The sequence below is a fragment of the Paraburkholderia humisilvae genome (genome assembly GCF_902859855.1).
Classification (GTDB): domain Bacteria; phylum Pseudomonadota; class Gammaproteobacteria; order Burkholderiales; family Burkholderiaceae; genus Paraburkholderia; species Paraburkholderia humisilvae.
Genome location: NZ_CADIKH010000001.1, coordinates 1 through 57,671, shown reverse-complemented (window position 1 = coordinate 57,671; position 57,671 = coordinate 1). Strand labels below are relative to the sequence as shown.

Here is a 57,671-nt window from a genome sequence, read left to right as displayed (position 1 = left end):
CGGGCCCATCAGCCTGCAACTCGCGGTGGGCTTCGACCATAACTCCCTGTTAGTCGAATCCAGCCGCGACGGCATGACCCAACTTTCACGCACCACGCAAGAAAGCGTTGGCCTGGTCGTCGCAGTCAACGATCAGGTGATTTGCCTCGAAATGGTCGAAAGCACGCACTCATTGCGCTGCTCGTTTGAAAAAGGCCGCGCAGTCCCGCTAAAAGCCGGCGCCTCGGCGAAGTCCTTACTCGCCTTCATGCCCGAAAAAACGCGTAGCGAAACACTCGACCGTCAATTCACCGACGACCCAACAGCCCGCATCGCCCTCGAAGCCGAGCTCGATCGCATCCGCAGCCGCGGCTACGCGATCAGCGATAGCGAAGTCGACCCAGGCGTCTGGGGCGTAAGCGTTCCCGTTTTCGGTCGCGCCGCACGCGGTGCAAACGCAAACCCAAACCGAAACTCAAACGCCAATGCGTCGATCACCTTAATGGCCCCGTCCTCCCGCGCCGCAGGCCGCGAACGGCAACTGACCGACAGGACCGTGCGCACCGCGCAAGCCATTTCCGCCCGGCTGCAAGCCGAATCATTCCAACGTAACGCCTGAGCGCAACCACTCGGGGAAGAGGAACCACCCATGATGAAACTGCAAAGACTTCTTTCAGCCGCATGCCTCACTATCGCGATGGCTTATGCCGTAGCGCCGGGCACGGCCGCCGCGCAGGACGCGCAAGTGCTGAAAGTGGCGACCGACGCGACATTCCCGCCGATGGAGTTCACCGACAAGGGCCAGCGCACCGGCTTCGACATCGACCTGATGAATGCGCTCGCCAAAGCGATGGGCAAACAGGTGGAATGGACCGACATCGATTTCAAAGGCCTGATTCCCGGTCTGATCGCGCATCGCTTCGATGCGGCGATCTCAGGCATCTACATCACGCCGGAGCGCAGCCAGGTCGTCGATTTCACGCAGCCGTATTTCGCAGGCGGCCTCTCGGTGCTCGTGAAAGCCGATTCCCCGATCAAGACGCCCGCCGACCTGAACGGCAAAAAGGTCACGGTGCAGGTCGGCACGAAGTCGGTGAACTTCCTGCGCGACAACTATCCACAAGTGCAGCGCGTCGAAGTCGAAAAAAATCAGGAGATGTTCGACCTTGTCGGCATCGGCCGCGCCGACGCCGCGGTAACCGGTAAGCCGGCCGCGTTCCAGTTCGCACGGACACGGCCGGGTTTTCGCGTGCTCGACAAGGAATTGACGAAGGAAGAGTACGGCATCGCGGTTCGCAAGGACGAGCCGCAATTGCGCGATCAACTGAACGCGGCGCTCGCGAAGATCAAGGCGGACGGCACCTACGAGGCGATCGTGAAGAAGTGGTTCAGCACGGCCGCCAACTGACACCGCGGACATAAGCCATGCAACTCGACTTCACGCCGGCTCTCGCCGGCTGGGCCGACATCGCGCACGGCGCGCTGGTCACGGTCGAAGTGACCGCCGCCGCACTGCTGCTGAGCTGTATGCTGGGCCTGCTGATCGGCATCGGCCGGCTCACGCCGCAGCGTCGTTTGATCTACGGTTTCTGCACCGCGTACCTCGTATTTTTTCGCGGCACGCCGCTGCTTGTGCAATTGTTCCTGCTGTTCTTCGGATTACCGCAGTTCAATATCCTGCTGCCGGCCTTCGTATGCGGCATGTTGGGGCTCGGACTGTATTCGGCAGCCTACGTGTCCGAGATCGTGCGTGGCGCGATCCAGTCGGTCGATCGTGGCCAAATGGAAGCGGCGCGTTCGATCGGCATGTCGTCCGGGCAGGCGATGCGCGCGATTATCCTGCCGCAAGCCGTCGTGCGCATGATTCCGCCGCTCGGCAACGAGTTTATCGCGCTGATCAAGAACTCCGCGCTGGTGTCGTTGTTGACCATCGACGATCTGATGCACGAAGGCCAGAAAATTATCAGCGTGTCGTATCGGTCGCTGGAGGTGTATCTGGTGATCGCTCTGGTTTATCTCGTGCTCACGCAAACGACCAATTACCTGCTTCATCGCGCCGAGCGCCGTTTGCGCGCAGGAGGGATGGTCCAATGAACGACGCGCTCGAACCCATTGTCCGCATTCGCGGACTCACCAAGTCATTCGGTACTCACCGTGTGCTGAACGGCATCGACTTCGATATCCAGCCGCAGCAAGTGGTCGTGGTCATCGGCCCGAGCGGCTCAGGCAAAAGCACCTTCCTGCGCTGCTGCAACGGGCTCGAGCAGGCCGAAAGCGGCACCGTCGATATCTGCGGACAGCGTCTCGTCGACCACGGCACGATGCTCAAGGACCGCGCGCTGAACGCATTGCGCACCGAAGTCGGGATGGTGTTTCAATCGTTCAATCTGTTCCCGCATTTGTCGGTGCTGCACAACATCACGGTCGGTCCGCGTATGTTGCGCGGCGCGTCGACAGCAGACGCGGATGCGGCCGCGCTTGCGCTGCTTAAAAAGGTCGGTCTCGAACACAAGGCGCACGCGATGCCCGCGAGCCTGTCAGGCGGCCAGAAGCAGCGCGTCGCGATCGCGCGCGCACTCGCGATGCAGCCGCGCGTGATGCTCTTCGACGAGCCGACGTCCGCGCTCGATCCGGAACTCGTCGGCGAAGTGCTGCAGGTAATGAAGCTGCTTGCGTCGGAAGGGATGACGATGCTGGTCGTCACCCACGAAATGGGCTTTGCGAGAGAAGTGGCGGACGTGGTCGTGGTGATGGATGGCGGCGAGATCGTCGAGGCCGGTCCGCCTTCGGAGATCTTCTCGACGCCGTCGCAACCGCGCACACGGACGTTCCTGCAAGCTGTGCTGTCGCGCGCGTAATACGTTCATTCGATGTTCGATTGCGTGACGCGCGTGCATCGCCTTTGGAGTACGACTTTATGAATCAATCGACACGCGCGGTATTTGCCGCGCACGCATGGTTGCCCGACGGATGGCGCCGCAACGTGCTGCTCGAATGGAGCGATGCAGGTGCGCTGCTTAACGTCACGCCGGATTTGCACGATGCTCCCGCTGGGGTTGCACGGGCCGCGGGACCGATCGTGCCGGGCATGCCCAATCTCCATTCGCACGCGTTTCAGCGTGCAATGGCTGGGCTAACCGAATACCGCGCGAACCCCACCGACAGTTTCTGGAGCTGGCGCGACCTGATGTACCGTTTCGCCGCACGCATCACTCCTGAGACGCTCGGCGCGATCGCGCGCTGGCTCTATGTCGAGATGCTCAAGGCGGGTTATACGTCCGTGTGCGAGTTCCACTACGTGCATCATGCGGCAACCGGCCAGCACTATGCGAATTCGGCGGAATTGGCGCAGCGCGTTGTCGATGCAGCAGGTGAGACCGGCATCGGCATGACGATGCTGCCTGTTTTGTACCAGTTCAGCGGTTTCGGCGCGCAGCCGCCGCGTGACGATCAGCGGCGCTTCATCAACACGCCGGAGCAATTGCTAGCACTGCTCGAAACGTTGCGGCAAGCACGGCCTGAGCATGGTGCGTTGCGCTATGGGGTGGCGCCGCATTCGTTACGCGCGGTGTCGGAAGCGTCATTGCGCGTGCTGATTGAAGGGCTCGATGCGGTTTCGCCCACTGCACCCGTGCATATTCACGTCGCGGAGCAGACCGCGGAAGTCGACGCGTGCGTCGCCGTCGAGGGGGCGCGGCCTGTCCAGTGGCTGCTTGACCGCTTCAATGTCGATGCGCGTTGGTGTCTCGTGCATGCGACGCATATCGACGAGGATGAGACCGCCGCGCTTGCAGCATGCGGTGCGGTGGCGGGCTTGTGCCTGACAACCGAGGCGAATCTCGGCGATGGCTTCTTTCCGGCGCATGACTATCTGGAAGCGAGCGGTGTATTCGGCGTCGGCTCGGACAGTCATATCAGCGTCGACTGGCGCGCTGAATTGCGATTGCTTGAATACGGGCAGCGGCTCGTCAAGCGCCAACGCAACGTACTGGCGTCGCAGCAAACGGCGCGCGTTGCCGACCGGCTGTTCGACGGCGCGCTCGCGGGCGGCGCGCGGGCGACCGGCCGCCCGGTTGGTACACTCGTGCGTGGCGCGCGCGCCGACTGGATCGTGCTGGACCCGCAGCACCCGAACCTCGCGGAACAGACGCCCGACACCTGGCTTGCGTCGCTCGTATTCAGCGAGCACGGTGAAACACCGGTTCTCGACGTTTACGTGGGCGGCGAGCACGTGGTTCATCAGCGCCGCCATCGCGATGAAGCGCGACTGTTTGCGGACTATCGCAAGGCGTTGGTTCATCTTCTTGGCAACGCGTGAAAATGCGCACTTAGTGGGACGTGAATTTCATGACCGATCTATTTTCTCTTGAGCGCGGCACGGCGCCGCTGCTTATTTCGATTCCGCATCTCGGCACGCAAATTCCCGATGCAATGCGTGATCAGTACACGGATATCGCACGCACCGTGGTGGATACCGACTGGCATCTCGATCGGCTTTACGCATTTGGGAAAGCGCTTGGCGCAACGATGCTGGGTGCGCGTGTGTCGCGCTACGTAATCGATCTGAACCGACCGTCAAACGATGAAAGCCTGTACCCCGGGCAGACGACCACATCGCTATGCCCAACTGAAACGTTTCGTGGTGAACCGCTCTATCGCGAAGGATGCGTCCCTGATGCAGCCGAACGCGAGAAACGCGTCGCGACGTATTGGCAGCCGTATCACGACGCCTTGCGAGCGGAACTGCTGCGCTTGCGAACGCAGCATGCGAACGTGCTGCTGTGGGAAGCGCACTCGATCGCGAGCGTGCTGCCGCGCCTCTTTGACGGCAAGTTGCCTGATCTGAACATCGGCACGCAGGATGGTCGGACGGCCGCCGCGCCGGTGCTCGACGCGGTGAAGCGTGCGGCGGGCGGCAGTCCGTTCACGTGGGTGGCGAACGGGCGGTTCAAAGGCGGCTTTATCACGCGCCACTTTGGCGCGCCACAAGACGGTGTGCACGCGGTGCAACTGGAGATGTGTCAATCCACCTATATGAGCGAAGACGCACCGTTCGACTATTTGCCGGAACAGGCGCAGAAAGTTGAGCCGGTGGTACGTGAGATGGTGACGGGCGCGCTCGGCGTGGTGCTTGAAATGAACGCGGTAGGTCGCTGACCGATGTGAGGATAAACGGTCCGCTGGAGTTCGGCCGATTAGAAATCGTGCCGGAAAGAAACGGTTGCCCCTATTTCATGCGAGTGCGTGGCGTTAACGAGTGGGCTCGCCTTGAAGCTCCAATTGTCGTCCGGCACCGTGGTACCGCCTTGCGAAGCGGGCGTTGCAGGCGCTGCTTTGTGGGTCGGATCTTGCGCCAGCGCAGGGCCTTCCGCTGCTTGGCCCAGATAACGTGGCACGCCGACGTCAGGCAGCAGTGAGGCGGGAAGACCGGGGTTGGCATAGCCAGATTGATACTGTCCCGAGGCGGCGCCGTCAGGCTGCCCTGGCTGCGTGCTCGATGGCTTTGCCGAAACCAGGTGTTTCGTTGGGGCGCGATGCGGATGTTGCTGCGGCCGATCAGTCGAACGATTGACGTCGCGGTGCGCAGAAGCGGCCTGCTGGACGACGGGTTCTGCAGGCGGTATTCCAGCACTCCCGGCGACGGCGGCGCTGGTGAGACCCCAAAAAATCGCAGCGGCGATCCAATATCCTGAACGACGGTAATTCATGAAATACGCCCCGCTAAACGACTGCGACATCACAATGCAAAAACTTCAGTGCCCTTGAAAATAGGCAGCGTAATCATAGGACACGTTTATCGGACTAACAGTCCGAGATTTCCCTTGTGTTGCTATCGTTCCACGCTAAAAACAGCAGGGTTTTCACCCATATGACGTCAGGTCTGCCAAAGAATCGCGTTGCTGACTCCGCTATTCAGTTTGCGGGCCCCGACGCATGACACCCGATGCCGCCGGACGCATGGTTGGCGCCGGTATTCCTGAATGACAGCATGAGTCGGCTTCCCTTGGTCGCCGTGATGATCTGGCCGTAACTGACAGTCGGAATAAATTGAATATCCGGAGCAACGGCTACTGGCGGGTTCTTCGTGCCGTCCACAGTCAGGTCAAGTTCCACGGTAATGGAGTCAATTGCGACACCAAGATCCTTCTGCCGCGCCGCCAGATTTTTCTGGGCATCGCACAGGCCGTCCAGAACGTGCTCGAGGGCGGTGGAGATATCGACTGGCTTGCCTGGTGGAATCGGCGGCGTGTTACAGCCGGCAACCAGAAACGGCAGCACGATCAGGGGAAGCGACAGGTACGCGCGCATCAGGATTCCCGGCTGGGCCTTGGACCTTAGCCACTATTCGCCTGTCTTATCGCCCGTTCCGTGCGCTAGCGAACACACGCCGCAGGGGCGATGCACCTTCGCGAAAGGCACGCGCAAAGAAAAACAGCGCGACTGCATATCATTCCACGGGCGGCACGGTCCCTTCGGAAAGCGTCTTCAGCAACCGCGCGCGACGCCGTTCAAGCTCGGCAATCTCGCGTTCGATGGCGTCCAGACGTTTGCGTTGAACGTCGCTGATCTGGTCGCAGGAACGGGCCCCCTCGATCAGCAGCATGCAGTCCGGAAACGAGCGGATATCGTCGATCGTGAAACCCGTTGCGATCATGCGTTGAATCTGCCGGACCTGAGCGATCGCCTTGTCGGCAAACATGCGATATCCATTGCTTGCGCGCACCGAAGCGAGCAGACCATGCGCGTCGTAGTGCCGGATCGACCGCACGCTTGCGCCCGTGAGCTTCGAAAGGGCTCCGATGGTCAGTAACCGATGCGATGGCAATGAGTTCATTCAGCAAGCTTAGCATTTTCCGCTTGACCCTTACACTGATGTGAGGGTTCACAGTGAGCATTCGTTCATTTTCGGTTTAACCCTATGCTCACCCGATTTTTCAATCTTGTACTGCGTGCCGTCGCCCTGGCCGGCATCCTCTTCGGTTCAGCACCCAACGCCATCGCCAACCCGCAAAGTTATACGGTGACTTCGTCGGATGGTGTGAGACTGGCGGTGCAGGAAAGCGGCAATCCGGACGGCCCGGCGGTGATCTTCATCCATGGATTGCTCGGCAGTCGCCTGAACTGGGACGCGCAGGTACAAAGCGCGCGGCTGCAACGGTATCGCATCATCACGTACGATCTCCGCGGCCACGGCCTGTCCGACAAGCCATTGGGGCGGCAATCGTATCAGGATGGTCGCCGCTGGGCCGACGATCTCGCGGCGGTCATTCGCGGCGCTCATGCGAAAAAGCCGGTACTGGTCGGCTGGTCGCTTGGTGGCGTTGTCATGTCGAACTATCTCGCCGCATATGGCGACCACGAAATCGCGGGCGCCGTCTATGTGGATGGTGTCATCGAACTCGCGGCCGGCCAGATCGTTGCGCATCCAGACGTGTATCGCGACATGACTTCTTCGAATCTCCGAACGCACCTGGACGGTGAGCGGACGTTCCTGAGCCTGTGTTTTAACCACCCGCCCGACGCCGACACATTCGATCGGCTTCTCGCGAACGCCGCGATGGCCTCGTGGGACATGCAAAGCGCAGTGCCATCGATGTCGGTCTTCGCCGTTGACGGCCTCGGCAACGCGCGCGTGCCGCTAATGCTGATATACGGCCAGCGCGATTCGCTGGTCGACACACCGCTCACCGTCGCCCGTGCGATCCGGTTGAATCCGCGCTTCACGACCAAGGTGTACGCGGACTCCGGTCATGCACCCTTCATGGAAGAACCTGAACGCTTCAATCGTGACCTCGACGATTTCATCGCGTCGACAACCGGGCACGGGCCGCGCTGAGCACATGCACTGATTGAATGCCCAGTCCGAGCAGGCCGCCACCTTTGCGTGTTGCGCCATTTGAATATCCGTTCGCGTGCCTTATAGTGACCGGACTTTAAAAACTCAAAACGACGCAATGAAGATTTCCGTGACACGCCGAAACCTTGTGATCGGGCTTCCTCTGCTGCTCGGCATCGGCGGTGTGAGCCCCTCGCTGTTCGCCGCCGAATCTCCATTTGGCGATATCGAACGACGTTACGGTGGCCGGCTTGGCCTATACGCAATCGATACCGGCTCGGGGCAAACGCTGGCGTATCGTGCCGATGAACGCTTTCTCATGTGCAGCACGTTCAAAGGGCTACTGGTTGCGCTGGTGCTCTCTCGTGTCGATCGCGGCGAGGAAAAGCTCGAGCGACTCGTGCGGTACACCGATAAGGATCTCATCTTCACATCGCCCGTGACCAAAGCCCATGTTGCTCGAGGCGCGATGACGGTCGGTGCGCTGTGTCAGGCTGCCGTTGAGGTGAGCGACAACACGGCGGCGATTTTGCTCATGAGAAGCGTCGGTGGCCCGGCCGCGTTGACCCGGTTTATGCGGAGTCTCGGCGACACGCAGACTCGTTCGGACCGCTACGAACCTGAGTCGAACCAATATAGCGGTCTGCGCGACACCACAACGCCGCGAGCCATCGCTACATCAGCGCGAACCATCCTTTTAGGCGACATCCTTCGCCCTCAAACGCGTCAACAACTGGAAGACTGGATGATTGCTTGCAAGCCCGGGCTCAACCGGCTTCGGGCGGCTTTGCCCGCGAATTGGCTCGCGGGCGACCGACCCGGCACAAGCGTCGAGGAAGAAACCAACGACTATGCGATCGTACGCCCGCCTGGCCGCGCGCCGCTGCTCGTGGCGGCCTATTACGATGCGCCGGCGCTCGACATCGGTCATCGCGAGACCGTCCTGCGTGAAGCGGGACACGTATTCGTGCAATGGGCTGGGGCGACTGCCTGAGAGTCGGTAACCGGAAAATGCGATTTTCGACTGCGCGGTAAGCCGAATACAAACGATCAGAAAAAAAGCCCGGCAGACATGCCGGGCCAAGCGAGGTGCTACCCGCACCACCGGAAATGGGGGAGGCGATTGCGTGCCGGACATGAAGATACAGGAGGCGCGACAGGGAGGGAAGCGATCCTGACAGGTATCGCCGATTTTCCTGGCCGGCTAAAACTACCGTTCAAAGGTTTCACCGATTTCGTGCTTGCCGTGCGTGAATCGATGGGAATTCACGTCAAGCCAGCGCGTCGACCACTACCATTCCGTGATCGAACGATCAAAACCACGTTAACACTTTCCATATCACCGCGACATACAGCGCAAAATAAAGCGCCTGTTGCGACTCGCTCCACGTTTGTGTAACGGGCATCAGCAACGAGAGTCCGAAACCCACTACGACGCAGAGAAGTGCAAATGCGATGACAGGTGCCGCCTTACCCAATCCCACGACTAGCGACGATTGCCACTTTGCAAGGTTGCGAGGAGCGGGCGCCTCACCGTCCAGCGTGAAACGCGCAATGACACGCCAGTACTCTTCCCGCAGCGCGGCGCCGTGCCCGCCCTTCACAAAGTACGCCTGAGTCAGTTTCGCATCGTCCTGCGCCTGCAAAAAACCGTCGTGTCCGGCGCTCCCCAGGTCTTGCCATTTCAGCATCTGGAAGGTGCGCGGGAAGATCGCCACCACCCAGTCCGCGCTGGCAACGAAGTTGAGGACACGCTGGACCCGGCCGGCCCGCACGAGCGCGGACCAGTCGAAGCTGGTGCGAACGACACTCCCCGCGAATGCAACATGCTTGAAGCGGATGCACGGGTAACACTCCAGCGCGCGCGCAAGCATATACGTTCCGTGGCTGTGGCCCACATAGGAGAAGTCGGCGTTCGGATACATCGCCCTGTTCTCGACGTAACGGTCCATCAACCACTCGACACGCTTTCGGCGCACGTTGGGTAACAGAAACGGAAGCATTGCAAAGTATCCGTAGCTGGACGTCTCCGTCTTCACGAACCGGCGCGCGCGCACCTGCGCTGCATCGCCTGGCGGTCGCGCGGCGGTACGCTTGTCCAGCGTGCGGTTGCGCTCGCGTGCAAGTGCGACGACGCGCCGCGCGATCTTTTGCGTCCAGTACCCTTCATCGCGGATGCCGTGAATGACGAATATGACATCGGTGACCGTTTCATCGATCACGTGCAGCTCATGATCGCTTGGCAGGATCGAAATGCGCTCCAGCTGCCTGGGGGTTGCGATCAGCGCGCGAGCCAGGATGCGCCGGCGTCGCGACCCGGCAGGGCTGCGGTCAGCCTGAATCACGTTCTCATGCCCGGACTTCGGCACATCGATGTAGTAAAAATCGTGGCCTGCTACAAGGTCGATATTGTCTTCGGGCGACACAATGTCGTCGATCGTGCCCAACAGCTGTATCACGATTGCAGAACCCGCCGCCCTTGCGCCGGCACGTCTGCGCATCGCCATCCACTGAAGGCGCAACAGGGTAAGAAACGGCGCGCCGCGGTGCACGCGAAATATCAACGGAGTCTTGCGGCCCAATGTGACGGCCATCACCGCATTTCCCAGCATGATGCCGATGCCCCACTGGACGATCTTCAGAATCGATACATGGGCCGAGATATGCCAACCCCGGTTCATGCCGGCAAGAAGTACGATACGTTCCACCTTTTTTGCCCACTCTCGCGGCTGCAGGTTTCGTCCTTGCGGTTCGAACTCCGTATCAGCGCACTCGCCGCACGCGTAGACGTATGCCTTGCGCGCAATGAGTGAACCGAAGCTATAGCCGACCAGTATGATCTTGTCGATATCGTGGCACTGTCCATAGACCGTATCGATTTGCCTGAGGAGCCTCAGCACGATTTCGCAGGGCTCGTCGAACGAGGTCATCGAATACCCCATTGCGGGGCAGTAAACGATGGGCTCGGGCTTTTCGTGCTTCTTCCAGGTCTCACGCACAACATCGACGACGTGCTGCATCTTTTGGGGCGTGCCGCCCATCCCGTGAATGACCACAACCAGGTCCCGCTTGCCGACGTCTTGAGCCATTGCATGGTCCATGATGAACGCCCCCCGAAGCGTGCAGCACGCAATCTGTTGAATCGACCACCGCACACCGCTACTGGCATCCTCACGCAAACGTGATCTGCTTCTCCAGCGCGATGCCAAGCTTTGCGTAACCTTGCGGCGACGGATGAATTTCATTTTCCCAATCGCCGACCGGGCCGGTTGAATCGACCGGCGCCGGATTTAACGTGCCGATCAGATTGACGGGCCGGATATTCGGGTTCGCGATTCCGCGTGCGACGAGCGCCGCATTGATACCGCCAAGAAATTGAGCCCATTGCTGGATGATGTACGTCGTCAGCGGCAACCAGTCGCCCTCGGGAATCTGATAACTGGTATACGCCCTCGATAGCCACGGCCCCACACCTGGGCCCGCCTGCGCTTGGCGAGGTTGAGGGCAATCATACGTATGCACAAAGATCGGAATGCCAGGCGATCGGCTGCCGGTGCCGTCCCGCTTGAGCACCAAAGTCGTGAAATAGCCCTCTATCGCAGCGAAGAACGCTTGCCACCCTGCGGGCCGCAGATAGCGGGAAACGGAAGTCCCGACCGGGACGAGTCCAGGATCCTGCAAAAGTCTCAACGCAGCCTTTGCTGGATCGGCGACGTTTGGCATCGTCAATATGGCGTCGAACAGGTCGTTACCTCCGGCCGATAACAGGATCGCATCCCACTGATACGCGAGATTACCTCCCGCGAGATACGTAGCGAATTTGACCTCCCACTCCCAGTCGATCATCTGCGCGAAGGTCTTGCCTGGCGAGGCAAGGCTCACCGCAGCCGCGCTATCCGGCAGGCGAATGTTGTAAAGGATGTTCGAGGTGGCCCACGGCGGTAGCTGACCAATGGAAAACCACGAATCGCCTTGCGCGAGAAATCGCCATGTGGAACTGTTTAATAGATCGCCGCGATCGCGATTGAGATCGCCGGGCTGCAATACAGCAAGAGGATGCTCGAAAGCCATGAGTCGTCTCCACTATCGCAGGTCATTAGAGTGCAGGATCGAGCGGGGTGATCCGCGCAAGCATGACGGTGAATTCCTCCGCCGCTATCTGTCGGAACTTCATTTTGGTGACGGGAATGCGCTGGCTGTCGTCATCGTTCGGAAAGAGCCGCGTCGCCGCGTTTTTGATCACGTTGTCCTTGTCGTCCACGACTGGCAGGCTTTGTAACGTGATTCCGTCCATCGCCTTGACCAGCAGGTAAACCGGCACGACGTCGGCGAGTCCGATCGGGATCAGCTTCGCGGCGTCTTCGCCGAAGTGGCGCCGCACAATGGCTTGTGAGCACAAGCGCAACGTATAGCGAAACGGAAAGCCCGTGCGGATCGACAGCAGCACCGGGTCCGCGGCGGCAACCTGCTCGACGGAATTGACGCCTTCCGCTTCGAAAACCGAAACGATCGGCAGCGTCACGCCATTCAGGGAAAGGAGTTTGTCGGGGCTGTTCTCGTCTTTTTCAAATTGCGTCAACTGCGGGAAACCGAACCTTCGAATGATTTTCATCAGCGCATCGACAGGGAACGTTCCAAGTGCGAACGCGATGGCTGTATGGGAACCATCGGTGCCACCGACGACCAGCGCAAGAGGAACCGCCAGCATGATGCGCAGCGCATACCAATAGACATCGGAAACATTCAGCGCTTTGCGCCTGATACTGAGCACAGCGTCACTGACGACAAACATCAGCGCGCCACCGAACGATCCGAGCAAGACTTCCTGGCTTATCCCATACACGCACGTCGACGCGGTAGCGACTTCACAAGCACTGGGCGTGTAGTTGCAGGCGATCACGCTCGCCGCCGCATACGCGATGCAAAGAAGAATCAGGAACGGAGGAACGAACGGAGTCAGGCCATATTGTTCGTGATAGATGCTCGCGAAGAGCCGGTCGCACAGGTCCGGCATCTTGTCCGCCAGATCACGCCAGCTATCGTTATCGGGCGGTGTATCGAGCACCCCTTTGTCGATCAATGCGTCAATGAGGCGTTTGGACCAGTATCGCTGCAGATAGGCGGACAGCGCTGAGCCCTTGAGACTGTTCTCGAATTCGCGGTATCGCGTATACCATCCGAGGCACAGAAAAGCGATCAATGGAGCGCCGATCAATACAGTCACAAAGGCGCCAAGAATCACCGCGTAGTCGCGTTGCGCCGCCGCGCATCCCACTACCTTCCAGATAAAAACCCCACCTGCAATATTGATCACGCATAGGTACAGGATCAACAGAACGGCTCGCCAAAACGGTGTGTAATGCGTCGGCGCTAATGGCCGCTTCGGCCGACCTGATGTCGTTTTGTCGTCCGCGCTCATTTTGGACCCCGTTTCTGAGGTTTCGACCTGAACAAACCGCTTGAAGACCCGCAGACCGCGTCATCCGGTTGGTGTTATTCAATCCATATCTGACGAGCGAAGATGATTCGGATTGCAAAACGCATCAGATAAAGAAGGTGAATGATGGGGGTATTGCGCGGTAATGGTTTTCGATGAATGGTCATCGAAAACCATCTTAGGATAAGTTTTGGACGCAAAACGCGACGTCGCTAATCAATAGTGCGCAAGCGCACATAAGCGGCGGAAAAAGGATGCGTTAAGGGATTACCGAATTCGAGCGACGGAAGACGCGGTCGCGAGGCCGGGACGCTTACGGTTTCTCGACAATGACCTGCATCAATGCCGCGCGGCCCTCGCGCAAGTTACGCGCGAGATTCTTCGTCATCCCGGCAAAGCCCGGCCCCATCACGACATGAAGGCCAAGCGCAGGGTTTGCCTGCTGGCTTGCCCTGGCTTTCTCCCGTTCCGCGAACCAGCGAATACCCGCCTCGGTGCAATCCTTCCAGGCGGTCACGCGGAACGTCTGATCGAGCAAACGGCTGCGCATCTGGTCCGCCGTGACCAGGAAACTCGTCTCTGGACTTGCTGCCCATGGAACGGGATAGTGCAACGGCTCGTCCGAGGTAGCTACGACGTCGTAAATCGCGAAGCGTCCACCGGGACGCAACACGCGAAATGCTTCGCTATACAAAGTAGCGCGATCTGCAACGTTCATGGCGACGTGCTGTGTCCACGCGATGTCGAAGATGCCTGACTCGAAAGGCAGGGACAGCGCGCTCGCACAGGAATAGCTTACGCGATCCGAAAGTCCGGTTCTGTCCGCGAGAAACTTTGCCGCGTCGACGTACGACGGGTTGAGGTCGATGCCGGACACCGTGCATCCATACGTTGCCGCCAGATAGCGAGAGGGTCCTCCCAAACCTGACCCAATATCGAGTACGCGCGTTTGACTGCCCATTTGGAGTGCTCGCGCGAGCTCGATCGTCGCTTCGAGCCCGCGAGAGTGAAATTGATCCAGTGACGCAAGGTCTTCTGGCCGAATTGCGTTGCCGTCAAGCCCGTCCGCCTTCAGAGCCGACTGCAGGCGCTCGATCAAACTCGCCTGCCCATAATGCTGTTCAATCTTCGTCGTATCGATCATGCGTATGCTCCTGTTTGCGTTCGAACCTCATCAGGAAGATTACGCCTGGCGCCTCCTGACGATACCGGCACTACTCGACTATTGCCTTCGAGCGACGGCCTCAACAAAGGCATAACCTCCCGCCATTATGCATAGCGTTCAGAAAAACTGGACGCTGCGTTCCGTCTCGCGGTATCGGCAATAAGCCAACCGCTCGGCATAATCGGTTCTGCATAGACCTTGCGTCGCTGACCGTCGTATCGAATCGCCGGCGTGTCTGCATACCGAGACGATCGTCATAACCAGCGAATTCCCCCGCAATCATCGTCACCTCGCGGTGCCGTCCTTAGCCGCACCACGACATCAGAAATGAAATTCCCGTGCAAGTTGTTGCTCGCCGTAGCGTGTGCGTGCGCGTTACCTGCATCGTCCTTCGCGCAATCCGTCAGCCTGTATGGCATATTCGACACGGGTGTCGAATATCTGAACCATGTTGGCTCAGCCGGTGACTCGGTCGTCAAAATGCCGAACTTCAGCGGGACCGTGCCATCGCGTTGGGGTTTGCGTGGCACGGAAGATCTGGGCGGCGGCGCGAAAGCGAATTTCACGCTTGAATCGGGCTTCGCGCCCGACTCAGGCGTATCGAACCAGGGCGGCAGGCTCTTTGGCCGCCAGGCCTGGGTAGGCTTGAGCAACGCCTGGGGGCAGCTCAGTTTCGGCCGTCAGTACACGATGTTTTATTGGGCTACGCTCGATTCCGATATCCTCGGGCCCAACGCATACGGATCGAGTTCAGTCGACACCTACTTTCCCAATGCGCGCACGGATAACGCGATCGCGTACCTCGGCAAATTTGGAGGCTTGACGATCGGCGCAACCTATAGCTTTGGCCGCGACGCTGCCAATGCGGGCCCGAGTCCGCAGGGCACGAACTGTCCGGGAGAAAACCCAGCCGATAGTCGCGAGTGCCGGGAATGGTCGGCCATGGTGCAGTACGGCACCCACTGGTGGACGGTTTCCGCTGCCTACGATTCGCTGCGTGGCGGTCCCGGTGCATTCGGTGGGCTGACGTCGAGTTCGCTGAAGGATGACCGTTTGGCGATCAACGCCTACTTCGTATTCAGCGCTGCCAAAATTGGCGTCGGCTGGGTCGGACGCCGTAATGAAGGATCGACGACGCCGCGCAGCAACCTTTATTACGGAGGCGTGGCCTACGACGTCACACCGCAGCTGAATCTGGCGGGCGAACTGTTCTACCTCGACTACCGCCACAGTGACGACAGCGCATGGCTTGGTGCGGTGCGCGCAAGCTACGCGTTGTCGAAGCGCACAACGGTCTATGCGACGGCTGGCTATATCAGCAACGGCGGAACGCTTGCATTGTCGGTGGATAGCGCCGCGACGGGCGGAGCACCGGCCCCAGGCGGCAATCAGCTTGGAACGATGCTAGGCATCAAGCACGCGTTCTGAGGACAGGAACGAACATGCGTCGCCCGCTAGTCGAATGCGGTCACCTTCGGCAGTTCGACCGCAAGAAAATCGACAAGCGACCGTACGGCGGGGAGAAGCCCTGTGCGATTGGGCATCAGCGCGGAGAGACGCGCTTCACAAGCGATCCAGTCCGGCAGCAATCGCCGCAGCGAACCGGCTCGCAGCTCGTCACGGCACATGAACCCGGGTAGCGCAACGATGCCGAGATTGGCGCACGCCGCCTCCTTCAACGAAATCAGACTATTGCTCTGGTAGCGCGGCACGATCGGAACACTGACGAGTTCGCCGGCGGGACCTCGAATGTGCCAGCGCAGTTGTCCTCTGCGTGTCATCGAGAGGGACGCGTGGTTGGCGAGTTCCCGCGGATGGGCGACCGGTGAGCGCTGGTCGAGGTAACGGGGTCCCGCAAATAGACACCATGGCACGCTGGCGATCGTCCGTTGCACCAGATTGCAATCCCGCAGCGTCGACGTATGGCCTCTGATCGCAAGATCGAAGCCTTCGCCGACAATATCGACGAAGCGCTCCGTCGCGTGTTCGTGGATCACGACTTTGGGATGCTGGTTGAGGAACGCGGGCAACACTTCGCGCAGCAGGTATTGCGTGACCTCGATCGGGGCCGTCATGCGGATCACCCCACTGGGTTCCGCTATCCGCTTGCGCACCGCTTCTTCCGCAGTCGCCGCGCTATGCAGCAATTCGATCGCGTGCCGATAGAATTGCGCACCCACTTCGGTGACTGCAAACTGACGGGACGTCCGGTTGATCAGACGAACGCCAAGCGAAGCTTCGAGCGCTTTGATCCGATGGCTCAATGTGGACTTCTGCTGACCCAACAATTCAGCTGCCGATGTAAACCCGCCTCGATCGACGATTTGCACGAAAAAATTCACATCCTTCAGATCCAGCATCGGCGAGGTCGCTTAATCAGGCGAGGGTGATCGGGTGACGGACGAACGCTACGTCAAGGCTGGCGATTCTCAGCGTTGTCGTGATGCGCATCGATCGGGCGAGAGGAAGAATCGGCATGCCCCTGCGCCGCGTCCTGCGCGGCGCGGGCGTGCACGGCAGTTGCGCCGGGGTCGTCATGCATCAGACGCTTCGCGTACGGCAACGCCTGCTCGCCGATCAGAATGCCGAGCAGCCCAACGAGTGCAATCGCGGGCGGCGCCGGCGATCGCACATTTAACAGCGAGTAGATGAGCCCCACCAGGAGACCGACGCCTAGCGAGAGAAGATAGGGTTTCATGCTGTGCTTGCTGCGACGTTCGCAAAGAGAGGGGCGCTGCCGGTGGCCGGTAAGCGGGCGGGTTGCTTGACGGGACTGGGCAGCGCCTGGTACGGCGCCGGATGAGCGGCTGCCTTTCGTTCATCCGGGTACATGTGGCCGTAATTGCCACTTCTGAGTAAGACAGCCGGCTTTAGCGAGACTCGTGTGCGGCGAACATCGTCTTCACATAGTTGATGCCGATGCCGAACGCGCCGCCGAGTCTGATCGCGATGCCGGTGGTGATATCGTAGGTCTCGGCCCGAGCCCAGTCGCGTTGCAGTTCGAGCAGGTACGTGAGCGCCGTGATCGGACGTGCGCCACCCTGGATCATGCGCTCGACAGCACGTTCATGAGCTTCAAGCGAGCAGTCGCCGCACGCATCCGTGACCACATAGACTTCGAAGCCTTGCTCGAGCGCCGACAGCACTGGGCCGTTGCAGCAAACCGACGTCCACAGGCCGGCGATGACGAGCCGCTCTTTGCCGGTCGCGTTCACGCGGGCGATGAACTTTTCATCTTCCCATGCATTGGAAGTCGTACGGTCGGTCACTTCAGCGTTCGGGAAGGCTTCCGTGATTTCGTCGAAGAGCGGGCCTGCAAACGTCTCTTTCGAAATGGTCGAAACGATGGTCGGCACCTTGAAGCCCTTCGCCGCGTGGGCAAGGATGCCCGCATTGGCGCGAAGGTTCGTGATGTCGATCGACTTGGTGTTGAACGCCATCTGCGCCTGATGGTCGATCAGGAGCAGTGCGTGATCTTGCGGGCTGAGAAGGGATTTGGCGGGTTTAGCGATCGCTTTGATGCTCATAACGCGGTCCTCGTAGGGTTTAATCCGACTGCGTGAACTCGGGCCGATGGCCGAAGATACCGATGACATCGCAAACCGGGGAGGGCTTTATGTCATCGGCATGCGGTCGATTTTAAGTGAGGGACCCTGTAATGAAAGAGCGCAATTGCGCGGAATGAAATTTGCAAAACTGCGGAATCCTGCTCGCTTATCGATGAGTGCCCATTGGATGGCCGAAGCGCAATTCTCGTCCTTCTATAAAGTCGCGATGCGGCATGATCGCTTCCGCGCAATGCGTCAGGAACGCATAGACCCGGCCGGATTTGCGGATGTCGGGATGAGTCAAAATCCACAGTTCGTCATAAACCTCGGGCTCGACAGGGCTGATACGGATCAGGCTGTCGACGAGATCGCCGTGCATGCAAGGCAGAAAGCCGATGCCCATGCCGGAGGAGATGGCGGACGCGACGCCGGCCACTGAATCGCTTCGGTAAACGATATTGTCCCGGTGAACTCGGCCATCGACGAAACCGAAGGCTTTCAGACCGGACAGCCCCTTGCCATACGAAACCCATTGCCGTTGATAGAGCTCGTGCGTAGTGGGCGATGTGCCGACGTAGTCGATTCTGCGTCCGTAAATAGCCCATGCGACGGTCGCGAGCTTGCGTCCGAACAGGTTTTCGGGCGCCGCGCCGGTCGCGCGAAAAGCGATATCCGACTCACCGCGCGCCAGGTTGAGCGGCTTGTTGCCGACGATCATTTCAATCCGCACGCCTGGGTTTTGGGACTGGAAGTCCGCAATCACGGGCGTGAGGAAATCCAGCAGAAGCGCGTCGCTGGTGGTGATGCGCAAGTCGCCCGTGTGGCTTTGCGCGTGTCGTGACACGCGCCGGGCGACGCTGAGGATGTCCTTTTCGACGCGCGTGGCAAGCTCGATCACATCGGCGCCCGCGTCCGTCGTCACATAGCCGCTGCGGCGCCGATCGAACAGCGCGGCGCCCAACGTCCGCTCGACGACCGCGAGCCGCCTCGAAACAGTCGAATGATTCAAGCCGAGTGCAGTGGCCGCGGCCACGAGGCTGCCGCTTTCGCCAATTGCCTTGACGATGCGCAGATCGTCCCAGGATAAGGCCTGTAGGGAATCGCTCATGAGAGTTCTTCGAACGCGGCCTGCGGCCGGTCGTGATGGTGGGTGGGAAAGGTGAAATTAGAGCAGGAAATGGTCGACTGTATGGCGAAACGGTGTCTGTCAAAATCGGGCGCCGCGAGCCGGCAGCCGTCATCCCCGACGTCGCAGGGATAACGAACGATTTTGCGTACGCTCATTTAAGACGCCCTTGAATTTTTTGAGGTTCGCTAGTATCTTTGATCGAAATCGTTTTCGACCGGATGCCGATGCGAAGCTTCGCATCGCGCCGCGACCTCGAAACGGTTCCCACGGTGGCGCCGAAGGGCGCCGGGCTTATTCATCAGTTGGGAGAGCAAATGATGCAACATCGGGAAGGCGGATGCCTGTGCGGGGCGGTTCGATACGTGTTGAAGGGCGAACTGCACGGGGCTGCGCTATGTCATTGCACGCACTGCCAGAAGCAAAGCGGAAGCGTGTTTTCGTTCAACCTGTTCGTCAGGGAAGCTGACTACGAACAGCAAGGCGAGACGAAGTTCTATGCGGATACCGGCGATAGCGGGAAGCAGTCATATCGCCATTTCTGCGGGAACTGCGGGTCCCCGATCCTGACGAAGGATCCGGGCTTGCCTGGCATGGTTCTGGTGAAGGCAGGGACGCTTGACAGTATGGAAGAACTGCAACCCCAGGTCGAGATTTACACCGATCGCGCGGCGAAGTGGCTCACGCGAGTGCCGGGGACAAAGCGCTTCGAACGCAGCCCATGACCGGCGACTGCTTTTCGCCTCGGTAACCCAGCTTCACGCACCCGAACTGGCGTGTGACCGGCCGGAACGGGTGCTTCCTTGCGGCGCTCGCCGATTCAGCTAGTTCACGTCCTTTTTATCCCTTTCACGTCGATGTCGGCCACCGCCCGGTTTCGGTGCAGGTGAGTCGCCGGGCGCGTGGTGCCTATTGATTTTAGGCATTCGAACAGGGTCAATGCACGAATTTTTCGATGCTGGTATGCTTTCAACCGAAATCGTTTTCGTCAGCGACGTGAAGGTCTTCTGAATGCAGAAAAACCGGGTTGCCGCAAGCGGCGGTCTGCTAAGGACAGGTAGTCAAACCATGAAAAACGTGGAAAAGAAGCCGCAATTTATCGCGCGCCAACGCGCGATGTCGCGAGTTGGCGGGTTGGCCGGGATGCTTCGGTGCGTCGGTATCGGCGCAGTCGCGCTTGCATTCAGTGCATGCCGAAACCCGGAGGGCGCGGCTTCCGCGCCACCGCCGCCTACGGTGGGCGTCGCGCTTGTCACGTCCAGAACCGTCCAGGAGTGGGACCAGTTCAATGGGCGAGTCAGTGCGATCGATACGGTCGAGCTGCGCGCGCGCGTCAGCGGGTACGTCGAACACGTCGCCTATAAGGAAGGCGATGACGTCAGGAAGGGCGACATCCTGTTCGTCATCGACCAGCGGCCGTACAAGGACGCGCTGGCGAGCGCCGAAGCGCAGCAGGCGCATGCGCGCGCGACCGCTGAGCTTGCACTTGCGCAAGACCGGCGCGCTCAGACGCTGATCCAGAGCAAGGCCATTTCAGTCGAAGAGTGGGAAACACGCCATGCGACCTGGCAACAGTCGAGCGCGGACGTGCAGGCGGCCGAGGCGGCCGTCGCAACGGCCCGCCTGAACCTGAGTTTCACAGAGGTGCGTTCACCGATCGACGGGCGCGCGGGCAGGGCGATGCTTACGGTAGGCAACCTGGCACAGGCCGATCAGACCTTGCTGACCACCGTTGTGTCGCAGAACCCGATGTACGTGTATTTCGATGCCGATGAGCACAGCTATCTGCGTTACCTCGAACGCGCGAAGCAAGGCGGCGTGGCCAACGTCGTGCAGAAGGTGCAAATCGGCCTTGCGAACGAGGACGGCTTTCCGCATGCGGGCACCGTTAACTTCCTCGACAACCAGCTCGATTCGACGACGGGCACGATACGGGCGCGGGCCGTGGTGCCCAATCCCGACCGTGTGCTGACGCCTGGCCTTTACGCGCATGTCGAGTTTCCAGGCAGTGGCAAATTCAACGCGCTGCTGATTGACGAGAAGGCTGTGTTGACCGACCAGGATCGCAAGTATGTCTACGTTCTGGGACCTGAAGACAAGGCGCTGCGCAGGGATATCACGCTCGGCCGGTCGATAGACGGTCTTCGCGTGGTCGACTCCGGCTTGCGCGCCGGAGACAAGGTGATCGTCGCCGGACTGCAAAGGGTCTTTTTTCCGGGTGCGGTGGTCAAACCCGTGCCCGCTTCGATGGGCGGTGGCAACGCGCATGCAGGTGCCCCCGGCAACAGTGAAGCATCGGCCGATTGATACAGAGGTCCCAGATGGATTTTTCGAAGTTCTTCATCGACCGGCCTATCTTCGCCGTTGTGCTGTCGGTCATTATTTTCGCGGTCGGTCTGATTGCCATTCCGTTGCTGCCCGCCGGTGAGTATCCGGAAGTGGTGCCGCCGACGGTCGTTGTGCATGCAACCTACCCGGGCGCCAACCCGAAAGAGATCGCGGAGTCCGTCGCGACACCGCTGGAAGAAGCGATCAACGGTGTCGAAGGCATCATGTATATGAAGTCGGTCTCGGGTTCCGACGGCAGCCTTCAGGTGGTGGTGACGTTTCTGCCCGGCGTCGACCCGGATACCGCCGCCGTGCGGGTACAGAACCGGGTGAGTCAGGCGCTGAGCCGGTTGCCGGACCAGGTGCGTCAGTACGGCGTCACCACGCAGAAGCAGTCGCCGACGCCTCTGATGTACGTGAATCTGTCTTCGTCCGACAACCACTACGACTCGCTCTATCTGCGCAACTATCTGACCTTGCGTGTGAAGGACGAGTTGTCTCGCATACCCGGGATCGGCGACGTCGAGGTGTATGGCTCCGGCGACTACTCGATGCGCGTCTGGCTCGATCCGAACAAGCTCAATTCGCGCGGACTGACCGCAGGTGACGTGGTCGGCGCGATCCGCGAGCAGAACGTCCAGGTGTCCGCCGGTCAACTGGGTGCCGAGCCGTCACCGCCCGGAACCGATCTTCTGGTGTCGATCAATGTGCGCGGCCGGCTCGCAACCGAGCAGGAATTCGGCAACATCGTGATCAAGAATGGCGACCAGGGGCAGGTCGTGCGCCTGTCCGATGTCGCGCGTGTGGAATTGGGCGCGGGCGACTATACGATGCTGACGCTCAAGGATCAGGAGAACTCGGCCGCAGTCGGTATTTTCCTTTCGCCAGGCGCAAATTCACTGGCCGTTGCCAATGCGGTGTACGCGAAGCTCGATGAGCTTTCGGACAATTTCCCTCCCGGCGTGACCTACAAGGCGGTCTGGGATCCGACGGTCTTCGTGCGGGAATCGATACGCGCGGTGCAGCACACGCTGTTCGAGGCGGTCGTGCTGGTGGTGCTGGTCGTCATCCTGTTTCTGCAGACCTGGCGGGCGTCGATCATTCCGCTGGTGGCCGTGCCCGTTTCCATCGTCGGCACCTTTGCGTGGCTCTACGTGCTCGGCTTCTCGATCAATACGCTGACGTTGTTTGGTCTGGTGCTGGCGATCGGTATTGTGGTCGATGATGCGATCGTGGTGGTCGAGAACGTCGAGCGGTATATCGACCAGGGGTTTGAGCCGCGCGAAGCCGCGCACAAGGCGATGCGCGAAGTCTCAGGCCCGATCATCGCGATCGCCCTCGTGCTGTGTTCGGTATTCGTGCCGATGACGTTCCTGACGGGGGTCACAGGCCAGTTTTACAAACAGTTCGCGGTGACGATTGCGATCTCGACCGTGATCTCGGCGATCAATTCGCTCACGCTGTCACCGGCGCTCGCCGCGAAGCTGCTCAGAAAGCATGGCAGCCGCGAAGACGTGCTGACGCGTGTCATGAACCGCGCGCTGGGCTGGCTGTTCCGGCCATTCAACCGCTTTTTCAACAGCACGTCCCAGCGGTATCAGCACACAGTGGACCGGACATTCAAGCGCCGCGGCGCGGTGTTCGTCGTCTATGCGGCACTGCTTGCGGCGACCGCGGTGCTGTTTCATAACGTCCCTGGCGGTTTTATCCCGACGCAGGACAAGCTGTATCTGTTTTCCGGCGCAAAACTGCCGGAGGGCGCGTCGCTTCAGCGTACGGTCAAGGTGGCGCGCAACATGGCGGAAATCGCGCACAGCGTGGAGGGCGTGGATATCGTGCCCGGCTACGTCGGCTTTAACGCATTGCAGACCGTCAATACGCCGAACCTCACCGCGTCATACGTGATTCTCAAGCCATTCGATCAACGCAAGCGCAGCGCGGTGGAGATCAATGCGGAACTCAACCGGAAGTTTGCGCAGATCGAAGACGGGTTCGCTTTCGCGCTGATGCCGCCGCCTATCCAGGGGCTCGGCAACGGCTCAGGCTATTCGCTTTACCTCGAGGACCGCGCGGGGCTCGGCTATGGCGCGCTGCAAAACGCGCTTGATGCATTCCGGGGCGCGGTCGCCAGAACACCGGGAATGACCTATCCCGTCAGTTCATATCAGGCCAATATTCCGCAACTCGAGATCAAGATCGATCGGGTCAAGGCCAAGGCGCAAGGCGTCGCGTTGTCCGATCTGTTCGATACGTTACAGACCTATCTCGGCTCGGTGTATGTGAACGACTTCAACAAGTTCGGACGCGTCTATCGCGTGATGGCGCAGGCCGATACGCAATACCGTCAGCATCCGGCGGACATTGCGAACCTGCGCACGCGCAATTCGCGCGGAGAAATGGTGCCGATCGGCTCGATGGTCACGATCGTGCCGACCTATGGCCCTGATCCGGTGATGCGCTACAACGGATATCCGGCGGCCGATCTGATCGGCGATGCGGATCCGCGTGTGCTGTCGTCCTCGGAAACGATCGCGAAGCTGAACCAGATCGCGAAGGACGTATTGCCGCGCGGCATCAAACTTGAATGGACCGACCTCAGCTACCAGCAGGTGACGCAAAGCAACGCGGCCGTGATCGTGTTTCCGCTGGCGGTGATGCTTGTGTATCTGGTGCTCGCCGCGCTGTATGAAAGCTGGACGCTGCCGCTCGCGGTGATCCTGATTGTTCCCGTGTGCATGTGCGCGGCGCTGCTGGGTGTATGGCTCACAGATGGAGATAACAACGTGTTTGTACAGGTCGGCCTTGTCGTGCTGATGGGGCTTGCATGCAAGAACGCGATCCTGATCGTGGAATTTGCGCGCGAGCTTGAAATGCAGGGGAAAAGCGCCATTGCCGCCGCACTCGAGGCATGCCAGCTTCGGCTGCGTCCGATCGTGATGACATCGGTCGCGTTTATCGCGGGATCAGTGCCGCTGCTGCTAGGGCATGGCGCGGGTAGCGAAGTGCGCAAGGCCACCGGCGTCACGGTCTTCTCCGGCATGCTGGGCGTGACCTTGTTCGGTTTGTTTTTGACACCCGTGTTTTATGTGGTGATTCGCAAACTGGCGCACGGGTTCACGGGCAATGGACTCCGGGAGCAGGACAGCGCTGTGGTGGAGGTCCATCATGAATAGGCTCATCACAGCGCTCGTGCTGACCGGCTCGGTGGCGGGCTGCGCAGTCGGCCCGGACTTTCAGTCACCGGTAACGCAGACTTCGGCGCGTTTCGCGCGCGACGAGGCGCACACGGATGCTGGCACGGCGGTCGCGGAGCCTGCGGCAGACCAGGCATTCTGGCAAAGCTTTGACGATCCCCGACTGACCCAGCTCGTTGAACAGGCGCTAAATGCCAATAACGACTTGCGCACCGCGCTCGCCAGCTATGACCGCGCAAATGCGCTGCTGCGTGAGGCGAAGCTCGATCAGTATCCGATTGTCACGGCGAGCGGGCAGGCGGGGCATCAGCGATTCAGCAAGGACCAGGCGTTCGGCGCCCCGCTGGACGAGCGCAATACATACACGCTTAGCCTTCAGTCGAACGCGATATGGGAGCTCGATCTGTTTGGCCGCGTGCGGCGCGGCGTTGAAGCACAGCGCGCGGAAACAGCGGCCAACGCGGCGGATTTCAGTGCGCTGCAGGTCGCGATCGTCGGGCAGGTCGCGAGCACGTATGTGGATCTTCGCGGCACGCAGGAGCGTCTGCGCGTCGCACGCGAGAACGCGCAGAACCAGTTGCAGACCCTGCAGATCGTGCAGAAGCGGCTCGACGCCGGCAGGGGGTCCAATTTCGACTCGGCGCGCGCTCGCCAGCAGTACGAATCGACGCTCGCGCGTATTCCGGCGTTTGAGGCGCGCATCGCGGTCGACGAACATCGGCTGGCGGTGCTGACCGGCAATCAGCCTGGAACGCTATCCGGACTCGATCAGCCGCAGCCGCTGCCCAACCTGCCGGCGTCGATCGATCCTGGCACGCCGGCAAACCTGTTGCGCAGACGGCCTGACGTTGCCGCAGCCGAATATCGGCTTCACGCGGCGACCGCTCGCGTCGGGGTGGCGACCGCGGATCTGTTCCCACGTCTGAGCATTGCGGGGATGATCGGCACGCAGGCCTTTGCCGCCAGCTCCCTCTTCACCGCCGACGGCCAGCAGAGCCTCATCGCGCTCGGCGTCGACTGGTCGTTTCTTGATGTAGGGCGGGTTCGCGCACGCGTGGTGGCTGCGCGCGCCGACGCGTCGGGATTGCTTGCCCAGTACCAGCAAACCGTGCTGCTCGCGCTGGAAGACACGGAGAATGCGCTAGTGGTCTATGCACGCGCACAGGCTGAAGACGAACAATTGCAGCGTGCGGCAAACGACGCCGCGGAGGCCGCGCGCCTTGCGCGGATTCGTTACGAGGATGGCCTGATCGACCTGTTTGAAGTGCTCGATGCGGAGCGGCAACTGTTGCAGGCGCAAGATGCTTTCGCCGAGGGCCGTATGCGTAGCGCGGGTGCGGCCGTGTCGCTGTACCGGGCGCTGGCTGGCGGATGGCCACAGCGGCCCGCTGCGGACCCGGCGATTCAAAACGCTGCGCGATGAGCGGCCAGGTTTAGCCGCTCGCGCGCCGCGCATGATCACGCTTACGCTCGCGCGGCGCGCGAGCGCCGCGTTGCGCCGCCTGCTACGGGACCCGCGCTTGGGACGTGATACGGGCCGTCTGACGCGCGGACGATTAGTTCCGGTTCCCAGATCTCCTGGAGTTGTTGCGGCGGCGTGCCCGCGAGTCGCTCAAGCAGCATTTCCGCCATCCGCTCGCCCGCGCGGTGCGTGTCGGCGGAAAAAGTGGTCAATGCAGGCTGTATATAACGTCCGATCGGATCATTATTTCCTCCGATCACACCGACGTCACGGCCGGGTACTCGCCCGGTTTCCGTGATACCGCGCATCACGCCCATTGCGATCAGGTCATGGCCCGACAGGATGGCCGTCGGCGGGTCCGGCAGGGTAAGCAGCCGGCGGGCCGCGTCGGCTCCGCCTTCTTCGGATATCGCCGTTTCGATACAGAGATTGCGGTCGAATGCGATCCCTGCGGCACGTAACGCTTCTTCATAGCCGCGCCGCTCGAGGTAGCTGAACATCAGGTATTCGGGCGCGTGAACGAGCGCGATGCGGCGATGACCCAGTGCGATAAATCGCCCGCACCCGGAGCGTCCGACCACACAATGGTCGATATCCACATACGGGAACGCATTGGACGTTTCGCTTCTGCCGAACGCGGCAAACGGCATATCGCGCTCGAGCAGATACGCGATGCGCTCGTCCTGCCGGCGTGTGCGCCCAAACAGCAGCGCATCGACGCGCTGACGTTCCACGAGGCGCTTGAACAGGTCGAGCTCCGCTTCGGCGCTGCGTGCGGAAGCGACGATGACCTGATAGCAGCTGTGATCGATCACATCATTCACGCCCATCAACATATCCAGAAAGAACGGCTGGGCGAACGATGTTTGCGGAGGCGACACGACGAACGCGATCGTGTCGGACGATTGCCGGCGCAAGCGGCTTGCGGATGGATCCGGAGAAAAGCCGGACTGCTCAGCGGCCTCCAGTACGCGCTTGCGGGTCGCGGGGCTGACGTCTTCCCGGCCGTTTAGTGCCTTCGACACGGTGCTGACGGAAAGCTTGAGTGTGGCTGCGAATTCCTGGATGTTCATGCAAAGCTTTCTGCACCGAAAACGATTTTTGTCATTCTACGCTAGTCGCACAAAACTAAGAAATCCGTAACGCTATGCCTCTTGAATTTGCGACGCATGACTGCTATCTTTGTGACGAAATCGATTTCGTTAAAATATTGTAAATGCGGTGCGGACGGTATGCATGAGCTGCCTTCGTCTGCGCGGGAGAGCGTCATGGCATTTGATTTGCTCGGATCGGGCAACGCCGATCTGATTGCGCTGCGTAGTGGCGAACGAACCATTACCCGCGGCGAACTCAGGAGTGCGTCGCGACGAGCCGCCTACTTCTTGCGTGACCTTGGAATCAGCCGAGGCGATATTGTGGCCGTATGGTTGCCTGATGGCGGCGTGTGGCTGCAATTGTTCCTCGCGATTGCGCAGTTGGGAGCGCTGATGGTTCCTGTGAGTGCGCAATTCAAGCTGCACGACGCGTTGCGGGTCGTAAAGGCTGCGAAAGCACGCGTGCTGGTGGTGCCGCAGCAGTTCCTGGATTTTGACTACGTGGCTGCTGCCGCCGAAATCAAGGCTGCGTGTGTCACCGTGCAGCACATCGTGGAAGTCCCACAGTCTGATGCCTTTGAATGGAATGCGGTCAGGCAGTATCCACGGTGGGAGGGGCTGGACACGGACTTGCTCTGCGCGTTCGATACGTCCGGAACAACGGGTACATCCAGGCTCGCCGTGCACACGGCGGGCGGCATCGCGAAACATGCGCGCAACGTCGGCCGCTGCAACGATATGCGGCAAGCGGACGTGGTGTGCTGCGCGCTGCCTCTTTGTAGCGCGCTTGGATTTGTGCAGGCAGTCGCGGCGCTCGCGTCGGGGGCGGCGTGTGTACTGATGCCGACCTTTAACGCCGCTGCTGCCGCAGCGCTTATCGAACGGCATCGGGTCACGCATTTCTTCGGCACGGACGCGATGATGGACGGGGTGCTGAACACGGAGGACTTTTCGCTTGCCACATGGTGCCGCGGCGCCTTCCCGGAACATGGGAACCTCGGGCAACGGGTCATTGCTCAAGGATGGAAAATCTGGAAGTCGCGCCTCACTGCGTTGTATGCAATGTCCGAATGCCTGGGGGTGGTGGCCATGCAAGAGCCGAACGCGGACGCGCAGCAGCGTGGCATGCCGGGTGGCGTACCGATCTCTTCCGCAATAGCCTTTCGAATCGTCGATCCTGAAAGCGGGGCGATGTCGCGCGATGGCCAACGGGGTGAACTGCAGTTGCGCGGCTATAACGTGATGGCGGGTTATCTGCACGACCCGAAGGCAACGTCGGCGGCGTTGACGGCAGACGGCTGGTTCAGAACAGGCGATCTCGCCTGCGCTGAGCACGGCACGTTCCGCTACCTCGCGCGAATGGAAGACGCGCTGCGCGTGGGTGGCAATCGTGTCGACCCGTCGGAGATCGAGGCTTTTCTCGAGCAGCACCCCGGCGTCGATGCCGCGCAGGTCGTCGGCGTTCCTGTCGACAGTGAAGGAGAGGTGGTTGTCGCGTTTGTGCGTAAGTCGAACAAACCCGCGACCGAGCGCGAATTGATCGCGTACTGCAGGCAGGCAATCGCGGGTCCCGAGGTGCCGCGACACATCGTATCAGTCGATTCATTTCCGCAGAAAGATGGACCGAACGGTGTGAAGATCCTGAAGCGCGCGTTGCGCGACAGGGCGTTGCAGTATGTGAGTCGCACGCAGACCTCGTCCGCCGAATCGTCCTTGCCCCTTGAGGCAAGCTGAGCGTGGCCGGAGCAGGCGGCTGCATGCGTTGAAAGCGGTGGTCTGGACGATGCGCGCATCGGGCTCGCGGTGAAGCGCATCCGATTGTTGCAGATTCGATAAAAAACGATTTCGTACGCCTACCCAATAGTTCCTTGAAAATACTCAAAACAGCCTATAACATAGGATCGAAATCGGTTTCGAAATAGGCCGGTTAACTCATCCGAACACTGAAGATTAAGTTGCTTCCAAGGAGCAGACCGTGAGCTTTCGCACTATCAATCCGGCTACAGGAAAAGTAGTCGAGGAATTTCCGCTGCAATCCGATGAACAGGTCTTCGCGGCGCTGGCGACCGCGCATCAACGTTACCACGACGACTGGAAAAACCGGTCCGTGGCCGAACGGGCGCGGATCGTCGGTCGTGCTGCTCAGATTCTGCGTGAGAAGCGCGATGAATACGCGACCTATCCGACGCTGGAAATGGGTAAGGTCATCGGCCAAAGTTACGCGGAAGTCGATCTCGTCGCCGATATCCTCGACTACTATGCGACGAACGGTGAAAAATTCCTCGCACCCCAGGCGTTGCCCGGAGAGCCCGGCGCGACCGTGGTCGCCGAGCCGATTGGCGTCATTCTTGCCATCGAGCCGTGGAATTTTCCATACTACCAACTGGCCCGCGTGGCCGCGACGCAACTGGTCGCAGGCAACGTCGTGTTGATGAAGCATGCTGAAAACGTGCCGCAATGCGCGCTTGCGTTTGCGCGGCTGTTCGAAGAGGCGGGAGCGCCGGAAGGCGTTTATACCAATCTCTTTTGCAGTATCGAGCAAATCGGTAAGCTGGTCGAAGATTTCCGCGTCCGCGGCGTTGCGCTCACCGGTAGCGAAAGAGCGGGTGCTTCGGTCGCTGAACGCGCGGGACGCAATCTGAAGAAAGTGATCCTCGAACTGGGCGGAAGCGATCCCGCGCTCATCCTGGAAGGCGCCTCCCTTGACCTCGCGATCGAGCAGGTCGTGATGGGCCGCACGTTTAACTCGGGGCAGGGCTGCGTCAACATCAAGCGGGTGATCGTGGTGGGCAAGGAGCGCGGCGAAACCATGCTGGCCGCGTTGAAGCAGCGGTTTGCGGCGCTCAAGGTGGGCGATCCGAATGACGCGACCACGGCGCTCGGCCCGATCTCCAGCGAACGCGCGCTGGAAGGGCTGCTCAAGCAGATCGAGGATGCGCGGGCGGCTGGCGCAACCATCGTCCACGGCGGCAAGCGTGTCGACCGCGCCGGGTTCTATCTCGAACCGACGATCATCACGAATATCGCCAGGGACAATCCGCTCTATCCGCAGGAGGCCTTCGGCCCGGTGCTGTCGTTCTATATCGTGAATAGCGAGGAGGAAGCGATCGCGCTGGCCAATGACAGCAAGTATGGCCTCGGCGCGTTTGTCTTCGACACCGATGTCGAACACGCGAAACAGGTCGCCTCGCGTATCGATGCCGGCATGGTGTACATCAATTCGTGCTTTGCTGATTCACCGGGGTTGCCTTTTGGCGGCGTGAAGAATTCCGGATTCGGGCGCGAACTGTCGGAACTGGGCATCGGTGAATTTATCAACCGGAAACTGGTGCGGGTTGCCAACGCGGCCTGAGGTGAGTGAGGCCCGATGCGGATGTTGTTGCATGGCGGAGCGGCGCAGCCTACGGCGGTCGTATGGCCGTAGGTTGCGCAAAGCGGCGCGGTGCGCTGTCAGCCTTCCGACTGCGCCCGCGCGGCTGCCCTGCCCGACCCCACCGGAGCCGCGACTTGAGGCGGTTCCGACTTGCCTGGCGCGCGAGCCGGAAAGATCACGTCGACCAGCCGATCGACGAAATAGAAGAACTTGTCCGACGCATAGCCCGCGATAAACGCGACCGCCAGCGGTGAAATGTTCTTGCCGCCCTGTACGAGGTCGCTGAAAAGCCCGATAGCAATACCGACAATCACTGCACAGGTGATGTGCGCGCGGTTTGCGACCTTCGAATACTCAGGATGAAACGTGCTCGTTTCAGTCTCGATCCTGATCTTGCGCAGAATCGCCGCGGAAGCGCCGAGCCACGCATAGAGCACGGGCAGGATGAAGCCGGTGACTGCACCGACCAGTGACAGAACGATCTCGCGCCCGTACATCGCCATCGCGCGAATGTCCTGGTACGCGGCGATTTTCTGAAAGCCTTCGTCCACGACGTTCTCAGGCGCGAGCGTCTGGTCGTGGTCGTTCGTGACACGGTCGGCATCCATGATGGGGATCTTGATTTCAAGGTTCGCGCGCACCTGTTTGTTCGAGCATATCCAGTTCGCCAGGGGCGGCGAAGACGCGCCATGCGGATGGTCCGCAACCTGTGGGCCGGAGGAACCCCACGTCGAAGCAGGCGGGCAGTGCGGCTCGGTATACGGATTCGTCACGGGCAGAAACAACGCATCGCCGATTCCCCGTGTGCGGGTCACGTCGTTGTACAACTGGCGGTTGTTGGTCGCGAATTCCTGCAACAGATGTTTGATCTGAATCGCGGGTTGTGCATTGCTGAGCTGCCGCAGATCGCCCGATGCTTTTTCGTGCGCCGCGATCACCATTTCCTCCGTGTCCTGTGACCGGTCGTGTGTTTGTATCGCGGAACCCGCTACCTTGCGGATTTCGCGTTCCTCACCCTGCCGCATTTCGATGATGTTCGACTGATAGCTCAACAACTGGTTGTGCAACGCCATCGCCGAAGCATCGTTGATCGTGACGATTCGCTGCACGTCGTCGGAAATCTGGTTCACGGTGAAGAGCAGACACGATAGTCCGACCACGAGAATCGTTAGCGAGATTGCGGTGAGCGTATAGATCCTGATCGCCCGCCGTGCGCCTCGATACGCCTCCTTGCCCGACGTGGCAGCGGCGACAGGACGCACGCCCTTCGAGATACGGTTGAGCGCGGCGTAGTATTCCGATTCGATTTGCGCGTTCCAGTTGTGCTCGATGCGCGCAACGCGCGCCTGCGTCAGCGCCTCGATATCGTGGCTCGCAAGGGGTAGACCCGTCAGCGACGCATGCGAAAGCAGTTCGTCGCTCGATTTCATATCCTTGAAAACCTGGAAGCTCGGGTAGTGCACGGATTTTTCAATGCGGCCGATCGTGCCATAGAAGCCGGTTTCCCATGCGTCGCTCCACGCGCCGCGATCGACCACGCCGCTTGCGGCCCGGATGACCGCGACATCCTCGCTCTCGAGCTCGATGCCGTCGTCCGCCGCAGCTTCGACCATTGCTTCGGCGCGCGCGAGATCGGCCGAGAGTCGAGCGCGTGCGCGCCGGCTTCGGCGATCGCTTTCCTTCGCGCTGTCGTGCTGCGCATCGCTCATGGCGTTCTCCCCCCGCGGTCTTCATAGGCGCGCTTGTGTCTCCTTGCAGATGCTGCCCGGAGTTCGCGCTACTGGACCACGATGAAATCCTTTTCCTTCGCCGACCTGACGCGTGCGGCGACTTCATAGCCGTTGGCGCTGCCGTCGTCGTTGGTATTGCCTTCGATCGTGTCGAAATGGTCCGGCTGTCCGTCAAAGCCCAGGCCGGTATGCATCCAGTCGCTATCGGTGCGGCGCACGAGAAAGATATAAGTCGGACCCAGGCGCTGCCATTGGCCCGGGCCCAAGGTGCTGCCCTTGATCAGTCGGCCCGCTTTGTCGCCTTGCGCGGCCAGGCTGTCGCACGATAGCGAACCTGGAACGGGCATTGCGCACTGCAACTCGGTGGTCGCCTGTTTCAGAATGAAACTGACGAAGCCGGCGCACCATTTCCACTCGGTCCCTTCATGACCGCCGGTATAAAGACGAACCCACGGGCCGCAATTGTCACCGCCCACTTCGCGCGCTTTTGACGCGAGATGCCGGTTGGCGACTTCCTCTATGCGCTGCGGCAACGTCGATGCGATACCCCCTTGCAAGACGACGGTCATCGGAGCGACGAGCGCGGCCCATGTATCCCGGTCCACCGTGCCGTTCGGCGGAAGATGATTCACGGCCTTGAAGTGGTTGAGCGCCGCGCCGGTCGCGCTGCCGAAGTCGCCGTCGATTGCGGTGCCAAATCCGTGCAGCGATAGCCACTCCTGAACACGCCGTACAGCCGGTCCCTTGCTGCCGACGTTCAGGATAGCTACGAAGTTGAGTTCAGCCCGAGTCGAATCGGAAAACTGGGAAGGGTCCATTTCGTTCCTCGCCGACGACCGTAAGTGATATGCAAGTAAACGATAGGCGCATCGGAAAAAAGAACGTCACAGCGTTTATCGTTATGTGCGCTGACGCACATGGCCACGATGGATGCGTTTCAGGATGCGTAATTCCGCTTCACATGATTGTTCGAAACTGAAATGAATCTGCCTGTTTGACCTGTTCGATGGAAACGTTAGCATTCTTCCCGTTCGTGCATGTCACGGCATCAGGTCGGCGGGAAAAGCGACCGGTGTCATGCATCTTCTGATGGGCCTTTGTTCTCGGCGCGTAAAAGTGTTGTACTCCTGCGGGTATTTACGCTTCTGTTAGTGCATACGCACAATTGCGTCGTCATCTACTGTGAACAGCGATTCACAGTCAACGAATGCAAACAGGAGCTTGTATGTCGACCCATCCCCTTCCCGAAACGCCGTCGCGCCGCCGCTTCCTCGGCGTGGCGGCCGCGACCGTCGCCGCGAGCGCACTCAGTCAGTTCGCGTTTGCGGACACGAATCAATCGATCACTGAGGTTGCTCCCGCGGCCGGTGGCGATCAAAGCGCGATCCGTCCGCTCCATGTGCGCGTCCCCGATTCGCAACTGGCTGATTTGCGCCGGCGCATCAAGGCGACGCGGTGGCCCGAGCGCGAAACGGCCACCGATGCAAGCCAGGGCGTGCAGCTTGCGACCATGCAGAACCTCGCGCGCTACTGGAGCACCGACTACAACTGGCGCAACGTCGAAGCGAGACTCAACGCGTTGCCGCAGTTCGTCACCGAGGTCGATGGTCTCGACATTCATTTCATCCACGTGCGTTCGAAGCACGAGAACGCATTGCCGATCATCGTGACGCACGGTTGGCCGGGCTCGATCATCGAACAACTGAAGATCATCGATCCGCTGACCAACCCGACGGCCCATGGCGGCAGCGCCTCGGACGCGTTCGATGTCGTGATTCCGTCGCTGCCTGGCTATGGCTTTTCCGGCAAGCCGACGACGACGGGTTGGGACCCGCAGCGCATCGCACGCGCATGGGTCACGTTGATGAAGCGCCTTGGTTATACGCGTTATGTCGCGCAAGGCGGCGACTGGGGCAATGCGGTAACCGAACAGATGGCGCTTCTCGCGCCGCCGGGATTGCTCGCCATTCATACCAACATGCCGGCCACCGTACCGGACAACATCGCGGAGGCGCTGAAGTACGGCAATCCGCCGCCAGCTGATCTGTCACCTGACGAGCGGCACGCGTTCGATCAGCTCGACTTTTTCTACAAGCACGGTCTGGGCTACGCGCAGGAGATGGCGAACCGACCGCAGACGCTGTATGCAATCGAAGATTCGCCGATCGGTCTCGCCGCGTGGATGATCGACCACGATGCAGCCAGTCAGGCGCTTATCGCACGCGTGTTCGATGGCCAGCGGGAAGGGCTGACGCGCGACGATATCCTCGACAACATCACGCTCTATTGGCTGACGAATACGGGAGTCTCGTCGGCCCGACTGTATTGGGAAAACAAGCTCAACTTTTTCGCGCCTAAGCACGTCGCGATTCCGGTTGCGGTCAGCGTCTTTCCGGATGAGATCTATGCCGCGCCGCGCAGTTGGACCGAAAAGGCCTATCCCAAGCTGATTCACTACAACCGCCTGCCGAAAGGCGGGCATTTTGCCGCATGGGAGCAGCCGCAGGTTTTCTCGGAAGAGGTGCGCGTGAGTTTCAGGCCACTGCGCTGAACGGAACGATACGGATGATGCGCCGGCAGCTTGCGTTTGCCTTTATCCGGCCTATTCTCAAGACTCTGCAGCACACGTCGCGGACCCGTCCGACCGGGGCCGCGCATGCGCACTGTCAAAGCTTCCCCAGTGGCACACGGGCCCCTTCAGGGGCTCGTGTCGTCACAACAGGCGAGGGCGAGTCATGAAAATCATTGTCATCGGCGGCACGGGTCTGATCGGTTCGAAGACTGTCTCCCTTCTTCGCGAAGCCGGCCATGAAGTCATCCCCGCGTCGCTGAAAAACGGCGTCAACGTGATCACGGGCGAGGGGCTTGAGCAGGCGATGGCGGGCGCGCAGGTGGTCGTCGATCTTGCAAATTCGCCTTCGTTTGAAGACAAGGCGGTGCTTGAGTTCTTCGAGACATCCAGTCGCAACGTGCTCGCGGCGGGGGGCCGCGGCCGGCATTCGGCATCATGTCGCGCTATCGATTGTCGGCATCGAACGGACGCCCGAGAACGGCTATTTTCGTGCCAAGGTCGCGCAGGAAAAGCGGATTGCGAAATCGGGCATGCCGTACACCATCGTCCGCTCGACCCAGTTCTTCGAATTCCTCGGTGGCATTGCGGATAGCAGTGCGATCGGCAACGTCATCAGGATTTCGCCGGGCCTGTTCCAGCCGATTGCGTCGGACGACGTCGCCGCGTTTGTCGCGGATGCCGCGCTTGCGGCGCCGAAGAACGGCATTGTCGAGATCGCGGGGCCCGAACGGGGGCCGTTCAATGAGATCGTCGCGCGTTATCTGAAGGCAGCCGGCGATCCGCGTGAAGTGGTGCGTGACCCCGACGCCCGATACTTCGGCGGCAAGGTCGACGATCGATCGCTGGTGCCGCTGGGCGATGCGCGCCTCGGTCGCATCGGTTTCGATGAATGGTTCCGCCGCTCACGGGAGGGAGCCTGAACACGTATTGACCGACCCCGACGCCATTCTACGAGTGATGTCGACCGCATTTTTTGTGCGGATATCGCGTTGCTTCACAGGCAACGCGATGATTCGTCCATCCGCCTTCCTGATCGTTTCGTTGAAAGATAGTGTGCTGATCGACGCAACCCATTCTTTCGTGCAACGGAGCAAATCATGCGATTGGCGCACTCTCTGCAAACGGCGATCCGGCGTGTCGGTTCGCTGCGGCTTGCAGCCAGCCGGGTTCGGACTTAACCTGTGCCGCAACCTCAAATCCGTGACCGATCATGCAAGCCTATCCAATCCGCCTTTCACCCGGCGACGATTTGCGCGTCGCCATCGAAGACGTGCTGCGTCAGCGCGAGTGGCACGCAGCTTTCGTCATTCAGGGAATCGGAAGCCTCAACGTCGCGCACGTTCGATTCGCCGGGGCCGAAATCCTCACCGAAATATCGGGCGACCTCGAGATATTGACGCTTGCCGGTTCGGTTTCGCCGGATGGCGCGCACCTGCATATGTCCGTGGCCGACGCGCGCGGGCAAGTCTTCGGCGGCCATGTGGGGCACGGATGCAAGGTCCGGACGACCGCCGAGCTGTTGTTCGCGCCGCTCCCGGAACATCGCTTCTCGCGGGAGCTCGACCCGCACACCGGTTTCATGGAGCTGACCATTCGCGATGAGCCGTCCGTGCGGTCGCGCTGACTGGCGGTGGCGGCCGTTGTTCTGTTTGTTGGACCCGTTGCGCAAGATGCCACTACAATCCGGACTTTGATCCGACAAGCACGCATGCGCCATGAAATTCCTCCTTGCATCGACATTCGCCGCGGTGATCGCGGCTGCTAGCACGGCTGCGATAGCTCAGACATCCAGCGGCGGCGATTCTTCGCAACTGCCGTGCGACATCGGGTACGTGACCGGCGTCGGCGGGTCGGTAGAGAGTCTGCATGAATATCTGGCGACCCCGGATAGAGACAAATATCGCTACGTGACGGACCATGACATTCAATGCCAGGTTTCCGACGAAGGGCGCGCGACCGGGTGTACCGGCGTCACGAGGCTGAGCCATGAGAAGGTCAGCGTGTACGACACGATCGACAGCACGACGATGGCCGTCGTGGCGCGTATCGAACTCGAACACGGCTCAACTTACCCGGTGATTATCGCGGTGCCCAAAAAGGATCTGCGATGTGAGCCGTGACTATCCGCATCGCGCAACATCCGGATAACCAGGGGAGGAGGAGACCGTGCAACCCATCAGCGCCCAGCACGCATCGGCTCACGATCTAAAGGTCGGCGGCCGCGCTTTCGACACGCTCATTGTTGGCGCGGGTTCGATGGGCATCGCGGCCGGATATTACTTGAGCAAGGCCGGAAACAAGGTGCTGTTGCTCGACGCGGGTGTTCCGCCTCACGAAGCGGGCGCGCATCACGGCAGTACGCGTCTTATCCGCCACGCGTATGGGGAGGGCGCGGGATATGTTCCGCTCGCATTGCGCGCCCAACAGCTTTGGCTCGAACTGGAGCAGCACACAGGCGCGAACCTCTTTGCGCGCACCGGCATCACCAACATCGGAAAGGCCGGTGACACTTTTCTGCAAGAGGTGCAGCGCAGCGCGGTCGAGCACGGACTGCCATTGGAAACGCTCGACGGCCCCGAGGCCAGCAAACGGTGGCCAGCATGGCGGCTTGCGGATAACCATGTCGTGAGCTTCGAACCCGACGCAGGTGTGCTGTATTGCGAGCGTGCGATCCGCGGCTATCGCGACCTCGCGGCCTCGCGCGGCGCGACGCTGCGCACGAATACGCGGGTCGCGAGCATTGAATTGCATGGGCAAAGCAGTGTCAGCGTCGTCACTGACAACGGCGAACGCTTCACCGGCCGCGATCTGATCGTGTGCGCCGGCAAGTGGACGCGTCCGTTGCTTGCGTCTGTGGGGTTCGATATTCCGGTCACCCGGGTCCGCAAGAGCTTCGCGTGGTTTGAATCCGCTCCGAACGCTTTTACGCCAGATGTTTTTCCTGGCTTTATCGCCGGATCGGATGTCGGTCAGTTCTATGGATTTCCCGATCTCGAAGGCAGCGGTTTCAAGATCGGGCGCCACGATGCCGGCGAGCCTGTCGCGGTGGACGCGGATCTTGCCCCGTTCGGGGACGAAGCGACCGATCTATCCGACTTGCAGGCGTTCTTGCGGTTGCATTTGCCTGGTGTCGGAGCGATGCGCAGGGGCAGGGTCTGTGAGTACGACATGACGCCGGACACCCATTTCATTATCGACCGGTTGCCGGCCAGCCCGAACGTGCAGATTGCAGCCGGATTTTCGGGGCATGGCTTCAAGTTCGCGAGTGCGATCGGCGAGGCGTTGGCCGAACGCATCACACAAGGCGCGAGCCGTGTGGATCTGTCGATGTTCACATGTCAGCGCTTCGAAGGGCCGCGCGGATGACGAGGCTGCGTTCCGGCCGACCGGTCCCGCGCGGCTAGCGTGTGGTCATCCTCGATGCGCCGTCATCGCGGCTTTGCATAGCCGCTTTCGATCCAGTCTGATGCGCTGCGGGTTGACAGCTTGAACGTCGGCGCGACCCGCACGTTGGCGAGCGTTTCGCCGGAAGCGTTCTCGGCGGCGAGCAGCGCGTGAGGGTCGTCGTCGTCGGGGACGATGTCGAGTGTCACGCTGATACGGTCGTCGGCCGTGTCGACCCAGACCTGCTTGTGAAGCTGCGCATGCAATTGCTGTTCGTGGCGACGCAGCACTTCGGATGCGGTCTTGACGAGCGTATTGAAGGCGGAGACGTCAAGCGGCTTCGGATTCCTTTTGTCTCGCCCCATGGTCCAGGGCCCGACGAGCGCGGGTTCCGCTTCGCCGTCTTTGGTCATCTCAACGGCCCAGCCGTCGTCATCCTCATTTTTGATCACGCGACACGTCCATCCGCTATCGCGCCACAGGCGCTCTTCGTGAATGATGTCGGGATCGGTGGTGTTGGCTGGGCTGGGCGTGGCGTCGGCAGAGGTGGTCATGCGGGCGGTGAGCGAAGGGTGAACGGCCGGGCCGTTATAGCGCCGGGCTAGGGACCGCTCATTTTACGCGCTCACGCGGTTCGCCTGCGTCGGTTTGATCCGCTCCTCTCGCCGATCACACGTGCGGCCCGCCGTTGACGTGAAGTTCCGCGCCGTTGAAATACGGGTGAGCAAGTCGTCCCATGCGAACGCAGCGACGGACGAATACCGGTTTAAGCACGCGCCAGTATGAATATAAAGTCCCATCGTCAGTTACCGCGTTTGCCGTTCGCGCTCTTTTTACCTCTGCGCAAACGCGTTTCCTGCATGATGGCAAGGATGAGCGTGAGCACCACAATGATACTGAGGAAGAATGTGTCGTCTGATGGGCGCGGCAGCGGGCAATCTGGCGAACCCGTGAGTAGTCGCAGTCGCCATAAGGCCCAGTCGCCCATGCAGCCGACTTTTCCAGTTGCGGCAGCGCCTGCGGCAAGAATCGCACAAAGCCCTACTACGGTTTGAAGCCATACGTAGCGCGTGCTGACCAGCGCAAGTGTAGCAATGCATGTGAGCACAAACAGCGCACCGGGGGGTGAGTCAGGGGAGTGACTCGCTGCGTAGACGATGATCGCTACCGCCACCGCCACGAGTAGCCACGACAATCGCCTGAGAATCGTCATCGCAAGGCCGTAAGCGAACAGCGCCCAGCCAAACGTCGCGAAGATGCCCGGTATTTCCGTCCCGGTTCCCGAGCTCATAGGGGTGCTAGCGGGGTCAACGCCGCCGCCTGGGAGCAGTTTGAGTGAAAGCAGATGGATCAGCACCAGAACGATGCCCACAGCCAGCACGCCACCGTTCAGTGCTGCACTTGTGCGCGATTGGTAGGTTAATCCCCGCGCTGCCAGATAAAAGCCGACGATGGGCGTGCGCAGCGAGGCCGACAGTACGCTCAGCGGGCCTAGCTTCGCAGCGCCGCTCGCAAGCGTCCCCTGGGTGGCCGCAAGCGTGTGGGCGAGCGTGCGTGTGAAGAGATCTGAGCCAACCTCATCCATCAGACGTTCGTCTGCGATCAAGCCTTCCTTGAGTGCGTCCGCCGCCTGCTTCGGGCTTATCGGCGGCACCGGCATCGAGTCGGTCGACCCCAGGCTATAGAGCAGGGAACTGCCACGGCAACGGGGGTTCGCTCCCGCGTCCTGATCGGCCTTAACGGATCTCATCACATGCGGCAGTTCGTCGTGGAGAATGCCCATATGCAGTCTTAGCGTGAGTACTTCAGCGCATACAGGCAATACGTCCGGCAGGCGTGACGTGTTGTTGTCCAGAAACTGCAGTTCCCGCGTCATCGAAATTTCGTAGTTCTCCCTGTTCCATCGATCGCTTAGAAACGCTTTTAGCGTACTCGACGACACGGACTCCAGCGCGATGTTCTTGATGTCCTTGACGGCCGTCGCTGCATCGAAATATCGCATCTGCAGGCGTTCCGGATTGAGCAGAATCTTGATCAGTCTTTCCGAACCGTCGAGTCGGCCGAACGTCCAGTCGTTGGCGCGCCACGATTGTTTGTAGAACGCCGCAAAGTGCGCAACCTGAAGTCCGAGGAGCTTGCGCTTGGCATCGGCATAGTCGGACGTGGACAGTGGACTCTTCGAGTCGCCGCTGATCTGGACAAATTCGACTAGCGTGTCGTCTGCCAATTCGTCGCGGTCGTTGAGGGAGTACTCGATCACTTCAAGTTGCAGCAGTCTAAAGACGGCAACGGAAACCGGCTGCTCAAACGCATAGGTCCACTCGTCGCTCTCGTGCGTTGCTTGCGTGAGGATCTGACGGGTTACCCGGGTGCCGCTGACGAACTTGACGTATGCTTCGACATCGGAAAGCACTGCAACATCAATGTTACTCATTTCACAAATCTTCTTGTGACGTCTGAGCGTCTGCGCCTCGAGGTTTTCACGACTTAGCACAACGATTTCCGTATTCCTCAAATCGCTGGCGATCCGATATGCTTCGCGACACGTTGCTTGCACCAGACGTGCCGCCAGATAAGCGAGCCGGGCACACCGCCTGCGTCGGGACGGGACGTCCAGGAAACTGAACAATTGCCTGAAGTCGTGTTCATCCGGAATATAGGCATAATTTCCGGGCGCCGTATTTCCTCGTTGTGCGGCTTTGCGCATGTTGGCAATTTTCTCGAGCAACGCTAGCGTGCCAGGTTTCCAGTCTTCATCCTCTTTATTTTGTGTGGCTTTGATAAGAGCGATAATCCGGTAGGCGCGTCTCCACAGCCTGCTCAATGGATCGTCCAGCTTGCGGCCATGGCGCGTCTGCGCATTTGAAGGAATATCCGGATCACTCCACGTGCCAAAACTATCGTCGATGTGCGGGGTGCCAGAAGGTGCGTACGGCTCGGCGGCGCCACGAGTTGCATCAGCTGGGAGACCCAGACGCAATTGGTGCGCGTGCTGGATCTCGTTCGCGAGTTCATCGAGCGAGCTCGAAATATCAGACAGTTTTTGAGTGAGTCTCAGCACATCCAGTGACACGCGTGAGAAAAACTCCACGGGGTACATTCCCCATGCCCATTTATCGGAGTTCTCATTTTCCGGAGCGCTGGGAAGCGCAGGCCATTTTGTTGGAATCCAGGTATTCCAGTGAATGTTCTCGAACGTGAGTTGCATGGCGGCGCGACTTTGCTTACCCATCACGGAAAGGGCATCTTCGAGTTCGTCAAGCGACGGGTTGCCGGATTTTGCTTTATCGTTCTTTGCCTTGGCGGGCAGCTCGGCCTTCTCCGATTCAGTCGACGTAATCGATGGAAACAAAGTGAAGACAAAGAGCTGGCATGTGTTGGCAATGCGGCGCTTGCGATACACGGTAAACATTCGCTTGGCAAGGAGGCCATTTGGCCGACCTGTGTGAATAACATTCAGCACGCTGCTGCGTCGAGTCTGGACGGCATGATTGTGTTCGGCAATTTCTTCGAGCTGATCGGTGATGCTTTGCGATTGCGGAATACCGAGCAGGCTCGCGGACATAACCGATGCAAGCGACGGCATCTTTTGGGTAGTGCGCGGCCGCGGGCCGTCGCCCGGATCCGGGTTGATATAAGCAAGGACACGTCGAACGCTGCCGGTGCGTCTCATGTGGAAGATCGCCTGCAGCGCACCGCGAATCGGTTTATTGTCGAGAATGCCGCCGTCAATAACATGGCGCTTGACGGTCAAAGGGTTGCCGATTGCATCGAACAGGCGCGCGTCCTCTCCCGTTTCGATAACCGATGGTTCGAATGCAAAGGGAAATGACGAGGTCGAACGCGCCGCTCGCGACAGCGCCTTAATTAAGGGAGTGCGGTCGGCGAAGTCATCTTCGATCTGTGGGCCGCGTTTGAAATGGAACCGGCCGCGGTAATCAACGTCTTGTACCTTTACTCCAAGCGAGTCCACCGTCTGCACGCGACGGCCTGTCAGCAAGGTCGTCGTCAGCTGTAGGTCAATCGGGAGTTCGCTCGCTGGATTGAACGTGGGACCACTGGCAATTTCAGTTAGAGAGGCTTCGATATGTGGAAGAAAGTATGCGTCGCCTCGAAGAATCGATCCAGGATTGGTCTCGAACGGAGAGCGAAGCAAGTCTTCAAATGCGCCGCATTCGAGCCATATCTTGCGCAATTCGTCGAACTGACCTCCGTACACCATGGATAGCGCGAGCGCGGCACCGTTGATACCGCCTGCGCTCGTTCCACTGATCACGTCGACTGATGCGACGGTGTTCGTGAGTCTCAGGATCTCGCGATATACCGGATGCGTCTGGTTGACCAAACGCCAGATTTCATTGGTGACGCCGCCTATCCACACCGCGAGACTGACACCGCCATTCATGACCAGTGCAATTCTGAGCTCCTCGAGCTTTTGTATCGACATGATGGCTACCTTTCATCTTTACGATGCAGGCGTGTGACCAACGAGAGCCGGGCGCGCCGATTCGATGCAACACGTATCGCGAACTGTCGGGGTGAGCGGCAGAGAAGTCAGCCCAAAGCGTGAGTGCGAGCGGGGGAGGGGCTGGCCATGTCAGTGTGGCAAACGGCTGGAGAATATTTTAGAAAAGCCTTTAGCAATATGAGCGTTAGCCAACACATGGATTTCGCGAGGGATTCGAGAGTCCTGCGCTGAGCGGCGACGCCATTGCCTCATGAAACAGGAAACGAAATTCACGTCATGTCATGCGTTGCGCATCCGATGTGGCATGTATTGTTGGGGGGCGGGTGAAAGAACGTGCGTTCGCGGGTGTCACTGCAGAGGTTAGCAAGCTTCCACGTGCAGCGCGCGGCGAACGTCGCCAACACAACCACAGTCCGGTGACGGCCACAAAGGACTTGTGGCCGTCATGATTTGAAAGGTGAGTGGTAGTGGCGACAGTGCCGCCGTGTGGCGTTGGGGTGGCGCCGGTCGGCGAGAAGCGGGTTAGAACGTCAGAACAGCATTCACTCAAGTGACGCGAGTCTGCCCCGGACCCGGTTGCTCCCGACCCATCCGATCCGCCAGCCGCCCTCGTTCGCTTTCGAGCGCATCCTGCGCGTCGATCCGTCCGAACAGGTCGATCATCGGCGCGATCAACCCCGTCCATCCGGTTTGATGACTGGCCCCAAGGCCCGCGCCGTTGTCGCCGTGAAAGTATTCATAGAACAGGATCAGGTCACGCCAATGCGGATCGTTCTGGAATTTCTCCGTGCCGCCATACACGGGCCGACGTCCGTCCGCATCGCGCAGAAATGTACTGGTCAAGCGGCGGACGAGTTCCTGAGCGACTTCGAAGAGTGTCATCTGTTGCCCGGAGCCGGTCGGGCATTCGACCTTGAAATCATTGCCGTAGAAGCTATACAGATTCACCAGCGCGCGCACGATCAGCAAATTGACCGGCATCCAGACCGGCCCGCGCCAGTTCGAGTTGCCGCCGAACATACCGGTATTCGATTCGGCCGGCAGGTATTGCACCGAGTACTCGTGTCCGCCGACGTCGATCGTGTACGGATGCTTCAGATGAAACAGCGACAGCGAGCGGATGCCGTGCGGCCCAAGAAATTCATTTTCGTCGAGCATGTATCGAAGCACGCGTTCGAGCTTGCGTTTGTTGAGAATCGACAGCAGCCGGCGGCCGTTATAACCGATAAAACTGCCATCGGTCGGCGCGACCTGTTCGATCAGTTCGGGGTAGCGTTTGCGGAACTGCGCGATCAACTCCATCAGCTTCGGATAGTGCGTGATCGACGGCGCTTCGAACACGGTTGACGCACAGAGCGGCAGCAGTCCGACCAGCGACCTGATCCTCAAGCGTGTGGTCCGCCCATCGGGGAGCCGCAGCAGATCGTAAAAGAAGCCGTCCTGCTCATCCCACATCTCGTCCTGATGGAAGCCGCGCCGATCCATCGCATACGCGATCCACATGAAATGCTGGACGAACTTGAACGCGACGTCTTCATACATCGGGTCGTATTCGATCAGATTCACCGCCATTTCCAGCATGCACTGGCAATAGAACGCCATCCACGCGGTACCGTCTGCCTGCTCGAGCGATCCGCCGGTTGGCAACGGCGCGCTGCGGTCGAACACGCCAATGTTGTCCAGGCCGAGAAAGCCGCCCGCAAAAACATTGCGACCCGACGGGTCCTTGCGATTGACCCACCAGTTGAAATTAAGCATCAAGCCCTGCAACGAGCGCTCGAGAAAACGCGGGTCCGCGCGGCCCAAGCCTTTCTCGTAGTTGTATAGCCAAAGCGTCGCGGCCGCGTGCACCGGCGGGTTCACGTCGCTGAAGTTCCATTCATATGCGGGAAGCTGGCCGCTCGGATGCACGTAGAGGCTGCGCAGCATCAGCAGCAACTGCTCCTTGGCAAAGTCGAAATCGACCAGGGCGAGCGCGACCGTATGAAACGCGAGGTCCCAGGCCGCATACCATGGGTACTCCCATTTGTCGGGCATCGAAATGATGTCCGCGTTCAACATGTGGAACCACTCGGTGTTGCGCACATTGCCGCGCGATGTGTCGAGCAGCGGGTGACTGCCGTGCTCGCGCAGCCAGAGTTCGAGATCGAAGTAGTAGTACTGCTTGCCCCACAGCATGCCCGCGAGCGCCTGGCGATGCACACGGCGCTGATCGTCGGTTAGCGACGCGGGCGTGATGCGCTCATAGAACGCGTCCGCTTCCGCGATGCGTTTGGCGAAGATCGCGTCGAACCCGCCGAACGCGTTATCCAGTCTCGATGCCGCGAGGCGCAACCGGATCGTGGCGCGGCCGCCGCCCGGCACGTGGCACACGTATCGGGCCGCGGCCTTGGTCCCCGTTTCGGCGGGATTCACCGCGTCGCGCTGTGCCGAGATCACGTACGCGTGGAACGCGTCCTTGACGTACGGTGACGCGTTCGGTTGATTCCACAGGCGCTGCGCATTGCTTTCATTTTCGGTGAAGAGCATCTCCGGCGCGCCTTCGCAATGCAGCCAATACTCGCCCAACTGGTCGTGCACAGCGTGAATCGCCGTACCTGCCCGATTCACCGATGGTTTGTGTTGATCTTCGCCCCACGACCACGTATTGCGGAACCATAGGGTCGGCAATAGATGCAACGTCGCTTCTTCCGGGCCGCGGTTGTGCACGGAAATCCGCACCAGGATGTCGTCCGGTGTCTCCTTCGCATATTCGATGAACACATCGAAATAGCGGTCGTCGTCGAAGATGCCGGTGTCGAGCAATTCGTACTCCATGTCGTCGCGCGATCGTTTCCGGTTGATCTCGACGAGATCCCGGTACGGGTATTCCCGTTGCGGGTACTTATAGAGGTATTTCATGTACGAGTGCGTCGGCGTGCTATCGACGTAGAAGTAATACTCCTTTACGTCCTCGCCATGATTGCCCTCGCTATTGGTCAGGCCGAACAGGCGTTCCTTCAGGATCGCGTCCCGTCCGTTCCAGAGCGCCAGCGCAAAGCACAGCCGCTGCTGGTCGTCGCACAGTCCACCCAGGCCGTCTTCGCCCCAGCGGTACGCGCGCGAACGCGCATGGTCGTGGGTCAGGTAATTCCACGCGTCGCCGTTGTCGCTGTAGTCTTCCCGGACCGTTCCCCACTGTCGCTCGCTCAGGTATGGCCCCCACTTCTTCCACGGCACGTGGGCTTCGCGCGACTCATTCAGGCGCGTTTGTTCCGCTACGTCGACGATGACAGCGCACATGCGTTCCTCCCTATCGGCTGAATGAATTCGATCTCGACGAAACGCGCGAAGGCGCACGGCAGCGGGCGCTTATCGTGCGCAATGCTCGCAACGGCAAAGCATCGGTACAGGTGGCGATCCGCGCGGTTTGATGTGCCGCGCATAGGGCAAGCAGAGGGATTGAGCGGTGACTTCTACACAATGTAGGTGCCGGCAGCGGGCAACGCAATGGCGTCGCGCGACGCCGCGGCGCTTTCTTCAGGGGTGCCGCACACGAATCATCGAAGCCCAACACAACCTTGGCACAGCCGGCGTCATGAGAGACAATCGCGGCGACTTGCCGGCATCTGACATGAGGAGCTTCCATGACGATATTGATCCTGGGGTTGCTGATATTCCTGGGTGCGCATTCGGTCCGGATCTTTGCGGAAGGGTGGCGCGACGCGCAGATCGCGCGGATCGGCGAGAAACGCTGGAAAGCCGCCTATTCAGGCGCATCCATCATCGGGCTGGTGCTGATCATCTGGGGATATGCGATCGCACGGCGCGAGCCCGCCGCGCTCTGGGCTCCGCCGATCTGGGCGCCGCATCTGACCGCGTTGCTCACACTCATCGCCTTTATCCTGTTTCCGGCGGCGCACATGCCGGGCACGCACTTCAAGTCCGTGCTCAAACATCCGATGGTGATCGGTGTCGCGCTCTGGGCGCTCGGGCATCTGCTGGCCAATGGCACGTGGAATGCCGTCGTGCTGTTCGGCGCATTCCTCGTATGGGCGATCTTCGACTTCGCTGCCGCGCGACGGCGGGATCGTGCCGCGCAGGTGGTTTATCCCGCTGGGACTTTTTCACGCGATCTGATGGCGATCGTTGCGGGTGCGATCGCGTGGGTCGTGTTTGCGTTCTTTCTCCATGGATGGCTGATCGGGGTGAAACCGCTGGGGTAACGCAAGCGTGCGCTGATACACGGTACGCAGCGACGGGCGCCGATACGATCGGGACAACGATATGAGCATTGACTATCGAAGCCATAAGGACGATCGGCGAACGGAGCCTCATATCGCGCGCCGACGGGTGATGCGCGCATGGGTCGGGCTCACGATACTCGGCGCGATTCCGCACGGCTATGCCGCCGTCCCATTCAGCCCGGCGGCGCAAAACCGCTTCGCCGTCGTGCTGTTTATTCCGTACGACACGGATGATCTCGGGTTCAGCGAGGCCGCCTATAACGGATATCTGGCGCTTCGGCGCAGCGGCTATCCGGTCGACGTCGTCAGCAACGCCGACCAGATGGACGCGCAGCAGATTCTTGTGATCATCGGTAGGCACCATGCAGCGGGCGTGCGCGGCTTTATCCTTGCGGGCGCTGAGCTTGGTGCCGTCACGGCGGCCGCCGCCGCCCACTATCCAGACGCCTTTTTCGCGACGGTGTCAGGCAAGGCTCGCGGGTCTAACATCATCGACTATTGTCTCGACTGCCAGCCGCTTGGCGGCGCGCTCGCCGGTGCGGTCGCCGCGCGCGAGTCGAGGTCGAAGGTCGTCGGCTTTGTCGGCGGTGTCGAAGCCGTCGATGGCGGCGAGGCGAATCGCTTCAGGCAGGCGGTGCTCGAAGCCGAGCCCCGCGCCACGGTGCTGATCGACTGGACCGGTGACTGGGGTGCCCGCAAACTCGCGACACAGCTCACCGAGCATCAGATTCGCTCGGGGGCCGACATCGTGGTCGCCGATGCGAACGACGCCGTGATCGCCGCGGCTTCCAGGCATCGGCAGGTCGGGGCGATCGGCTGGATGGTGGACGCATCGCGCCGCTATCACAATGTCGTCGCAAGTGTGGTGGTCGACACGGGTGTCATTTTTCGGCGTTTCGTCGACGCCGCCGCGACGGGGCACTTCGTCGGCGGCGACTATGTCGTCAAGGAATCGGACCACGTATGGAAAATCGCTTGGCCGCGCCGCTAACCACAGCGGCACGGCATAGTGTGCGGAGCCGCGCGGCATGAAATCGCTGAAGAGCCGGATTATCGGCACCTTGGTCGTGCTGTTCGCCGTCGTCGGCGTGGTCGATGCGTGCGTATCGTACTGGCTGTCGATGAGGCACATCGACGAGCTGCTCGACGTGCATCTGCAAGGCGCGGCGGTCTGGCTTGCCGCCGGCAAGGTGGGCACGATCGGCACGAACGGTCCGCCGCAGCATTCGATCGACGGCTTCGTTGGGCAGATCTGGAAACAGGGCCGCGCGACGCCGACTGACAATACGGACCCGGAAGTGATCTTCAACCGGAACGCGCCGAATGGCTTTTCGGTCGAGGTCATCAACGCTCACCGCTATCGCATCTATACGCTCAGAAAAGACACCGACGATCTGACCTATCAGGTCGGCCAGCCTGTGTCGTTTCGCGAACAGACCGCGGGGCGCGCGGCGCTCGAAAGTCTGGTGCCGACGGTTTTCCTGATCCTGCTTGTCTGGATTGCGATCCCGGTGGTCGTCAATGCGGCATTCGCGTCGCTGGAGCGCGCCAGTTCGGACGCGGAAACCATCGGCATCAGCCGGCTGACGCCGCTCGATATTTCGCACGTGCCTGAAGAAGTGAGGCCGTTCGCCGATTCGATCAACCGGATGATCGCGCGCCTGCAGGTCGGCATCGACGGTGAAAAGCGCTTTATCGCCGACGCGGCGCACGAACTGCGCACCCCGATCGCCGCTTTGCAACTGCGCATCGACAACCTCGAAAACGCGTCCGATGCGAGCGCGCGCGGCGAGCGGGTGCATGAATTGCGCGAGGCGATCGTCCGCACCGCGACGATGATCCGGCAACTGCTCGAACTCGCGCGCGCCGATGCGCAGCACGATCCCGGTACGGCGGCCGACGCGGTCGACGTGCGGCAGATGGTTCAGGCGCTGATTGCCGATCTGCTACCGGTCGCGGACGCGCGCTCGATTGACCTGGGTGTCAAACGCTTCGAAGCCACGCACGTGAATGCGCACGCCGGCGAGTTGCGGATGGCGGCGCGCAATCTGATCGAGAACGCGTTGCGGTACACGCCGGCCGGAGGATGCGTGGACATCGACGTATTCGAGGATGTGGCCGGCGCGGTGATAAGGGTGACCGATACGGGACCGGGCATTCCAGAGGACGCGCTGGGGCGCGTATTCGACCGCTTCTTCCGGTTGAATTCCGAAACCGTTGAAGGCAGCGGGCTTGGACTGTCGATCGTCAAGTCAGTGGTAGCAAAGCATGGCGGTTCGGTTTCACTGGAGAACCGGCACGACGGCCAAAGCGGTTTGATCGCGACGGTCGTTTTGCCGTCGCGCGCATCGGCATCCGCATCCGCATCGGCCACGCTCGACAGGCAATAGCGCGGCCATCAGGATCATTTAACCGGTCACAACAGGTAACACCTGTAAGTGCGCGGGAAACCTGGCGGCGAGCGCCGCGCACTAGACTGGGCTTGTCTCTTTCAATTGGCGGGACAAGCCATGACACGATTACTGATTACCCTCGCTCTGATTGGCGGCCTGTGCGGTTGCGTGGTTGCGCCGCCGTACGGCTATGGACCGGCGCCGGCGTATTACGGATACGCACCGGGTTACTACTATGGACCGCCTGTCAGTGTCGGGATCGGCGGAAGCTTTCATATCCATTAATGCCAAGCCGCGACGCGACGTCGCGGCTCCGGGTTTTCCGGTCCTGATCGGCTTGACTGGTATTCCAATTGCAATAGTGTTTTTTGCGGCCGCGACTCGACGCCGAGCTTCCCGATACCGATACTTTCTCCATCGAGTGAGCGCCTGAAGTTGATGGCGCGATAGGTGGACTCAACAAAAATCCGGAGGGATTCAACATGGACGAGAGAAAGCGCGAAAGCATGATTGCCTATTTGCGTCGTCGGATGGCGAAAGTGGGCATGAAGGCCGCTGACGTGGCGGCCGCGCTCGCGGAGGAGCGGATGCGCCAGAAATCGGTGCGTTACCGGAACGCATTCGGCGACACCTGGGACGGCAAAGGCAGCATGCCGCAATGGCTGACGCAGGCGATTAGCGCCGGGCAATCGCTCGAGCATTTCGCTGTTGCAGCGGCGGTCAAGCCCGCGGAGAAGCGCCGTGCGGCGGTGGACTGGAGCCAGGACCCGTTCGCTGGCTCGCGCCTGGCGACGGTGGCCCATTAATCTTTCGCGGGAAGCGGGGTTTAAAGCGAGCTTTAAAGCGGGCTCTAACTACCGCCGCCGAGCAGCTTCGTCCTGAGCGTTTTGGCTCGCGTTGCCGGGTCAAACCAGATATTGAAGAACGCCTTCGCGAACTCGGGGTCTTCGATGGTCGCGGTCGGCGCACCATTCGCAACGAAACGCACGCCTGTGCCCGGCAGGAACACACCGCACAACCAGTCGCCCGGCGCGACATCGACGAACGCTTTGAGCATGTCGTTGCGCCAGCGCGCGATCAGCGAATCGGGCAACGGTGTCGGCGCGAGGCGTTTCATCTCATTCAGCCCCAGCGTGGCGAGACGTTCACGCGTGGCGGAGGTCGTGTAGGTCAATTGCAGCGCGAAGCCGGTGTTGTAGTTCACCGGGAGCCGCGAACCCCAAAGCTGCGCATCGTACAGGTGCAGGCCGAGAATCCGGAACTCACCCGCCCCCGACAGCTGAGCGGCCGGAATTTCGCTGTGGCAATCCTGAGCGGCCAACGCGGACGGCGGAAACATCGCACACAGGCTCACGGCTAATCCGCATGCGAATACAAGGCGCCTGCCGATTGCGCTGAATGACAGGCGGCGCGGCAGTTCGGGGATCGTTGAGTCAATTCTTTGCAAGCCGCCGGAAAAGCGCGCGGCGCCAGCTGTGTTCCAGTAAATCGATTTCACTATCTGTTGGTTCCGTGTCATAGCCTGCCTCGCACGCGACCCCATGTCGAGGCTCGCACAGAGCGCGATTGCAGCGGCGGAAGGCTTAGGCATAGGCGCCCCGTTCTTCGGGCTAACCGGGTGCATTCGCGTGTGGCGAAGACCTGAAAGCGAGATTTTAACCGGTCAGCGGCGCTTGTCCGTTCAGGGAAATCACGGTGTGTCTGGCGTGCATGTGCGCTGACGCACGTTAACGGTCAATTCGGCGTGTGGGTTGCGGCGCAGTTTCGCAGCCGCATCGATGGCGCGATCCAGTCGCCCGATCACGAAAGCGACACCGGTGACAATCCACGCATTTTCTGCCGGTGCGCAGCGTTGAGCGGTATAGCGACGTTTCCGCTGAAAGTAACCGCTGAGCCTTCCGCTCGCGTTGCCGATCAGATCCCGCTGCTTGTTCAAGCAAATCAAGCGTCTCGCGTGCTTCTTAGCGCGGAACGCTACGGCGCTTGTGTGTTTACAGAGGCGGACGCACTCCGAATGCCCGGAACCCGACCGCAACCCGTCCTCTCTATGCCAGCGATCAAGAAGCGCGACCCCCCTCCGCCGCAGCACGCACAGGGTGATGTTTGCAACGCGCCTGGCGATCCATCAATCAATCCTTGCAACGCGTTCGCAGTGCGTCGCGTCCTTCACGGCGCATGCGACGCGTGCTGGCTGAAGTTTCACGTCCATGCTTTCGGAGACAAGATGAAGAAGATGACGGTAGGCCTTGCGATGGCCGGCTTATTCGCCGGTCACGCATATGCCCAGAGCAGTATCACGCTGTACGGGATCATCGATGAGGGGATCACCTATACGAACAATCAGGCCGGCCATAGCACCTGGCAGCAGACCGATGGTGCGATCAATACCAGCCGGTGGGGACTGCGAGGCAGTGAAGATCTCGGCGATGGCCTCAAAGCGATTTTCACCCTCGAAAACGGCTTCAATGCAAGCAACGGCACGCTGCGCCAGGGCGGCCGCGAATTTGGCCGTCAAGCGTTCGTCGGCCTAGGGTCGTCAAGATACGGGACGCTCACGTTGGGGCGGCAATACGATAGCGTCGTCGATTATCTCGGGCCACTCGCGTTGACCGGCACGCAATATGGAGGAACGTTCTTCGCCCACCCATTCGATAACGACAATCTCGACAACGATTTCCGCGTCAACAATTCGGTCAAGTATCAAAGCCCGGATTTTCGTGGTCTGCACTTCGGTGCGTTATATAGCTTTTCGAATGCGGCCGGAGACTTCGCGAACAATCGCGCCTACAGTTTTGGCGCGTCGTACGCGTTCAGCGGCCTGACGTTCTCGGCTGCGTATCTGCAGATCAACCAGAATCTGACGTCCGCCGTGATCTCCAATGCCAATGGCGCACTCAACGGCGACGCGACGTTCTTCGCGGACCGGCAAAGAACCTGGGGCGCTGGCGTAAAGTACTCATTCGGTCCTTTCACAACCGATTTCGTCTTTACGCAGACGCTGCTCGACAACGCGTTTGGGATATCGGCGGGAGAGTCGGGCGTCGCCAATGGCCTTGCGCTCAATGGCGGCAGCGTGCGCTTTAACAACTATGAGGTGAACGGCAGGTACACGCTCGGCTCGCCGTGGACTGTCGCCGCGGGTTACGTGCATACCGATGGCAGCGTCGATGCCGCGCATCCGCATTGGGATCAGATTAATATCCAGACCGCGTATCTGCTATCGGTCCGCACGCAGGTGTACGTGCAGGCGGAGTACCAGCACGTCGCACAGGATGGGCTGGCGCTCGGCGCGATCATCAGCGGCTTGCCTGCCGCCTCGACGACCCCGAACCAGGTCGCGGTCACTTTGGGGTTGCGTCACACGTTCTGAACGTATCTGTCGGCTCGGCCACTCTCCGGTAAGGAGAGTGGCCGTTTCCGATATCAGAAGCGCTGCGATCCATTCTCGCTCGGCGCGAGGGACACGCCACGCAGCACCTCGGCGAATCCGGCATTACGCAGCGTCACGAACCGCTCCTGGCCCGCACCGCGGGCCGTCGTATTGCCAAGGATGTCGCGGATCGCCACCAGCCTGTTCGGATCAGCGCCCGTGTCGCCGTTGCCGCTGACGGTCGACGTGATGGCCCAGATCGTCACTGTGCCGTCGTTGCCGACGTGGCCCGTGATATTGCGCAGACCGTCAGTCGCAGGCGACCACGGCAATCCGGTCGCGATGTTGTTCCCGCCCGGATAGCCTGGCACCGTATAGGCGATACCGAGGTTCAGCCCGTTTTGCAGCGTATACGCGAGCTTCCATGTCTTCGCGCGAGCATCGAAAATCCACTTCTGCAAGCCGGCCGTCGTTTGCGCCGCGGCATGCGTATAGAGCGTCGCGTCACTGGCAAAGCCATCGCCTTCATCCGCGACGTACAGCGTGTTCGCGTCCGCGAACCAGATACCGAACGGGAACGCCTGCGTGGTCGCGGTCTTGTTCGGCGTGACCGGGAAACCCGCCAGCACGCACATATTGCTCGGCAAGCCGGTCGATTGCAGCGTCGCGGCGTTGAAGTTGAGCGGGCTGGTCGGCAATGCCGCGCGCGGCGACGGCACGCCGACGCCCGACGGACAGGCCTTGCCGGTCGTGTCGATGAAATAGACCGTGTTCACGCCATTGCTGCCACTGCCCTTGGTCAAATAGACGACGTTGTTGAACACAGTCAGGCCACGGAAGTTGTCGTCCTTGCCGACCTTGTCCGCCGGCGCGCCGAGCTGAGTCACGGAGAAGCTCGCGACGGGCGTCGGCGTGCCGGGCTTCTGCTGTGCTTCGGGCTGATTCGACGGGTCGATCAACTGCGCGCCTGCGCCGAGCACCACACCGGCAGGCTGCGGATTCGAGCCGTTGCCCGCATTGCCGGCCGTGTAAATGACGTGGGCGCCGTTGCTGTCATTCAGGATCGCGGCGCGTCCGTTATTGCCGCTATAGGCGTTGGTTTCGGTGAACGTGAAATGGCCTTCGCGGTCGACGTGCGCTACCGCGCGGAAGAACTGCTCGCCCACCGGATCGGTCGGATCGATGACACCGGGCGTATTCGAGTTCGACGCGTCGATCGTATTGACGGGCGCGACGTAGCCCATAAAGGTCAGAGACCGGCCATCGGTCGACAGATTCAGCGCGAGCTCGGACTTCGAGCTGAAACTGGTGACGAGCTGACCTTTCGGGTCCCCTCCATTCAGGTTGTTCGGCACTTCGAGCGTGCGCACGAGGCCGCCGGCCGGCGTGATCTGGTCAAGGAAGATTCTCGACGTGATGCCGAAACTCGGATCGCCGATCACGTTGTTCCATACGAACGGATATGTACCGTCGGACGTCGCGCCACCAGCCGGGCAGCCTGCCTGTGTGCCCGCACAATTGGGCGGCAAAACCTCGCCGACCTGCACATTGCTGGACTGATTGTCATAGACGCTTCGGCTGACTACCAGCAAGGTTGGGTCGAAGGGGCCCGAGGCCGGACCCGATCCGAAGCTTGCGCTGGCGGCCGATGGGGATTGAGCCTGAGCGGACGAGCCGGCAATCGCGAGCGCGGCTGTGCAGAACGACAGGGATGCCGCGCGAGCGACACGCAGCGGAATCGGACGGCGGGGATGGCTTTGCATGTAATGTCTCCGTGGGAGCGATGAAAGGTTGTTTAGGCGAGCCGATGCACCGGCTGCCGGAAAGCCGATCGGGACAAGGGATGGAGCGGGATACGTGAGGCGAGCCGCGCCGCGGCCTCGAGGCTTATGGCCAGAGGTCGACGCACGGGGTAACCGGCGAATGCAGCCGGCAAGGAACCTCGACGATCATGCAAAGCCTGTATGGCAACGCAAAGGCAATCTGCTTACAGTCGATAAGCTTTGAAGTTATTGAGCATCACTGATTGACCGTTGCCTTTCGATGAAATCGATCGTCGATCGATCGACACCTGCTAGAAGGCGTTTCGCAAGGCGAGGGTGCTTTGGTTTGATGGGTCACGGTGCGCGCTTTGCGCAATACAGGCAGTGCCCGCGGCGAGAGGGACGTGCCCCTTGTCGCGGGTCGCTTGCGGTCGTGTGTTCGCTGGTGTACGAATCAATCGGTCTTGATCGTGGCCAGCATCGGGCGCAACTGATCGAGTGTGCTCGACACGATCGTGAAGTTGTTCGGCTCCGCAAGCGTGCGGGCTTTCGCCATCTCGGTTGCGATCGCCCCCACGTCGTGGTTCTTTTGCGTGTCCAGCCTCAGAAGAAGCTGGTTGGCGTTATCGAAGGTCGTTTTGGATGGCGCGGTGAGATAGAAAAATGCCGGTGGATTAGCGGATGCCCACAGAATGGAATAGTCGTCGGCGTGCTGGCCCTTCGGCAGCGCCTTGATGACCACATCGCTGTATTTGCGCTGAACGAACTTCGCAACACGCTTCGCGTAGCCAGCCAACGGGTCCTGGTTGTGCTGCGCGTTGCAGGTCACCAGTTCCACGGTCTTCAGCGCGCTATTGCGGGTGCGCCAGTTCTGGATCAACTGGCCCATCTGGACGTCCATCAGTTCGGCGAGCGTGGTTTGATCGCCGTGCCCCCAGATGGTCAACGTCGCATCCGCACACGCCGGCGCCTGAATGCCCTCGTTGGAAACCGATAGACCCGCGATATCGGCAGCCGTTTCCCGGCACGCGGTTGCCAGCGCCTTTGCACGTGCCTCATGTTCCTTGCCCCACAAAATCATGGTAGTGCTCCTTAAAAATTCTCTTGAGTGAGTCGTGGTCGGCCTCAAGGTGCGCGGGTTGTCGTGAGCGAAGCGGGCTAGCGTGTACCGACGCTCCCTGGCCTTTGCGCCGCATGCCGGTTTAGCGACGAACAGGAATGCGAGCAGCCGGATCGATCACGTTGGACCGGGACGGCTGCTAGTTAGGCTACGAGCGTGGGAACGCGTGGACCTGACCGTATCTGACTGGCTGTGCGAACGGGACGGAGCAAGGTGAAACGGCGCTGCGATTAAAGATCGATGACGATATCGTCGACAGGCTGCGAGCAGCAAACCAGCACATTGCCGTCGGCGGGTTGGTCGAGCGGCTCGGGGCCATAAGCGACCTTTCCCGATACCAGACCGCTTTCGCAGTTGTGGCATACGCCTGTGCGGCACGCCCAGCGAACCGGTACATCGCACGCCTCGGCGAGTTCGAGGATGCTTGGATAAACAGCGGCATTCCAGTGCGCGGCGATGCCGCTGCGCGCGAACGATACCAGCGGGCCGGTCTTCGCGTCATCTTCGGGTGGATGCGGCGCGCGCGCCGCGGCACCGACGATGCCCGGCGTCCTTGACGGGCCGCCGTTGAAGATTTCCGCGTAGATCCGTTCGGGCGGAACACCCCATGCGGCAAGCGTTTCCTTCATCTCCGACATGAAACGGGGCGGCCCGCATAGATAAAAATCGGCCTTGCGCGGCACACCGGCTTCGTCGAGCACCGATCGCGACAGATGCCCGGTTGCGTCAAAATCTTCACCAATCCGATCGCTGGAATCTGGCCTGCTGTAACAGACGTAGCCGCGGCCGCGAGCAAGCGCCCGCACGAGATGCCGGGTCTCGTCGGCAAACGCGTGGTGTTGCCGATCATGAGCGCCGTGTAGCCACCAGACCTGCCGCGTCGAGCTTGCCGCCGACAGTGCGTGCAGCATCGCGAGTACCGGCGTGGCGCCGATACCGGCGCTGAGCAGCACCACCGGCGCGTCGCCAGGCTGCAAGGTGAAGCTGCCGCGCGGCGCGCTGACGTCGAGCGTATCGCCCACTCGGACCTGCCGGTGCAGATACGTTCCCCCCGCGCCATTCCGTTCGAGTTTCACGCTGATCCGATAGCGCTGGGTCGAGAGCGCGCCGGATAGCGAGTAGCTGCGAAAGAACGGTGACGCGTCCGCGGGCCGACACAGCCGCAACACCACGTACTGGCCGGGCAGCGGCATGGGCAGCGGCTGGCCATCGACGGCTTCGAGCGTGAGTGACAGAACGTCGGCGGACGCCTGATCGAGTGCTGCGACCCGCAGCGTACGGAAACCCGGTGCAACCGGATGCGCAGCGGCCGCCGGCGCCAGTCCGGCGTTGCCGTTCTTCACGCCATGCGCCTGATCGCGCAGCAGTGCGTTGAATGACCAGCGCCATCCGGGCGACAGCGCGTCGATTCGTAACGCACGCTCCAATTGCTCACGCGGATGATGCGGCGAGTACAACAGCGCGTTGATTTCGGCGACGCTTATCCGTTCCTGCGCTTCGCCAATCTTCACGATTTCGTCGCCAGCAGCGACGTCGCCCTCCTGCAGCACGCGCAGGTAGAACCCCGGCCTTCCGCTGGAAGTGAGCAACGCGGGCATGCGCGGCTCGTTCGTCCGGATACCGACCCGATAGCAGGTTACGCGCGGTTGCGTGACCTCGAACAGCGCGTCGCCGATCCGAAAGCGGTCGCCAATGCAGACATCGGAGTCGGGCAGGCCTTCGATCGTGAAGTTCTCGCCGAACTGCCCGTACGCGAAGTCGTTTCGTTCTAGTTGCTGCTGCCAGTGTCGATACGATTCGATCTGGTAGACGAATACCGCGCGCTGCTCGCCGCCGTGCCCGCCGAGGTCGCCCTGACCATCGCCGGCAAGATTCAGTCGGCCGGCCCGGCAGCGACCCTGCACAGGGGTCTTCCAGATGCCGGTGTAGACCGTGCGGCCTTTCCACTCGATGTTACGCGGCAATCCGACGTTTACCGATAGCAGTCTCGCCATGCTATTGAGTTTCCCATAAAACATGACAACCGATTCGATGCTGGCGCGTTATATCTCTAACGGATTGAATGGAGATACGCGCCATGGCAAAGAAGCCGTTGGACGAGG

At 60.6% G+C, this 57,671-nt stretch carries 46 protein-coding genes and 1 pseudogene (1 of these 47 running past the window's edge); 26 read left to right on the top strand and 21 right to left on the bottom strand.

Annotated elements, in window-relative coordinates; translation table 11 throughout:
* The 6 genes in view from HV796_RS00235 to hutG are tightly spaced (at most 59 nt apart) and all read left to right on the top strand, a layout consistent with a single transcriptional unit that may run on beyond the window.
* Positions 1-598, top strand: the 3' portion of a protein-coding gene (locus HV796_RS00235; protein ID WP_175224023.1) for an IclR family transcriptional regulator. 194 nt of this gene lie to the left of the window's left edge; only the last 598 of its 792 coding nucleotides appear in the window; its start codon lies beyond the left edge, outside the window; its stop codon occupies positions 596-598.
* A 33-nt stretch (positions 599-631) separates the two neighbouring features.
* Positions 632-1,387, top strand: a complete 756-nt coding sequence (locus HV796_RS00230; RefSeq protein WP_175224515.1) for a transporter substrate-binding domain-containing protein — start codon at positions 632-634, stop codon at positions 1,385-1,387.
* Between the two features lie 17 nt (positions 1,388-1,404).
* Positions 1,405-2,073 (top strand): amino acid ABC transporter permease, encoded by a 669-nt coding sequence (locus HV796_RS00225; RefSeq protein WP_175224021.1) that lies wholly within the window; start codon positions 1,405-1,407, stop codon positions 2,071-2,073.
* Positions 2,070-2,837 (top strand): amino acid ABC transporter ATP-binding protein, encoded by a 768-nt coding sequence (locus tag HV796_RS00220; RefSeq protein ID WP_175224019.1) that lies wholly within the window; start codon positions 2,070-2,072, stop codon positions 2,835-2,837. The genes HV796_RS00225 and HV796_RS00220 overlap by 4 nt, the downstream gene beginning before the upstream one ends.
* Positions 2,838-2,896: 59 nt before the next feature.
* The gene (locus tag HV796_RS00215; protein ID WP_175224018.1) at positions 2,897-4,297 is read left to right on the top strand and encodes a formimidoylglutamate deiminase; all 1,401 of its coding nucleotides are present in this window, start codon (positions 2,897-2,899) and stop codon (positions 4,295-4,297) included.
* Positions 4,298-4,326: 29 nt separating this feature from the next.
* Positions 4,327-5,136: an N-formylglutamate deformylase gene (gene hutG, locus HV796_RS00210; protein ID WP_175224016.1), complete on the top strand. Its 810-nt coding sequence runs from the start codon at positions 4,327-4,329 to the stop codon at positions 5,134-5,136.
* A 38-nt stretch (positions 5,137-5,174) separates the two neighbouring features.
* Here hutG and HV796_RS00205 read toward each other — a convergent pair whose 3' ends face one another.
* From HV796_RS00205 to HV796_RS00195, 3 genes are all read right to left on the bottom strand, one after another.
* Positions 5,175-5,687 carry a hypothetical protein gene (locus HV796_RS00205; protein WP_175224014.1) on the bottom strand — a complete coding sequence of 171 codons (513 nt, stop codon included), beginning with the start codon at positions 5,685-5,687 and terminating at the stop codon, positions 5,175-5,177.
* A 205-nt stretch (positions 5,688-5,892) separates the two neighbouring features.
* A complete protein-coding gene (locus HV796_RS00200) occupies positions 5,893-6,288 on the bottom strand; it encodes a hypothetical protein (RefSeq protein WP_175224012.1) in 396 nt (131 codons plus the stop codon).
* A 139-nt stretch (positions 6,289-6,427) separates the two neighbouring features.
* Positions 6,428-6,814: a MerR family transcriptional regulator gene (locus HV796_RS00195; protein ID WP_175224010.1), complete on the bottom strand. Its 387-nt coding sequence runs from the start codon at positions 6,812-6,814 to the stop codon at positions 6,428-6,430.
* 84 nt (positions 6,815-6,898) lie between these two features.
* On the opposite strand from HV796_RS00195, the gene HV796_RS00190 reads away from it, so the two are divergent.
* Positions 6,899-7,816, top strand: a complete 918-nt coding sequence (locus HV796_RS00190) for an alpha/beta fold hydrolase (RefSeq protein WP_175224008.1) — start codon at positions 6,899-6,901, stop codon at positions 7,814-7,816.
* Between the two features lie 130 nt (positions 7,817-7,946).
* Positions 7,947-8,810, top strand: coding sequence for a class A beta-lactamase (gene bla, locus HV796_RS00185; RefSeq protein WP_246355614.1), 864 nt, complete (start codon positions 7,947-7,949; stop codon positions 8,808-8,810).
* Positions 8,811-9,129: 319 nt separating this feature from the next.
* Here the strand turns inward: bla and HV796_RS00180 are convergent, their stop codons facing one another.
* From HV796_RS00180 to HV796_RS00165, 4 genes are all read right to left on the bottom strand, one after another.
* Positions 9,130-10,905 carry an alpha/beta hydrolase gene (locus tag HV796_RS00180; RefSeq protein ID WP_217477812.1) on the bottom strand — a complete coding sequence of 592 codons (1,776 nt, stop codon included), beginning with the start codon at positions 10,903-10,905 and terminating at the stop codon, positions 9,130-9,132.
* An 82-nt stretch (positions 10,906-10,987) separates the two neighbouring features.
* Entirely contained in the window at positions 10,988-11,887 is a 900-nt protein-coding gene (locus HV796_RS00175; RefSeq protein ID WP_175224004.1) for a hypothetical protein, read from the bottom strand.
* 25 nt (positions 11,888-11,912) lie between these two features.
* Positions 11,913-13,148 carry a hypothetical protein gene (locus HV796_RS00170; RefSeq protein WP_246355613.1) on the bottom strand — a complete coding sequence of 412 codons (1,236 nt, stop codon included), beginning with the start codon at positions 13,146-13,148 and terminating at the stop codon, positions 11,913-11,915.
* Between the two features lie 418 nt (positions 13,149-13,566).
* Complete coding sequence (locus tag HV796_RS00165; RefSeq protein ID WP_175224002.1) at positions 13,567-14,397, bottom strand: class I SAM-dependent methyltransferase; 831 nt, start codon at positions 14,395-14,397, stop codon at positions 13,567-13,569.
* Between the two features lie 348 nt (positions 14,398-14,745).
* Between HV796_RS00165 and HV796_RS00160 the strand changes: the two genes are divergently transcribed.
* Positions 14,746-15,846 carry a porin gene (locus HV796_RS00160; protein ID WP_175224001.1) on the top strand — a complete coding sequence of 367 codons (1,101 nt, stop codon included), beginning with the start codon at positions 14,746-14,748 and terminating at the stop codon, positions 15,844-15,846.
* A 26-nt stretch (positions 15,847-15,872) separates the two neighbouring features.
* Here HV796_RS00160 and HV796_RS00155 read toward each other — a convergent pair whose 3' ends face one another.
* The 4 genes from HV796_RS00155 to HV796_RS00140 all read right to left on the bottom strand — a co-directional run bounded on the left by HV796_RS00155 (position 15,873) and on the right by HV796_RS00140 (position 19,074).
* On the bottom strand, positions 15,873-16,778 hold the full coding sequence (locus tag HV796_RS00155; RefSeq protein WP_175224000.1) for a LysR substrate-binding domain-containing protein: 906 nt from the start codon (positions 16,776-16,778) through the stop codon (positions 15,873-15,875).
* A 53-nt stretch (positions 16,779-16,831) separates the two neighbouring features.
* Positions 16,832-17,116, bottom strand: a complete 285-nt coding sequence (locus HV796_RS00150; RefSeq protein WP_175223998.1) for a DUF1427 family protein — start codon at positions 17,114-17,116, stop codon at positions 16,832-16,834.
* A 172-nt stretch (positions 17,117-17,288) separates the two neighbouring features.
* On the bottom strand, positions 17,289-17,945 hold the full coding sequence (locus HV796_RS00145; protein WP_175223992.1) for a hydrolase: 657 nt from the start codon (positions 17,943-17,945) through the stop codon (positions 17,289-17,291).
* A gap of 187 nt (positions 17,946-18,132) precedes the next feature.
* Positions 18,133-19,074, bottom strand: a complete 942-nt coding sequence (locus tag HV796_RS00140; RefSeq protein WP_175223991.1) for a LysR family transcriptional regulator — start codon at positions 19,072-19,074, stop codon at positions 18,133-18,135.
* A gap of 245 nt (positions 19,075-19,319) precedes the next feature.
* Between HV796_RS00140 and HV796_RS00135 the strand changes: the two genes are divergently transcribed.
* The 4 genes from HV796_RS00135 to HV796_RS00120 all read left to right on the top strand — a co-directional run bounded on the left by HV796_RS00135 (position 19,320) and on the right by HV796_RS00120 (position 26,037).
* Positions 19,320-19,817 (top strand): GFA family protein, encoded by a 498-nt coding sequence (locus HV796_RS00135; RefSeq protein ID WP_246355612.1) that lies wholly within the window; start codon positions 19,320-19,322, stop codon positions 19,815-19,817.
* A gap of 391 nt (positions 19,818-20,208) precedes the next feature.
* Positions 20,209-21,399, top strand: coding sequence for an efflux RND transporter periplasmic adaptor subunit (locus tag HV796_RS00130; protein ID WP_377695680.1), 1,191 nt, complete (start codon positions 20,209-20,211; stop codon positions 21,397-21,399).
* A 14-nt stretch (positions 21,400-21,413) separates the two neighbouring features.
* A complete protein-coding gene (locus HV796_RS00125) occupies positions 21,414-24,593 on the top strand; it encodes an efflux RND transporter permease subunit (protein WP_175223990.1) in 3,180 nt (1,059 codons plus the stop codon).
* The gene (locus tag HV796_RS00120) at positions 24,586-26,037 is read left to right on the top strand and encodes an efflux transporter outer membrane subunit (RefSeq protein ID WP_175223988.1); all 1,452 of its coding nucleotides are present in this window, start codon (positions 24,586-24,588) and stop codon (positions 26,035-26,037) included. The genes HV796_RS00125 and HV796_RS00120 overlap by 8 nt, the downstream gene beginning before the upstream one ends.
* A gap of 41 nt (positions 26,038-26,078) precedes the next feature.
* Here the strand turns inward: HV796_RS00120 and HV796_RS00115 are convergent, their stop codons facing one another.
* On the bottom strand, positions 26,079-27,149 hold the full coding sequence (locus tag HV796_RS00115; RefSeq protein ID WP_175223986.1) for a LacI family DNA-binding transcriptional regulator: 1,071 nt from the start codon (positions 27,147-27,149) through the stop codon (positions 26,079-26,081).
* A gap of 195 nt (positions 27,150-27,344) precedes the next feature.
* Here HV796_RS00115 and HV796_RS00110 point away from each other — a divergent pair, with 195 nt between their 5' ends.
* Both HV796_RS00110 and HV796_RS00105 read left to right on the top strand, forming a co-directional pair.
* A complete protein-coding gene (locus HV796_RS00110; protein ID WP_175223984.1) occupies positions 27,345-28,904 on the top strand; it encodes an AMP-binding protein in 1,560 nt (519 codons plus the stop codon).
* A gap of 241 nt (positions 28,905-29,145) precedes the next feature.
* The gene (locus tag HV796_RS00105; RefSeq protein ID WP_175223982.1) at positions 29,146-30,522 is read left to right on the top strand and encodes an NAD-dependent succinate-semialdehyde dehydrogenase; all 1,377 of its coding nucleotides are present in this window, start codon (positions 29,146-29,148) and stop codon (positions 30,520-30,522) included.
* A 98-nt stretch (positions 30,523-30,620) separates the two neighbouring features.
* On the opposite strand, the gene HV796_RS00100 is transcribed toward HV796_RS00105, so the two are convergent.
* Together HV796_RS00100 and HV796_RS00095 are read right to left on the bottom strand one after the other, a co-directional pair.
* Complete coding sequence (locus HV796_RS00100) at positions 30,621-32,252, bottom strand: hypothetical protein (RefSeq protein WP_175223980.1); 1,632 nt, start codon at positions 32,250-32,252, stop codon at positions 30,621-30,623.
* 68 nt (positions 32,253-32,320) lie between these two features.
* Complete coding sequence (locus HV796_RS00095; protein WP_175223978.1) at positions 32,321-33,091, bottom strand: peptidoglycan-binding domain-containing protein; 771 nt, start codon at positions 33,089-33,091, stop codon at positions 32,321-32,323.
* A gap of 407 nt (positions 33,092-33,498) precedes the next feature.
* Between HV796_RS00095 and HV796_RS00090 the strand changes: the two genes are divergently transcribed.
* From HV796_RS00090 to solA, 5 genes and pseudogenes are all read left to right on the top strand, one after another.
* Positions 33,499-34,824, top strand: a complete 1,326-nt coding sequence (locus HV796_RS00090; RefSeq protein WP_175223977.1) for an epoxide hydrolase family protein — start codon at positions 33,499-33,501, stop codon at positions 34,822-34,824.
* A 184-nt stretch (positions 34,825-35,008) separates the two neighbouring features.
* Positions 35,009-35,765, top strand: a pseudogene (locus HV796_RS00085) (SDR family oxidoreductase).
* Between the two features lie 290 nt (positions 35,766-36,055).
* On the top strand, positions 36,056-36,469 hold the full coding sequence (locus HV796_RS00080) for a PPC domain-containing DNA-binding protein (RefSeq protein ID WP_175223975.1): 414 nt from the start codon (positions 36,056-36,058) through the stop codon (positions 36,467-36,469).
* Positions 36,470-36,560: 91 nt separating this feature from the next.
* Positions 36,561-36,965, top strand: coding sequence for a hypothetical protein (locus tag HV796_RS00075; RefSeq protein ID WP_175223974.1), 405 nt, complete (start codon positions 36,561-36,563; stop codon positions 36,963-36,965).
* Positions 36,966-37,011: 46 nt separating this feature from the next.
* On the top strand, positions 37,012-38,211 hold the full coding sequence (gene solA / locus HV796_RS00070; RefSeq protein ID WP_217477811.1) for an N-methyl-L-tryptophan oxidase: 1,200 nt from the start codon (positions 37,012-37,014) through the stop codon (positions 38,209-38,211).
* A gap of 62 nt (positions 38,212-38,273) precedes the next feature.
* Here the strand turns inward: solA and HV796_RS00065 are convergent, their stop codons facing one another.
* The 3 genes from HV796_RS00065 to HV796_RS00055 all read right to left on the bottom strand — a co-directional run bounded on the left by HV796_RS00065 (position 38,274) and on the right by HV796_RS00055 (position 45,979).
* Positions 38,274-38,783 (bottom strand): hypothetical protein, encoded by a 510-nt coding sequence (locus tag HV796_RS00065; RefSeq protein WP_175223972.1) that lies wholly within the window; start codon positions 38,781-38,783, stop codon positions 38,274-38,276.
* Between the two features lie 248 nt (positions 38,784-39,031).
* Complete coding sequence (locus tag HV796_RS00060) at positions 39,032-42,676, bottom strand: patatin-like protein (RefSeq protein WP_175223970.1); 3,645 nt, start codon at positions 42,674-42,676, stop codon at positions 39,032-39,034.
* Positions 42,677-43,243: 567 nt separating this feature from the next.
* On the bottom strand, positions 43,244-45,979 hold the full coding sequence (locus HV796_RS00055) for an MGH1-like glycoside hydrolase domain-containing protein (protein ID WP_175223968.1): 2,736 nt from the start codon (positions 45,977-45,979) through the stop codon (positions 43,244-43,246).
* A 344-nt stretch (positions 45,980-46,323) separates the two neighbouring features.
* On the opposite strand from HV796_RS00055, the gene HV796_RS00050 reads away from it, so the two are divergent.
* The 5 genes from HV796_RS00050 to HV796_RS00030 all read left to right on the top strand — a co-directional run bounded on the left by HV796_RS00050 (position 46,324) and on the right by HV796_RS00030 (position 50,122).
* Positions 46,324-46,902, top strand: a complete 579-nt coding sequence (locus HV796_RS00050; protein ID WP_175223966.1) for an NnrU family protein — start codon at positions 46,324-46,326, stop codon at positions 46,900-46,902.
* Between the two features lie 61 nt (positions 46,903-46,963).
* Positions 46,964-47,914, top strand: a complete 951-nt coding sequence (locus HV796_RS00045) for a BMP family ABC transporter substrate-binding protein (RefSeq protein WP_246355611.1) — start codon at positions 46,964-46,966, stop codon at positions 47,912-47,914.
* Between the two features lie 37 nt (positions 47,915-47,951).
* Positions 47,952-49,313 carry a sensor histidine kinase gene (locus HV796_RS00040; protein WP_175223964.1) on the top strand — a complete coding sequence of 454 codons (1,362 nt, stop codon included), beginning with the start codon at positions 47,952-47,954 and terminating at the stop codon, positions 49,311-49,313.
* Positions 49,314-49,433: 120 nt separating this feature from the next.
* Positions 49,434-49,601 carry a hypothetical protein gene (locus HV796_RS00035; RefSeq protein WP_175223962.1) on the top strand — a complete coding sequence of 56 codons (168 nt, stop codon included), beginning with the start codon at positions 49,434-49,436 and terminating at the stop codon, positions 49,599-49,601.
* A gap of 197 nt (positions 49,602-49,798) precedes the next feature.
* Entirely contained in the window at positions 49,799-50,122 is a 324-nt protein-coding gene (locus HV796_RS00030; RefSeq protein ID WP_175223960.1) for an H-NS family nucleoid-associated regulatory protein, read from the top strand.
* Between the two features lie 44 nt (positions 50,123-50,166).
* On the opposite strand, the gene HV796_RS00025 is transcribed toward HV796_RS00030, so the two are convergent.
* A complete protein-coding gene (locus HV796_RS00025) occupies positions 50,167-50,835 on the bottom strand; it encodes a chalcone isomerase family protein (protein WP_246355610.1) in 669 nt (222 codons plus the stop codon).
* 705 nt (positions 50,836-51,540) lie between these two features.
* Here HV796_RS00025 and HV796_RS00020 point away from each other — a divergent pair.
* Positions 51,541-52,686: a porin gene (locus HV796_RS00020; protein WP_175223958.1), complete on the top strand. Its 1,146-nt coding sequence runs from the start codon at positions 51,541-51,543 to the stop codon at positions 52,684-52,686.
* Positions 52,687-52,739: 53 nt separating this feature from the next.
* On the opposite strand, the gene HV796_RS00015 is transcribed toward HV796_RS00020, so the two are convergent.
* The 3 genes from HV796_RS00015 to HV796_RS00005 form a co-directional block, all read right to left on the bottom strand.
* The gene (locus HV796_RS00015) at positions 52,740-54,449 is read right to left on the bottom strand and encodes a hypothetical protein (RefSeq protein WP_246355609.1); all 1,710 of its coding nucleotides are present in this window, start codon (positions 54,447-54,449) and stop codon (positions 52,740-52,742) included.
* Between the two features lie 454 nt (positions 54,450-54,903).
* Entirely contained in the window at positions 54,904-55,530 is a 627-nt protein-coding gene (locus HV796_RS00010) for a hypothetical protein (protein ID WP_175223956.1), read from the bottom strand.
* A 269-nt stretch (positions 55,531-55,799) separates the two neighbouring features.
* Positions 55,800-57,563, bottom strand: coding sequence for an MOSC and FAD-binding oxidoreductase domain-containing protein (locus HV796_RS00005; RefSeq protein WP_175223954.1), 1,764 nt, complete (start codon positions 57,561-57,563; stop codon positions 55,800-55,802).
* Between the last annotated feature and the right edge of the window lie 108 nt (positions 57,564-57,671).

Coding starts and splice junctions, on each gene's coding strand:
- HV796_RS00215 (WP_175224018.1), top strand. CDS start 2,897: ATGAATCAATCGACACGCGCGGTATTTGCCGCGCACGCATGGTTGCCC.
- HV796_RS00120 (WP_175223988.1), top strand. CDS start 24,586: ATGAATAGGCTCATCACAGCGCTCGTGCTGACCGGCTCGGTGGCGGGC.
- HV796_RS00205 (WP_175224014.1), bottom strand. CDS start 5,687: ATGAATTACCGTCGTTCAGGATATTGGATCGCCGCTGCGATTTTTTGG.
- HV796_RS00095 (WP_175223978.1), bottom strand. CDS start 33,091: ATGGACCCTTCCCAGTTTTCCGATTCGACTCGGGCTGAACTCAACTTC.
- HV796_RS00115 (WP_175223986.1), bottom strand. CDS start 27,149: ATGAACATCCAGGAATTCGCAGCCACACTCAAGCTTTCCGTCAGCACC.
- HV796_RS00035 (WP_175223962.1), top strand. CDS start 49,434: ATGACACGATTACTGATTACCCTCGCTCTGATTGGCGGCCTGTGCGGT.
- HV796_RS00230 (WP_175224515.1), top strand. CDS start 632: ATGAAACTGCAAAGACTTCTTTCAGCCGCATGCCTCACTATCGCGATG.
- HV796_RS00045 (WP_246355611.1), top strand. CDS start 46,964: ATGAGCATTGACTATCGAAGCCATAAGGACGATCGGCGAACGGAGCCT.
- HV796_RS00200 (WP_175224012.1), bottom strand. CDS start 6,288: ATGCGCGCGTACCTGTCGCTTCCCCTGATCGTGCTGCCGTTTCTGGTT.
- HV796_RS00075 (WP_175223974.1), top strand. CDS start 36,561: ATGAAATTCCTCCTTGCATCGACATTCGCCGCGGTGATCGCGGCTGCT.
- HV796_RS00140 (WP_175223991.1), bottom strand. CDS start 19,074: ATGAGCGATTCCCTACAGGCCTTATCCTGGGACGATCTGCGCATCGTC.
- HV796_RS00050 (WP_175223966.1), top strand. CDS start 46,324: ATGACGATATTGATCCTGGGGTTGCTGATATTCCTGGGTGCGCATTCG.
- HV796_RS00030 (WP_175223960.1), top strand. CDS start 49,799: ATGGACGAGAGAAAGCGCGAAAGCATGATTGCCTATTTGCGTCGTCGG.
- hutG (WP_175224016.1), top strand. CDS start 4,327: ATGACCGATCTATTTTCTCTTGAGCGCGGCACGGCGCCGCTGCTTATT.
- HV796_RS00155 (WP_175224000.1), bottom strand. CDS start 16,778: ATGCTGGATCTGAAGGATGTGAATTTTTTCGTGCAAATCGTCGATCGA.
- HV796_RS00025 (WP_246355610.1), bottom strand. CDS start 50,835: ATGACACGGAACCAACAGATAGTGAAATCGATTTACTGGAACACAGCT.
- HV796_RS00145 (WP_175223992.1), bottom strand. CDS start 17,945: ATGAGCATCAAAGCGATCGCTAAACCCGCCAAATCCCTTCTCAGCCCG.
- HV796_RS00175 (WP_175224004.1), bottom strand. CDS start 11,887: ATGGCTTTCGAGCATCCTCTTGCTGTATTGCAGCCCGGCGATCTCAAT.
- HV796_RS00015 (WP_246355609.1), bottom strand. CDS start 54,449: ATGCAAAGCCATCCCCGCCGTCCGATTCCGCTGCGTGTCGCTCGCGCG.
- HV796_RS00110 (WP_175223984.1), top strand. CDS start 27,345: ATGGCATTTGATTTGCTCGGATCGGGCAACGCCGATCTGATTGCGCTG.
- HV796_RS00010 (WP_175223956.1), bottom strand. CDS start 55,530: ATGATTTTGTGGGGCAAGGAACATGAGGCACGTGCAAAGGCGCTGGCA.
- HV796_RS00040 (WP_175223964.1), top strand. CDS start 47,952: ATGAAATCGCTGAAGAGCCGGATTATCGGCACCTTGGTCGTGCTGTTC.
- HV796_RS00060 (WP_175223970.1), bottom strand. CDS start 42,676: ATGTCGATACAAAAGCTCGAGGAGCTCAGAATTGCACTGGTCATGAAT.
- HV796_RS00080 (WP_175223975.1), top strand. CDS start 36,056: ATGCAAGCCTATCCAATCCGCCTTTCACCCGGCGACGATTTGCGCGTC.
- HV796_RS00090 (WP_175223977.1), top strand. CDS start 33,499: ATGTCGACCCATCCCCTTCCCGAAACGCCGTCGCGCCGCCGCTTCCTC.
- HV796_RS00135 (WP_246355612.1), top strand. CDS start 19,320: ATGCGAAGCTTCGCATCGCGCCGCGACCTCGAAACGGTTCCCACGGTG.
- HV796_RS00195 (WP_175224010.1), bottom strand. CDS start 6,814: ATGAACTCATTGCCATCGCATCGGTTACTGACCATCGGAGCCCTTTCG.
- HV796_RS00005 (WP_175223954.1), bottom strand. CDS start 57,563: ATGGCGAGACTGCTATCGGTAAACGTCGGATTGCCGCGTAACATCGAG.
- HV796_RS00220 (WP_175224019.1), top strand. CDS start 2,070: ATGAACGACGCGCTCGAACCCATTGTCCGCATTCGCGGACTCACCAAG.
- HV796_RS00065 (WP_175223972.1), bottom strand. CDS start 38,783: ATGACCACCTCTGCCGACGCCACGCCCAGCCCAGCCAACACCACCGAT.
- HV796_RS00100 (WP_175223980.1), bottom strand. CDS start 32,252: ATGAGCGATGCGCAGCACGACAGCGCGAAGGAAAGCGATCGCCGAAGC.
- HV796_RS00180 (WP_217477812.1), bottom strand. CDS start 10,905: ATGGCTCAAGACGTCGGCAAGCGGGACCTGGTTGTGGTCATTCACGGG.
- HV796_RS00020 (WP_175223958.1), top strand. CDS start 51,541: ATGAAGAAGATGACGGTAGGCCTTGCGATGGCCGGCTTATTCGCCGGT.
- HV796_RS00055 (WP_175223968.1), bottom strand. CDS start 45,979: ATGTGCGCTGTCATCGTCGACGTAGCGGAACAAACGCGCCTGAATGAG.
- HV796_RS00165 (WP_175224002.1), bottom strand. CDS start 14,397: ATGATCGATACGACGAAGATTGAACAGCATTATGGGCAGGCGAGTTTG.
- HV796_RS00160 (WP_175224001.1), top strand. CDS start 14,746: ATGAAATTCCCGTGCAAGTTGTTGCTCGCCGTAGCGTGTGCGTGCGCG.
- HV796_RS00225 (WP_175224021.1), top strand. CDS start 1,405: ATGCAACTCGACTTCACGCCGGCTCTCGCCGGCTGGGCCGACATCGCG.
- HV796_RS00125 (WP_175223990.1), top strand. CDS start 21,414: ATGGATTTTTCGAAGTTCTTCATCGACCGGCCTATCTTCGCCGTTGTG.
- HV796_RS00150 (WP_175223998.1), bottom strand. CDS start 17,116: ATGAAACCCTATCTTCTCTCGCTAGGCGTCGGTCTCCTGGTGGGGCTC.
- HV796_RS00190 (WP_175224008.1), top strand. CDS start 6,899: ATGCTCACCCGATTTTTCAATCTTGTACTGCGTGCCGTCGCCCTGGCC.
- HV796_RS00130 (WP_377695680.1), top strand. CDS start 20,209: ATGTCGCGAGTTGGCGGGTTGGCCGGGATGCTTCGGTGCGTCGGTATC.